General features: G+C 44.3%; 54 protein-coding genes and 1 other RNA gene (1 of these 55 running past the window's edge). 41 read left to right on the forward strand and 14 right to left on the reverse strand.

Features of this window, described 5'->3' with window-relative positions:
- Nucleotides 1–212 (forward strand): transketolase-like TK C-terminal-containing protein (locus ELZ11_RS00005; protein WP_341867215.1); only part of this gene is annotated, 212 nt, incomplete at its 5' end.
- Between the two features lie 76 nt (nucleotides 213–288).
- Here ELZ11_RS00005 and ELZ11_RS00010 read toward each other — a convergent pair.
- The gene (locus ELZ11_RS00010) at nucleotides 289–525 is read right to left on the reverse strand and encodes a hypothetical protein (RefSeq protein WP_137355335.1); all 237 of its coding nucleotides are present in this window, start codon (nucleotides 523–525) and stop codon (nucleotides 289–291) included.
- Between the two features lie 204 nt (nucleotides 526–729).
- Between ELZ11_RS00010 and epd the strand changes: the two genes are divergently transcribed.
- From epd to mscS, 4 genes are all read left to right on the forward strand, one after another.
- The gene (gene epd / locus ELZ11_RS00015; protein WP_137356232.1) at nucleotides 730–1,764 is read left to right on the forward strand and encodes an erythrose-4-phosphate dehydrogenase; all 1,035 of its coding nucleotides are present in this window, start codon (nucleotides 730–732) and stop codon (nucleotides 1,762–1,764) included.
- A gap of 154 nt (nucleotides 1,765–1,918) precedes the next feature.
- Complete coding sequence (locus tag ELZ11_RS00020) at nucleotides 1,919–3,082, forward strand: phosphoglycerate kinase (RefSeq protein ID WP_137355336.1); 1,164 nt, start codon at nucleotides 1,919–1,921, stop codon at nucleotides 3,080–3,082.
- A 156-nt stretch (nucleotides 3,083–3,238) separates the two neighbouring features.
- Entirely contained in the window at nucleotides 3,239–4,315 is a 1,077-nt protein-coding gene (fbaA, locus tag ELZ11_RS00025) for a class II fructose-bisphosphate aldolase (RefSeq protein ID WP_032549831.1), read from the forward strand.
- A gap of 332 nt (nucleotides 4,316–4,647) precedes the next feature.
- Nucleotides 4,648–5,514 (forward strand): small-conductance mechanosensitive channel MscS, encoded by an 867-nt coding sequence (gene mscS, locus ELZ11_RS00030; RefSeq protein ID WP_137355337.1) that lies wholly within the window; start codon nucleotides 4,648–4,650, stop codon nucleotides 5,512–5,514.
- Nucleotides 5,515–5,580: 66 nt separating this feature from the next.
- Here the strand turns inward: mscS and ELZ11_RS00035 are convergent, their stop codons facing one another.
- Together ELZ11_RS00035 and ELZ11_RS00040 are read right to left on the reverse strand one after the other, a co-directional pair.
- On the reverse strand, nucleotides 5,581–6,072 hold the full coding sequence (locus ELZ11_RS00035) for a YbaK/EbsC family protein (RefSeq protein WP_137355338.1): 492 nt from the start codon (nucleotides 6,070–6,072) through the stop codon (nucleotides 5,581–5,583).
- 4 nt (nucleotides 6,073–6,076) lie between these two features.
- The gene (locus tag ELZ11_RS00040; protein ID WP_137355339.1) at nucleotides 6,077–6,706 is read right to left on the reverse strand and encodes a LysE/ArgO family amino acid transporter; all 630 of its coding nucleotides are present in this window, start codon (nucleotides 6,704–6,706) and stop codon (nucleotides 6,077–6,079) included.
- A gap of 144 nt (nucleotides 6,707–6,850) precedes the next feature.
- Between ELZ11_RS00040 and ELZ11_RS00045 the strand changes: the two genes are divergently transcribed.
- Together ELZ11_RS00045 and ELZ11_RS00050 are read left to right on the forward strand one after the other, a co-directional pair.
- Nucleotides 6,851–7,747 carry a LysR family transcriptional regulator ArgP gene (locus ELZ11_RS00045; RefSeq protein ID WP_137355340.1) on the forward strand — a complete coding sequence of 299 codons (897 nt, stop codon included), beginning with the start codon at nucleotides 6,851–6,853 and terminating at the stop codon, nucleotides 7,745–7,747.
- 108 nt (nucleotides 7,748–7,855) lie between these two features.
- Entirely contained in the window at nucleotides 7,856–8,551 is a 696-nt protein-coding gene (locus tag ELZ11_RS00050) for an oxidative stress defense protein (protein ID WP_137355341.1), read from the forward strand.
- A gap of 77 nt (nucleotides 8,552–8,628) precedes the next feature.
- Here ELZ11_RS00050 and serA read toward each other — a convergent pair whose 3' ends face one another.
- The 5 genes from serA to ELZ11_RS00075 form a co-directional block, all read right to left on the reverse strand.
- The gene (gene serA / locus ELZ11_RS00055) at nucleotides 8,629–9,858 is read right to left on the reverse strand and encodes a phosphoglycerate dehydrogenase (RefSeq protein ID WP_137355342.1); all 1,230 of its coding nucleotides are present in this window, start codon (nucleotides 9,856–9,858) and stop codon (nucleotides 8,629–8,631) included.
- Nucleotides 9,859–10,107: 249 nt separating this feature from the next.
- Nucleotides 10,108–10,764 carry a ribose-5-phosphate isomerase RpiA gene (gene rpiA / locus ELZ11_RS00060; protein WP_137355343.1) on the reverse strand — a complete coding sequence of 219 codons (657 nt, stop codon included), beginning with the start codon at nucleotides 10,762–10,764 and terminating at the stop codon, nucleotides 10,108–10,110.
- 95 nt (nucleotides 10,765–10,859) lie between these two features.
- Nucleotides 10,860–11,459 (reverse strand): 5-formyltetrahydrofolate cyclo-ligase, encoded by a 600-nt coding sequence (locus ELZ11_RS00065; protein ID WP_137355344.1) that lies wholly within the window; start codon nucleotides 11,457–11,459, stop codon nucleotides 10,860–10,862.
- 5 nt (nucleotides 11,460–11,464) lie between these two features.
- Nucleotides 11,465–11,649, reverse strand: a non-coding RNA gene (gene ssrS, locus ELZ11_RS00070) — 6S RNA.
- 10 nt (nucleotides 11,650–11,659) lie between these two features.
- Nucleotides 11,660–11,968 carry a cell division protein ZapA gene (locus ELZ11_RS00075; protein WP_137355345.1) on the reverse strand — a complete coding sequence of 103 codons (309 nt, stop codon included), beginning with the start codon at nucleotides 11,966–11,968 and terminating at the stop codon, nucleotides 11,660–11,662.
- A gap of 302 nt (nucleotides 11,969–12,270) precedes the next feature.
- Here ELZ11_RS00075 and ELZ11_RS00080 point away from each other — a divergent pair, with 302 nt between their 5' ends.
- From ELZ11_RS00080 to ELZ11_RS00090, 3 genes are read left to right on the forward strand one after another with little or no spacing between them, the layout of a single operon-like run.
- Nucleotides 12,271–12,846, forward strand: a complete 576-nt coding sequence (locus ELZ11_RS00080; protein ID WP_137355346.1) for a YecA/YgfB family protein — start codon at nucleotides 12,271–12,273, stop codon at nucleotides 12,844–12,846.
- A 12-nt stretch (nucleotides 12,847–12,858) separates the two neighbouring features.
- On the forward strand, nucleotides 12,859–14,037 hold the full coding sequence (gene ubiH / locus ELZ11_RS00085; protein WP_137355347.1) for a 2-octaprenyl-6-methoxyphenyl hydroxylase: 1,179 nt from the start codon (nucleotides 12,859–12,861) through the stop codon (nucleotides 14,035–14,037).
- A gap of 9 nt (nucleotides 14,038–14,046) precedes the next feature.
- A complete protein-coding gene (locus ELZ11_RS00090; protein ID WP_137355348.1) occupies nucleotides 14,047–15,276 on the forward strand; it encodes an FAD-dependent 2-octaprenylphenol hydroxylase in 1,230 nt (409 codons plus the stop codon).
- A 67-nt stretch (nucleotides 15,277–15,343) separates the two neighbouring features.
- On the opposite strand, the gene ELZ11_RS00095 is transcribed toward ELZ11_RS00090, so the two are convergent.
- The 3 genes from ELZ11_RS00095 to ygfZ form a co-directional block, all read right to left on the reverse strand.
- The gene (locus tag ELZ11_RS00095; protein ID WP_137355349.1) at nucleotides 15,344–15,550 is read right to left on the reverse strand and encodes a DUF1107 domain-containing protein; all 207 of its coding nucleotides are present in this window, start codon (nucleotides 15,548–15,550) and stop codon (nucleotides 15,344–15,346) included.
- A 560-nt stretch (nucleotides 15,551–16,110) separates the two neighbouring features.
- Nucleotides 16,111–16,575: an aminoacyl-tRNA deacylase gene (locus ELZ11_RS00100; RefSeq protein WP_208746681.1), complete on the reverse strand. Its 465-nt coding sequence runs from the start codon at nucleotides 16,573–16,575 to the stop codon at nucleotides 16,111–16,113.
- A gap of 1 nt (nucleotide 16,576) precedes the next feature.
- On the reverse strand, nucleotides 16,577–17,551 hold the full coding sequence (gene ygfZ, locus ELZ11_RS00105; protein WP_137355351.1) for a tRNA-modifying protein YgfZ: 975 nt from the start codon (nucleotides 17,549–17,551) through the stop codon (nucleotides 16,577–16,579).
- A gap of 167 nt (nucleotides 17,552–17,718) precedes the next feature.
- On the opposite strand from ygfZ, the gene ELZ11_RS00110 reads away from it, so the two are divergent.
- A complete protein-coding gene (locus ELZ11_RS00110; protein ID WP_032549815.1) occupies nucleotides 17,719–17,979 on the forward strand; it encodes an FAD assembly factor SdhE in 261 nt (86 codons plus the stop codon).
- 402 nt (nucleotides 17,980–18,381) lie between these two features.
- Here ELZ11_RS00110 and nadB read toward each other — a convergent pair whose 3' ends face one another.
- On the reverse strand, nucleotides 18,382–19,992 hold the full coding sequence (gene nadB, locus ELZ11_RS00115) for an L-aspartate oxidase (RefSeq protein WP_137356233.1): 1,611 nt from the start codon (nucleotides 19,990–19,992) through the stop codon (nucleotides 18,382–18,384).
- Between the two features lie 393 nt (nucleotides 19,993–20,385).
- Between nadB and rpoE the strand changes: the two genes are divergently transcribed.
- From rpoE to ELZ11_RS00185, 14 genes are all read left to right on the forward strand, one after another.
- Nucleotides 20,386–20,964 (forward strand): RNA polymerase sigma factor RpoE, encoded by a 579-nt coding sequence (rpoE, locus tag ELZ11_RS00120; RefSeq protein ID WP_137355352.1) that lies wholly within the window; start codon nucleotides 20,386–20,388, stop codon nucleotides 20,962–20,964.
- A gap of 26 nt (nucleotides 20,965–20,990) precedes the next feature.
- Nucleotides 20,991–21,632 carry an RseA family anti-sigma factor gene (locus tag ELZ11_RS00125; protein ID WP_137355353.1) on the forward strand — a complete coding sequence of 214 codons (642 nt, stop codon included), beginning with the start codon at nucleotides 20,991–20,993 and terminating at the stop codon, nucleotides 21,630–21,632.
- Nucleotides 21,629–22,594, forward strand: coding sequence for a sigma-E factor regulatory protein RseB (rseB, locus tag ELZ11_RS00130; protein ID WP_137355354.1), 966 nt, complete (start codon nucleotides 21,629–21,631; stop codon nucleotides 22,592–22,594). The genes ELZ11_RS00125 and rseB overlap by 4 nt, the downstream gene beginning before the upstream one ends.
- Nucleotides 22,591–23,061 carry a SoxR reducing system RseC family protein gene (locus tag ELZ11_RS00135; RefSeq protein WP_137355355.1) on the forward strand — a complete coding sequence of 157 codons (471 nt, stop codon included), beginning with the start codon at nucleotides 22,591–22,593 and terminating at the stop codon, nucleotides 23,059–23,061. Before rseB ends, ELZ11_RS00135 begins: the two co-directional genes overlap by 4 nt.
- A 115-nt stretch (nucleotides 23,062–23,176) precedes the next feature.
- Entirely contained in the window at nucleotides 23,177–24,970 is a 1,794-nt protein-coding gene (lepA, locus tag ELZ11_RS00140; protein ID WP_137356234.1) for a translation elongation factor 4, read from the forward strand.
- Between the two features lie 97 nt (nucleotides 24,971–25,067).
- On the forward strand, nucleotides 25,068–25,964 hold the full coding sequence (gene lepB / locus ELZ11_RS00145) for a signal peptidase I (RefSeq protein WP_137355356.1): 897 nt from the start codon (nucleotides 25,068–25,070) through the stop codon (nucleotides 25,962–25,964).
- A 26-nt stretch (nucleotides 25,965–25,990) separates the two neighbouring features.
- Nucleotides 25,991–26,668, forward strand: a complete 678-nt coding sequence (gene rnc / locus ELZ11_RS00150; RefSeq protein WP_137355357.1) for a ribonuclease III — start codon at nucleotides 25,991–25,993, stop codon at nucleotides 26,666–26,668.
- Nucleotides 26,661–27,632, forward strand: coding sequence for a GTPase Era (gene era, locus ELZ11_RS00155; RefSeq protein WP_137355358.1), 972 nt, complete (start codon nucleotides 26,661–26,663; stop codon nucleotides 27,630–27,632). The genes rnc and era overlap by 8 nt, the downstream gene beginning before the upstream one ends.
- Before the next feature lie 103 nt (nucleotides 27,633–27,735).
- Complete coding sequence (gene recO / locus ELZ11_RS00160) at nucleotides 27,736–28,464, forward strand: DNA repair protein RecO (RefSeq protein ID WP_137356235.1); 729 nt, start codon at nucleotides 27,736–27,738, stop codon at nucleotides 28,462–28,464.
- Nucleotides 28,461–29,198, forward strand: a complete 738-nt coding sequence (gene pdxJ, locus ELZ11_RS00165; RefSeq protein ID WP_137355359.1) for a pyridoxine 5'-phosphate synthase — start codon at nucleotides 28,461–28,463, stop codon at nucleotides 29,196–29,198. Before recO ends, pdxJ begins: the two co-directional genes overlap by 4 nt.
- A gap of 30 nt (nucleotides 29,199–29,228) precedes the next feature.
- A complete protein-coding gene (acpS, locus tag ELZ11_RS00170; protein WP_137355360.1) occupies nucleotides 29,229–29,609 on the forward strand; it encodes a holo-ACP synthase in 381 nt (126 codons plus the stop codon).
- A 123-nt stretch (nucleotides 29,610–29,732) separates the two neighbouring features.
- Nucleotides 29,733–30,989 carry a hypothetical protein gene (locus tag ELZ11_RS00175; RefSeq protein ID WP_137355361.1) on the forward strand — a complete coding sequence of 419 codons (1,257 nt, stop codon included), beginning with the start codon at nucleotides 29,733–29,735 and terminating at the stop codon, nucleotides 30,987–30,989.
- Between the two features lie 11 nt (nucleotides 30,990–31,000).
- Nucleotides 31,001–31,411, forward strand: a complete 411-nt coding sequence (locus tag ELZ11_RS00180; RefSeq protein WP_244291585.1) for a hypothetical protein — start codon at nucleotides 31,001–31,003, stop codon at nucleotides 31,409–31,411.
- On the forward strand, nucleotides 31,404–32,639 hold the full coding sequence (locus ELZ11_RS00185) for a GGDEF domain-containing protein (RefSeq protein WP_137355362.1): 1,236 nt from the start codon (nucleotides 31,404–31,406) through the stop codon (nucleotides 32,637–32,639). The genes ELZ11_RS00180 and ELZ11_RS00185 overlap by 8 nt, the downstream gene beginning before the upstream one ends.
- Before the next feature lie 47 nt (nucleotides 32,640–32,686).
- Here the strand turns inward: ELZ11_RS00185 and barA are convergent, their stop codons facing one another.
- On the reverse strand, nucleotides 32,687–35,479 hold the full coding sequence (barA, locus tag ELZ11_RS00190; protein ID WP_137355363.1) for a two-component sensor histidine kinase BarA: 2,793 nt from the start codon (nucleotides 35,477–35,479) through the stop codon (nucleotides 32,687–32,689).
- A gap of 165 nt (nucleotides 35,480–35,644) precedes the next feature.
- On the opposite strand from barA, the gene rlmD reads away from it, so the two are divergent.
- The 13 genes from rlmD (at nucleotide 35,645) to rpoS (ending at nucleotide 50,329) form a co-directional block, all read left to right on the forward strand.
- Nucleotides 35,645–36,970 carry a 23S rRNA (uracil(1939)-C(5))-methyltransferase RlmD gene (gene rlmD, locus ELZ11_RS00200; RefSeq protein WP_137355364.1) on the forward strand — a complete coding sequence of 442 codons (1,326 nt, stop codon included), beginning with the start codon at nucleotides 35,645–35,647 and terminating at the stop codon, nucleotides 36,968–36,970.
- Nucleotides 36,971–37,077: 107 nt separating this feature from the next.
- Entirely contained in the window at nucleotides 37,078–39,300 is a 2,223-nt protein-coding gene (gene relA, locus ELZ11_RS00205) for a GTP diphosphokinase (protein WP_137355365.1), read from the forward strand.
- A 239-nt stretch (nucleotides 39,301–39,539) separates the two neighbouring features.
- Nucleotides 39,540–40,349, forward strand: a complete 810-nt coding sequence (mazG, locus tag ELZ11_RS00210; protein WP_137355366.1) for a nucleoside triphosphate pyrophosphohydrolase — start codon at nucleotides 39,540–39,542, stop codon at nucleotides 40,347–40,349.
- Between the two features lie 138 nt (nucleotides 40,350–40,487).
- On the forward strand, nucleotides 40,488–42,128 hold the full coding sequence (locus ELZ11_RS00215; protein WP_137355367.1) for a CTP synthase: 1,641 nt from the start codon (nucleotides 40,488–40,490) through the stop codon (nucleotides 42,126–42,128).
- An 80-nt stretch (nucleotides 42,129–42,208) separates the two neighbouring features.
- Nucleotides 42,209–43,510 carry a phosphopyruvate hydratase gene (gene eno / locus ELZ11_RS00220; RefSeq protein ID WP_137355368.1) on the forward strand — a complete coding sequence of 434 codons (1,302 nt, stop codon included), beginning with the start codon at nucleotides 42,209–42,211 and terminating at the stop codon, nucleotides 43,508–43,510.
- A gap of 860 nt (nucleotides 43,511–44,370) precedes the next feature.
- Nucleotides 44,371–44,652, forward strand: coding sequence for a cell division protein FtsB (ftsB, locus tag ELZ11_RS00225; RefSeq protein ID WP_137355369.1), 282 nt, complete (start codon nucleotides 44,371–44,373; stop codon nucleotides 44,650–44,652).
- On the forward strand, nucleotides 44,653–45,360 hold the full coding sequence (gene ispD, locus ELZ11_RS00230; RefSeq protein ID WP_137355370.1) for a 2-C-methyl-D-erythritol 4-phosphate cytidylyltransferase: 708 nt from the start codon (nucleotides 44,653–44,655) through the stop codon (nucleotides 45,358–45,360).
- Nucleotides 45,357–45,836 carry a 2-C-methyl-D-erythritol 2,4-cyclodiphosphate synthase gene (gene ispF / locus ELZ11_RS00235; RefSeq protein WP_137355371.1) on the forward strand — a complete coding sequence of 160 codons (480 nt, stop codon included), beginning with the start codon at nucleotides 45,357–45,359 and terminating at the stop codon, nucleotides 45,834–45,836. Before ispD ends, ispF begins: the two co-directional genes overlap by 4 nt.
- Nucleotides 45,837–45,858: 22 nt before the next feature.
- Nucleotides 45,859–46,905, forward strand: a complete 1,047-nt coding sequence (gene truD, locus ELZ11_RS00240; RefSeq protein ID WP_137355372.1) for a tRNA pseudouridine(13) synthase TruD — start codon at nucleotides 45,859–45,861, stop codon at nucleotides 46,903–46,905.
- 45 nt (nucleotides 46,906–46,950) lie between these two features.
- Nucleotides 46,951–47,694, forward strand: coding sequence for a 5'/3'-nucleotidase SurE (gene surE, locus ELZ11_RS00245; RefSeq protein WP_137355373.1), 744 nt, complete (start codon nucleotides 46,951–46,953; stop codon nucleotides 47,692–47,694).
- Nucleotides 47,694–48,320, forward strand: coding sequence for a protein-L-isoaspartate(D-aspartate) O-methyltransferase (locus ELZ11_RS00250; RefSeq protein WP_137355374.1), 627 nt, complete (start codon nucleotides 47,694–47,696; stop codon nucleotides 48,318–48,320). Before surE ends, ELZ11_RS00250 begins: the two co-directional genes overlap by 1 nt.
- A gap of 19 nt (nucleotides 48,321–48,339) precedes the next feature.
- On the forward strand, nucleotides 48,340–49,248 hold the full coding sequence (gene nlpD, locus ELZ11_RS00255) for a murein hydrolase activator NlpD (protein ID WP_137355375.1): 909 nt from the start codon (nucleotides 48,340–48,342) through the stop codon (nucleotides 49,246–49,248).
- Nucleotides 49,249–49,348: 100 nt separating this feature from the next.
- Nucleotides 49,349–50,329, forward strand: coding sequence for an RNA polymerase sigma factor RpoS (gene rpoS / locus ELZ11_RS00260; RefSeq protein WP_137355376.1), 981 nt, complete (start codon nucleotides 49,349–49,351; stop codon nucleotides 50,327–50,329).
- A gap of 67 nt (nucleotides 50,330–50,396) precedes the next feature.
- Here rpoS and mutS read toward each other — a convergent pair whose 3' ends face one another.
- Entirely contained in the window at nucleotides 50,397–52,958 is a 2,562-nt protein-coding gene (gene mutS / locus ELZ11_RS00265; protein ID WP_137355377.1) for a DNA mismatch repair protein MutS, read from the reverse strand.
- Between the two features lie 117 nt (nucleotides 52,959–53,075).
- Here mutS and pncC point away from each other — a divergent pair, with 117 nt between their 5' ends.
- From pncC to alaS, 3 genes are all read left to right on the forward strand, one after another.
- Nucleotides 53,076–53,558 (forward strand): nicotinamide-nucleotide amidase, encoded by a 483-nt coding sequence (pncC, locus tag ELZ11_RS00270; RefSeq protein WP_137355378.1) that lies wholly within the window; start codon nucleotides 53,076–53,078, stop codon nucleotides 53,556–53,558.
- A 187-nt stretch (nucleotides 53,559–53,745) separates the two neighbouring features.
- Complete coding sequence (recA, locus tag ELZ11_RS00275) at nucleotides 53,746–54,786, forward strand: recombinase RecA (protein ID WP_137355379.1); 1,041 nt, start codon at nucleotides 53,746–53,748, stop codon at nucleotides 54,784–54,786.
- Nucleotides 54,787–55,096: 310 nt separating this feature from the next.
- Nucleotides 55,097–57,671 carry the 5' portion of an alanine--tRNA ligase gene (gene alaS / locus ELZ11_RS00280; RefSeq protein ID WP_137355380.1) on the forward strand. 8 nt of this gene lie beyond the right edge of the window, so 2,575 of the gene's 2,583 nt are visible here — the first part of the coding sequence; its start codon is at nucleotides 55,097–55,099; its stop codon lies beyond the right edge, outside the window.

Here is a 57,671-nt window from a genome sequence, read left to right on the forward strand (position 1 = left end):
AGTACCGTGAATCTGTACTTCCATCTGACGTAACCGCTCGTATCGCTGTAGAAGCTGGCATCGCTGACTTCTGGTACAAGTACGTTGGCTTCGGTGGCAAGATCATCGGTATGACAACATTCGGCGAGTCTGCACCTGCAGGTGAGCTATTCAAGATGTTTGGTTTCACTACTGAAAACGTAGTAAACACTGCAAAAGAACTGCTAGCTTAATCAATCGTCTAGTTCTTAAAGTAGAAAACCGAGCCTAAGGCTCGGTTTTTTTATAGGTAACAACAAAAACAGCAAGTTACTCAAACTCGTTGCCCCAATTGTCCAATTCTTTGGTGCCACATACCTTACATTTCACGTAACGATCCATGTTGTAGTAGTGACCACCGTTGATAATGGAGTTAGCAAACAGTTTAACTCGTCCTAACAGCGTTTTGTCTGTGTCATAGCTGCTTGTTTGGCGAACAAGAATTTCACTATGTGGTGTTTCTTTATTACATGTCTTACAAAAATGAGTCGCTGGAAATCCAGACATAACCTTTTCCTTTGGTTGAAAAACGATGGACAGAAACAGCCGCCGGATTTAGTTTTACTCATCCAACTAGATGTACACGAAAAGTCATCCATTCACCATATTTATAAATTATTTTTAGAGAGTCATATCACTCAATTAATGCGCTTTTGATTGGATTCGGGTAGTATCTGTTGCACGAAATTTTGGTTTAGAGCGATGGAATTAATGCTAAAAGTCGCAATTAATGGATTTGGAAGAATAGGGCGTAATGTTTTACGTGCTGTTTATGAAAGCGGTAAAAGCCAGCAAATTAAAGTTGTTGCGGTAAATGAACTAGCTCAACCTGATGCTATGGCGCATTTACTACAATATGACACCAGCCATGGTCGATTTGGTAAGAAGATTTCCAATGACCAAGAGCACATCTATGTGCACCATGACAGTGGTGAATTTGATTCTATTCGAATCCTCCATCTCGCAGAAATAAACCTATTGCCTTGGCGCGATCTAGACGTCGATATCGTACTGGATTGTACCGGTGTATACGGCTGCCGAGATGACGGTCTTGCTCATATAGAGGCAGGCGCTAAAAAGGTACTGTTTTCTCACCCTGGTGCCAATGACCTTGATAACACCATTATCTATGGCGTGAATGAAGATACGCTTACCGCTGACCAACGTATTGTCTCTAATGGTTCGTGTACAACGAACTGTATCGTGCCAATTATTAAAGTGCTGGATGACGCCTTTGGTATTGATTCTGGAACCATCACCACGATTCACTCATCGATGAATGACCAACAGGTCATCGACGCCTACCATTCTGATCTGCGTCGTACCCGTGCAGCAAGCCAATCCATTATTCCGGTTGATACCAAGCTTCATAAAGGTATCGAAAGGATCTTTCCGAAATTTTCCAACAAATTTGAAGCGATCTCTGTGCGAGTTCCGACAGTTAACGTTACTGCAATGGATTTAAGTGTCACAATTAATACAAATGTGAAAGTTAATGACGTAAATCAAACCATTGTTAACGCATCACAGTGTACATTACGTAACATAGTTGACTATACTGAAGCGCCGCTCGTTTCCATCGACTTTAATCATGATCCCCATAGCGCGATTGTCGATGGCTCACAGACCCGAGTAAGTAACGGGCATCTAGTAAAAATGCTAGTGTGGTGCGATAACGAATGGGGCTTTGCAAACCGAATGCTGGATACGGTTCTTGCGATGCAAGCGTCTGAATGCGAGAAGTAAAGCACAGAGCAAAATGACAGGGATTATTTATTTTTACCCTTGAAATAAATGCGTATAATCCCCATACAATAACCAGTTTGAAGAATTATTAGGCTTAGCAGGGTTGCTGAGTTTCCAAAAACTTTATTTAAAATTAAATTTGAGAGGACAAACCATGTCTGTAATCAAGATGACTGACCTGGAACTTGCAGGTAAACGCGTTTTCATCCGTGCTGACCTAAACGTACCAGTAAAAGACGGTAAAGTAACTTCAGATGCTCGTATCCTAGCATCTCTACCAACTATCAAGCGTTGCCTAGAAGCTGGCGCTAAAGTTATGGTTACTTCTCACCTAGGTCGTCCAACGGAAGGCGAATACAACGAAGAGTTCTCTCTAGCTCCTGTAGTGAACTACCTAAACGACGCACTAGACTGTGACGTTAAACTAGCAAAAGATTACCTAGATGGCCTAGAGCTAAACGCTGGTGAACTTGTAGTTCTAGAAAACGTTCGTTTTAACAAAGGCGAAAAGAAGAACGAAGAAGCACTTTCTAAGCAATACGCTGCACTATGTGACATCTTCGTAATGGACGCATTTGGTACGGCTCACCGTGCTCAAGCATCTACACACGGCGTAGGTACTTACGCTCCTGTTGCATGTGCTGGCCCTCTTCTTGCTGCCGAGCTTGAAGCGCTAGGTAAAGCGATGGACAACCCAGCTCGCCCACTAGTTGCTATCGTTGGTGGTTCTAAAGTTTCTACTAAACTAACAGTTCTTGAGTCGCTATCTAAAGTTGCTGACCAACTTGTTGTTGGTGGTGGTATCGCAAACACATTCATCGCAGCAGAAGGCCACAACGTAGGTAAGTCTCTATACGAAGCAGACCTAGTTGAAACTGCTCAAAAACTAATGAAAGAGTGTGCTATTCCAGTAGCGACTGACGTTGCATGTGCAAAAGCATTTGACGAGAACGCAGAAGCTGAAATCAAGCACGTTTCTGAAGTTGCAGACGACGACATGATCTTTGACCTAGGTCCAGAATCAACAGCGGCGCTAGCTGAAATCATCGGCAACGCGAAAACCATCCTTTGGAACGGCCCTGTAGGCGTATTCGAGTTCAAGAACTTCGAAGCGGGTACAGCAGGTATCTCTAAAGCAATCGCTGAGTCTGCAGGTTTCTCTGTAGCAGGTGGTGGTGACACGCTAGCGGCTATCGATAAGTTCGGTATCAAAGCTGACGTTTCTTACATCTCTACTGGCGGCGGCGCTTTCCTTGAGTTCGTTGAAGGCAAGGTACTTCCTGCAGTAGCAATGCTTGAAGAGCGTGCTAAAGCATAATTGATTTATAGAAGGCGGGACGTGACTCCCGCCTTTTAACGTTTGCGGCATATCACACTTTTTTGCTAGAATGGCACAAGTTGTGAGCAAACGATTGCAAACTTTTAAACTTAAGTTTTTTAATCTTAAAACGATAGAATAAATAGGACTATTTCCATGTCTAAGATCTTCGATTTTGTAAAACCTGGTGTGATTTCTGGCGATGACGTACAGAAAGTATTTGAAGTAGCAAAAGAAAATAAATTTGCTCTTCCAGCAGTAAACGTTGTTGGTACTGACTCTGTAAACGCAGTACTAGAAGCAGCTGCTAAAGTTAAGTCTCCAGTTGTTGTTCAGTTCTCTAACGGCGGTGCTGCATTCTTCGCAGGTAAAGGCGTTAAACTTGAAGGTCAAGGCGCACAAATCCTTGGTGCTGTAGCGGGTGCAAAATACGTACACGCTGTAGCTGAAGCTTACGGTGTTCCAGTTATCCTACATACTGACCACGCTGCTAAGAAACTTCTTCCATGGATCGACGGTCTACTAGACGCTGGTGAAGAGTTCTTCGCTCAAACTGGTAAGCCTCTATTCTCTTCTCACATGCTAGACCTTTCTGAAGAGTCTCTAGAAGAGAACATCGAAACATGTGCTAAGTACCTAGAGCGCATGGCTAAAATGAACATGACAATCGAAATCGAACTTGGTTGTACTGGTGGTGAAGAAGATGGCGTTGATAACTCTGATATGGACGCATCTGAGCTTTACACTTCTCCAGAAGACGTTGCTTACGCATACGAGAAACTAAGCGCTGTTAGCCCGCGTTTCACTATCGCTGCATCTTTCGGTAACGTACACGGTGTATACAAGCCAGGTAACGTTGTTCTAACTCCAACTATCCTACGTGATTCTCAAGCATACTGTGCAGAGAAGTTCGGTATTGCACCTAACGCTCTAAACTTCGTATTCCACGGTGGTTCTGGTTCTACTGAAGCAGAAATCCAAGAGTCTATCGGCTACGGTGTTATCAAAATGAACATCGATACTGATACTCAGTGGGCTACATGGGATGGTATCCGTGCATACGAAGCGGAAAACCGTGACTACCTACAAGGTCAAATCGGTAACCCAACTGGCGAAGATGCGCCAAACAAGAAGTACTACGATCCACGTGTATGGCTACGTGCTGGTCAAGCTTCTATGGTTACTCGTCTTGAGAAAGCATTCGCTGACCTTAACGCAGTTGACGTACTTTAATTCTATAGAATTTAAGTCACGAAAATTCGTTTAGATTTGAAAACCCGCTCATCGAGCGGGTTTTTTTTCGTCTGATAAAAAGTTGTTTAAGAATGGTAAAAACTCTGGCTTCTATTGATTAAATTACGTAATCTTTTGAAGACCGATATTGATAACAGTTAGTAACTTCTTGTTCTGTAACTCTTTACAGAAATATGACTTTGCAAGCCGTCAAAGATAGGATATCGTGCCAAAAAACTGACATACGTTCAGTTAATTTATAAGGGATTTGACAACAATTTGTTGTTAAAGGCAGTTAGGTTCATAGCTCATTATATTAGAGGATACACATTATGGCTGGTGGTTCGACGGATCTTGAAACTCCAATTGTAGATAGCCTTTCTCACGCAGAACAGTGGTTAGCCAATAACTCGGATCTTCTGGTCCAGTATGGCGTAAATATTATTTCAGCAATCATCATTCTGTTCATTGGTAACATAGTGGTGAAAGCCGTAGCAAATAGCGTGTCCAAAGTTCTTGAAAAGAAGAAGATGGATAAAGCGGTCATTGAATTTATTCATGGCTTAGTTCGCTACTTATTATTCGTTATTGTTTTAATTGCAGCGTTAGGCCGTATTGGCGTTCAAACTGCGTCAGTTGTTGCAGTAATTGGTGCAGCAGGTTTAGCGGTAGGTCTAGCACTTCAAGGTTCACTATCGAACTTTGCTGCTGGCGTATTAATCGTTGCGTTCCGCCCGTTTAAATCTGGCGATTACGTAGAAATCGGTGGGGTAGCGGGTTCGGTTGAATCGATTCAAATCTTCCAGACTATTCTAACAACACCAGACAACAAAATGGTTGTGGTTCCAAACGGAAGTGTCATCGGTAGTCCGATCACAAACTACTCTCGCCACGCCACTCGTCGTATCGACCATGTTATTGGTGTGTCTTATGGTGCTGACCTTAAGAAGACCAAAGAAGTTATTGCTAAAGTACTTGAGTCTGACGAGCGTATTCTGAAAGAGCCTGGCATTCAAATTGGTGTTGTAGCGTTGGCTGATTCATCTGTGAACTTTGTGGTTCGTCCATGGGTTAAGACTGCTGATTACTGGGATGTTTACTTTGACTCCCTACAAGGTATTAAAGAAGCGCTTGATGCTGAAGGTATCGAAATTCCATTCCCACAAATGGATGTACATTTAAATAAAGTAGACGTGTAATTAACGTAGTTTAGATATAAAAAGGGATAGCAAGCAGCTATCCCTTTTTTGATCCACTAGATTGATTTAACTTGCGGATAGAAGATGCACTTTGTTGTTTACTCTTTCCAACACCTCAGGGAGCTGATGGCCAGCAAAGCCTATGGTTAGTTCAGGGTGCCCAGGAGTATAAAGAAGTTCTTGGTGTTGGAAGAGCTCGCTATCCACAACCAGTTCCACGTGCTCTGGTAATGCAAAAGGGCAAACCGCCCCTGGCACGCAACCCAGCTGTTCTATCATTTCTTGGTCGCTGCAAATCGATACACGACGGCCAAGAAGCTTTTTCATTGCCTTGCTGTCTAATCGCTTATCTTTCTTTGTTAGATAGAGCGTGTAAACACCACTCTTAGATTTAAGAAATAAGCTTTTAGAGTGGGTTCCTGTCCAACCTAGCTCACTAGCTACGCGTTCATCGGTCGCAAAATCTAAAATAGGTTCATGTCGCCACTCTTGATAGCTGATATTGGCCGATTTTAATAACTCGATGTTACGTTGATAAATAGCGTCAAGTGTCGTCATGTTTTTACCAGTATTTTCCTATTAGTCCGTTGGCGAGCACTACGGCAATGCTGAACATCATAGTAGCAACCGCAATATCAATGCCTTTTTTAACTGTCGGCTTTGACAGAGTGGGCCCTAATTTAGCAGCCCCAAGCGATAAAGAGTAGAACCACACAAACGATGCCAATATGGTTCCGATCGCAAACGAGAGGCGATTATTACCTTCAAACTGCCCGCCAATCGAACCTAGAATCACGACGGTATCGAGATACAAATGAGGGTTGAGAACTGTTACCGCTAACGCGCCGAGCACCACGGTTCTTTTGCCTCTTGCGACTACCTCACCGGAAGACTCTTTATGCGCAGATGAGCTAAATGCGCTGCGAAGAGACAGAACTCCGTAGACAGTTAGGAACGCAATTCCCCCTAAAGTCACTGATGTCAGTAACACTTCATTTTGCGATAAAATAGCGCCGCCGCCAAAAATACCCAGAGAAATAAACAATGCATCCAATAAGCTACAAATGGTTGCCGTAGTTAAATGATGGTTACGCTTGATCCCTTGATTGAGCACATAGGCGTTTTGAGCACCAATCGGGATTATCATGCTTGCTCCCAATCCAAAACCTTGTAATAAAACCCAAAAACTCACGCTAACCTCGATATCAAATGAATACTAAATAATGGAATGAGAGGAAGGTATCGCAAGCCTTGAAATAAGTATAATTAATGATTTTAATGAAACATTAGACTTGCTAATGTGCTTTGGTCAATGGTCGTAATGTAGGGGGAAAGAGTGCGTGGTTTAGATTACAAATGGATTGAAGCATTAGATGCGGTCGTTAATCAGCGTAGTTTTGAACGTGCTGCTGAGCACCTCTATATTTCGCAATCGGCAGTCTCTCAACGCATTAAGCAGCTAGAAAAGTGGCTCGCTCAGCCTGCATTGGTTCGCGAAACACCTCCTCGGCCCACCGCGGTCGGTAAGAAGTTATTAGGCTTGTATCGCCGAGTACGCTTACTTGAAAATGAGTTAGTTCCAGAGTTCACGAATGAAGACAATTTACGGCCATTATCGGTGTCAATTGCAACCAATGCCGACAGTTTAGCAACATGGTTGTTACCTGCCATTTCACAAGTAATGAGCTCACGTAAAGTTGAATTGAACCTCGCTATTTACGGTGAAGCTCGCACGATTGAAAAAATTAAAAGTGGTGAAGTATCAGGGGCAATCAGCCTGGAGTCGCAGCCCATTCCTGGTTGCAGTGCCGATTATTTGGGGAGAATGGACTATGTTTGCGTCGCGAGTCCTGACTTCTATGCACGCTATTTTAATGAAGGAGTCAATTACCACTCTTTAACTAAAGCTCCGGCCGTGTCTTATGATCAATACGACGATCTGCATAAGAAATTTCTGCATGATCATTTTAATGTACCTAGGGATAGCGTGATCAACCATACCGTTGGGAGCTCTGAAGCGTTCGTGAAACTAGCGTTGTCTGGGGTCGCGTATTGTTTGATCCCTCGTTTGCAGATCGTAGAAGAATTAGCATCGGGAAGTTTGATCGATATTACTCCTGGTTTTCTACTTTCTTACCGTATTTATTGGCATCACTGGCAATTAGAAAGCGGTATCTTGAAGGAATTGTCGCAAGCGATCTTTCAATATGCACGTGAGGTTCTGCCGCAATAATACATTTTTTAACACAGTCAGACTTTTGTTAGATCTTCGGTTATGGGATTGGTTGAGGATAAATATCGCCTATGATGTAGTCACATTAGCTCAAACAAGGTTATTTACATGAAATTTGTACCTAGTGTGCTCATCGCACTTGTTAGTACCTTTAGTTTTAATGCATTCGCGGATGCGCCAAATTTTCCTCATATTTCAACCACTGGTTATGGTGAAGTTGTCGCGACTCCAGATATGGCGACATTTTCGGTGAAGGTCGTTGAATCAACGATGACAGCCGAGCAAGCGAAAGCCACCGTGGATAATGTTGTCAGCTCGTTTCTGACTAAGTTGAATTCCGCTGGCGTTGATTCTTCCAACATCAACAGCTCTAATTTGTATTTGGCACCCCAATATCACTACCCAAAGGCAGGCAAGCCTGAGCTAGTGGGTTATCGAGCATCACGCAATGTAACGGTGCAGGTTGATGACTTGAGCAAGCTTAATCAATATCTAGATGTGGCGCTGAGTGAAGGCATCAATCAAATTGAAAACATTCAGCTACAAGTGAAAGATCAAGCGAAGTATCAACAGCAAGCTCGTAGCGAAGCAATTAAAGATGCTAACCAAAAAGCAAAATCACTGGCGGAAGGCTTCGATCGTGAATTAGGCCAAGTGTGGCGAATTGATTATAACGTTCAATCTGTTCAGCCTGTTCTAATGCGTTCTATGGCGATGGATGCGAGAACAGAAGCAAGTACTTACCAAGATTCGACGATTCGAATTCGTGATCGTGTTGATGTGATCTATCAATTGGATAAGTAATCTAGAACGGCGATCAATATTTTTAGATAGAAAAAAGGCTCTCATTCGAGAGCCTTTTTTAATATAAACGTTTGTGCTTAGTGAAGTAGACGAGCACGAATTGTGCCTTCGATCTCTTTCAGCTTAAGTAATGCTTCTTCAGAACGATCCGCTTCAACATCAATAACGACATAACCCATTTCTGCTGCAGTTTGTAGGTACTGACCAGCGATGTTAATGCCTTCCTCAGCGAAGATAGTGTTAATCTGAGTCAAAATACCTGGGCGGTTTTCGTGAATGTGCAGTAGACGCGAAGTTCCTGTGTGTATAGGCAGTGATACCTCTGGGAAGTTAACACTTGATAGTGTTGAACCGTTGTCTGAGTACTTAGCGAGTTTACCCGCTACTTCTACACCGATGTTCTCTTGCGCTTCTTGAGTAGAACCACCGACGTGTGGTGTTAGGATCACGTTATCGAACTGCATCAATGGTGACTCAAAAGGGTCTGCATTGGTTTTTGGCTCTGTTGGGAATACATCAATCGCTGCGCCACCTAAGTGACCAGAATCGAGTGCACCACATAGAGCTGGAATATCTACCACAGTTCCGCGTGCTGCGTTGATAAAGATAGCGCCTGGCTTCATGCGATCGAACTCTTCTTTACCCATCATGTTCTTAGTTTCGTTGGTTTCAGGAACATGCAGAGAAATAACATCACACTTATTCAGAAGTTCAGTCATGGTATGAACTTGTGTCGCGTTGCCTAGCGACAGCTTGTTCTCTATGTCGTAGAAGTACACGCGCATACCTAAGTTTTCTGCAATGATACCCAGCTGAGTACCGATGTGACCGTAACCGATAATGCCTAAACGCTTACCACGCGCTTCGTAAGAGTTGTCTGCGCTCTTTTTCCAAATACCACGGTGCGCTAGAGCGTTTTTCTCAGGAATGCCGCGAAGTAGTAATAGAACTTGACCAAGCACTAGCTCAGCAACACTACGCGTATTTGAGAATGGTGCGTTAAACACTGGAATACCGCGCTTAGCTGCAGCATCAAGATCCACTTGGTTAGTACCAATACAGAAACAACCGATAGCAACGAGCTTTTCCGCTGCATTGATAACTTCTTGGGAAATGTTGGTACGAGAACGGATACCGATGAAGTGAACATCTTTCACTGCTTCTAGCAGTTCTTCTTCAGGTAATGAGCCTTTGTGGTACTCAATGTTGGTGTAGCCAGCTGCTTGCAATACTTCTACTGAAGAAGGGTGTAGTCCTTCAAGAAGTAATATTTTAATTTTTTCTTTTTCCAGTGAAACTTTGGCCATTATTCTCGTCCTTCAAAATGGAAAGGTGGGCAAATGCGGCGCACGTGCTACAAAATGACTAAAAAGGGGATAAATAGACCATTCTGTATAGAGACAAACGTTTTCCCTGTGCGTCTTCTGAACAATAAAGTAACAAAAAAAAAATGTTTTGGGTAAGAAAATTACGGAATAAGCCATAATTTTATACACCTTAAACAAAAAAAACGGCGCCCTTAGGCACCGCTTGTAATCAAATGACGAAAATAATCATTATTCTTCGATTTTTGCACCTTCAGGTGTGCCAGTAATAACAACATCAGCACCGCGGTGAGCAAACAAACCAACCGTTACAACACCAGCAATGCCGTTGATGATGTCTTCAAGCTGTTTAGGGTTTTCGATAGCCATGCCGTAAACATCTAAAATAACGTTGCCGTTATCGGTAATGCAACCTTCACGGTAAACTGGGTCGCCACCTAGTTTCACTAGCTCACGGCCTACGTATGAACGAGCCATTGGGATAACTTCAACCGGCAGTGGGAATTTACCCAGTACGTCGACTGCTTTAGTACCATCAACAATACATACAAACTTTTCAGAAATTGCCGCAACAATTTTTTCGCGAGTCAATGCTGCGCCACCGCCTTTGATCATGTCGCGAGAAGCATTAATTTCATCTGCGCCATCAACGTATACGTCGAGTTTTGCCACGTCATTACATTCAAAAACTTTAATCTCTAGCGCTTCTAGTTTTTCAGTAGAGGCTACAGAACTTGAAACCGCACCTTTGATTTTGTCTTTCATAGTGCCTAGCGCGTCGATGAAGTGATTCACGGTAGAGCCAGTACCAACACCAACAATGCTGCCTTCTTCAACATATTGAAGTGCTGCCCAACCAGCTGCTTTTTTCATTTCATCTTGAGTCATGCCAATCTCCTGAATAAGATAGTGCGTTTTGAATAAATCGTACGTATGGAAGTGTTAACGTCAGAGGTTAACGTTTGCGGGCGGATTATAGCGCTTTACTTAACGATTTCCCATTGCCAAGTCTTACTTGGTGTCACGATTTTTGGGAGAGGCACATCCCAGCTTTCGGTCGGCAGTTTGTCTACTTGTTGGCAGTCGTGTGCGATACCCATTGGGGTTGCGCCTTTACCGGTTTCAAACCACTTGGCTAGAGTCCTGTCATAGTAGCCGCCACCCATACCTAAACGGTGTCCTTGAGAATCAAATCCCACGAGCGGGGTACAAATGACATCAAGCTCTCGTACGGGTTTCACTAAGGTTTGGTTGAGTCTAGGCTCAACGATGCCATATTTGTTATGTGTCAGCTCGGTACCAGAGTGGTAATGAAGAAACAGCAGGTGCCCTGAAGAGAAAGGGTGTAATACAGGCAGGTACGTTTGTTTACCTTGAGCCCATAACCATTTAATCAGTGGAGTAGTATCGAGTTCACCGTCTGCAGAAATGTATAACGCAATATGTTGGGCAGTGAGTATTTCTGGCTGCACCGAAAATTGCGTGACGAGATCTATGCTGGCCTGGAGTTGTTGTTCACTGGAGAGTGCGTTGCGTGTTTGACGGATTTGCTTGCGAAAGTCGCTGCGTGAGAGCGTATTCATAGAAGGGATACCCCAAAGTGCCGTTGAGAATAGATGGCCCTTGAACCAGCGAGTTCAAGGCGGATCAGCAATGATTACCGTAGGCTTCTCGGTACAAGCCGAGCATGCTCAATAGCACTCAAGTACTAACCCTTAGGGATTGCTTATCGGCTCGGGGACGTGAATCCTCTGACAAACACTCCAGGGTAAAATTGTGTACGCTATTGCTGTCCTTGCTTGACCTTACTAAGCACATCTTCAAGAGATAGTGTGAGCTGTTCCATTCGCTCGGTCAGGGCGTCTTGTTGGTGATTGGCTTCCAATTGCTTGGTTTGCAATTCATAACATACGTTCAAAGCAGCAATCGTTAATAGCTTAACTTCATTAGTTACCTTAGTACGTTCAGCCATCTCTTTCAATCGATTATCTAGATCGGCTGCCGCTGCAATTAACGACTCTTCTTGGCCCGGGGGACAATTAACTCGAGTCTGTTTTCCTAAAATTTCAACGTCTACCGCTTGATTACTCATGATGAATGAACTCTTTAACGCGCTACCTAAGGTTGTTGCTCTTTGCTTTTTTCAAAGGAAAAACAGGGCAATCACCGAGGAGGAAACTACCTTCCTCTGGGAAAGGAACTATAGGTAAAGCGCTATTAAGATTCAAGCTTTTCAGAGTGACTGTTTGTAAATGAGAGCTTGAGCACACAGTAATTCAGCAATTTGAACAAATGCTGCCCACAATCCCAAGAATTGTACCGTTGAGTAGGTTACGTGAATATAGGTGAAATGATACGATTATAATTATTGAAAAAACTTTAGTGAGTTATCTGATGAGCGAAACAACGTTACCCGATTACCTGACCACAGCCACCGAGCTGCAAGCTGCAAGTTTGGCTGTTAACCCTGCTGAAATGCACGGCTTGTTAACTGGCATGTTGAGTGGTGGTTTAAGCTTAACGGATAAGAGCTGGCAGCCACTTATTTTTGATTACACCAATGAAGGTATGGGTTGGCCTGACCGCGCTTTAGCACTTGCTGAATCGGCTTTAAAAGTGACCACTACGGAGATCACAGGATCTGGTATGGAGCTCTCTTTACTGCTTCCTGATGAAGATGCAAGTGCTAGCGTTTTTGACCTAGCCGATGGCGTTTCTGATTGGATTAATCACTTTATTTCAGGTCTAGGTTTAGTTGGCGCACAGCTAAATAAAGCGTCGGATGAAACAAAAGAAGCTTTGGCTGATCTAGAAGAAATGGCAAAGCTAGGTATTGATGAAGATGATGACCTAGATGAACAAGCTCAATTGCTTGAGCATGTCATTGAGCACGTGAAAGCTTGTGCATTGACTATTCATGCCGAATTTGGCGCGCGTCCAAGCGAAGAATCTGCACCAACGATTCACTAAGTTGAGGTAACCATGGCTCAGTTTGATGTTGTCATTGCAGGTGGTGCAATGGCTGGTGCAACGTTAGCGCTGGCTCTAAATAAGCTTAGCAAAGGGTCGCTATCCATAGCGGTCGTTGAACCTTATCAAGTCGATCACCAAGCTCATCCGGGCTTTGACTCTCGCTCTATCGCTTTGTCTTATGGAACGGTTCAAATTTTGGAGTCGTTTCAGCTGTGGGATCTTATCAAGCCTGTCGCAACTCCGATTAAACATATTCATGTTTCGGATCGTAGCCATGCTGGAATGACAGGTATCACTGACGAAGACTTCAATGTAGAAGCGCTTGGTTATGTGGTAGAGCTAGCGGATGTTGGGCGTATATACCAGCAACAACTCGAAGAAGCTGATTGCATTACCTTGTTGTGCCCTGAATCCGTCAGTGAAATCGAACGTACAACTGAGCAAGTTACAATTCGCTTAGCGAGTCAGCAGCAAATACAAGCTAAATTATTGGTGGCAGCAGATGGTGCTATCTCCACGTGCTGCGAACAGCTTGGCGCACGTTTAGATGAGCATGACTTCGAGCAAGTCGCTGTGATCGCTAATATTGTCGCCAATGAGCCTCATAACGGCCGAGCTTTCGAACGCTTTACTCAACATGGCCCTGTGGCCTTGTTACCAATGAGTGACAACCGTTTATCGTTAGTGTGGTGTGTTTCTCCGGAGAATGCGGAGCAAATCATGAGCCTTAATGACGCCGCTTTCTTAACCCAACTTCAAGAAGAGTTGGGTTGGCGATTGGGTCATTTAGAAAAAGTCGGTCAACGTGCGAGTTATCCATTGGTGTTACGTCATCGACAACAAAACATTTCTCATCGTTTTGCCATTGTTGGTAATGCAGCCCAAACACTCCACCCAATTGCTGGGCAAGGGTTTAACCTCGGTATTCGAGATGTTGCGTCTTTAGCTGAAGAATTATGCCAGCAGTTAGACGATGTTGGGCAGTATCAAGGTTTGTCTCAATTTAGACAGCGCCGCGAACAAGATCGAGCATCAACCATCGCTTTGACCTCAAGTTTGGTTCACTTATTTTCTAATGATTGGCTGCCAACACGTATTGGTCGTAACTTAGGTTTGGCAGTTGTTGATAATTTCCCACCACTGAAAGGTCCACTTTTGCGTCGAACGCTAGGCCTTGTGGAAAGATAGGTAAAAAGAATGATGCAAAGTGTAGATATTGCGATTGTTGGTGGTGGAATGGTTGGCTTAGCGCTGGCCGCTGCTTTTAAAGATAGTGATTTAAGAATCGCAGTGATTGAAGGAAAGGTTCCTGATTCAGAGCTGAGCTCCTTGCCAGACGTACGAGTGTCGGCGCTGAGTCGCTCAAGTGAAACGATTCTACGTAACTTAGGTGTGTGGCAAGGTATTGAGCAGCGTCGTACGGCCCCTTACCAAGCAATGGAAGTGTGGGAGCAAGATAGCTTTGCACGTATTGAATTTGATTCAAGCCGTTTAGCGCAGGCTAACCTTGGGCATATTGTAGAGAATCGTGTGATTCAATTGGCGCTGCTGGAGCAAGTTCAAAAGCAGGACAATGTCGCAGTTCACATGCCGTGTACTTGTCAGTCAATGGCCATTGGCGAAAGTGAAGCTTGGTTAACTTTGGATAACGGGCAGTCGCTAACCGCTAAACTTGTGGTTGGCGCAGACGGCGCGAACTCTTGGTTGCGTAAACAGCAAGACATCCCTCTTACACATTGGGATTACGGGCATAGTGCGATTGTCGCGAACATTAAAACTGCAATGCCTCACGACTCCGTAGCTCGTCAGATATTCACGCCACAAGGGCCATTGGCATTTTTGCCAATGCAAGATCCGCATATGAGCTCGATTGTTTGGTCGACTGAACCAAATCGAGCGGATAAGTTAGTGGCGATGTCATCAAATGAGTTTAACAAAGCTTTGACGGCCGAATTTGATGCTAAGTTAGGCTTATGTGAAGTGGTTGGCGACAGATTCGCTTTCCCATTACGCATGCGTTACGCCCGAGACTTCGCTGTTGAACGTGTAGCGCTCGTTGGTGATGCTGCCCATACGATTCACCCGTTAGCGGGGCAAGGGGTCAACCTAGGCCTGCTAGATGCGGCTAGCTTAGCCCAAGAGATCCATAGTTTGTGGTCGAAAGGTGAAGATATTGGCTTGAAGCGTAATCTGCGCAGTTATGAACGCTGGCGCAAGGCTGAAGCGGCTAAAATGATTGCCTCTATGCAAGGCTTTAAAGATCTATTCGAAGGTGATAACCCGGCTAAAAAGCTGATTCGTGGTATTGGCATGAAGCTCGCGGGACAACTTCCTGGTGCCAAAGACGAAATAATGAAGCGTGCTCTAGGTTTAAGTGGCAACTTACCCGAGTTGGCTAAACAGCCAGCACTGAGAGCAAAGGTGTAAAGTTATCTCTGACAAAAACAACAAAGGGTTGGCAGTAGCCAACCCTTTTTAATTTTTTCGCTTTTGGTTAAGCGTATGCACAGCGCAATTTCATGATCTCTTGATTGATCTCTTTCACTGTTTGAAAGTGGCGTTTTTCTGCTCGGTCTGGCAATACTAACTTGCCGTTATCAAATTCAAATTTCCCAACACCGTAAATGTAGATTCGTCCTTTGAAAAGTCGACTTACGTGTTTAGCAATCATACCTGGTGTATAGCGCTTAAACAGTCTCATTTTATTGTCCTTATATTTACCTAGCACAGCGATTATAGAAAAACTCCAAGAGAGATATTGTGATAAGTGTGGAGTTAAATGCAGTGAATATGAATGCGATTAGATATTTGTGCTGCTGTGTGCAGTTCTTGTAGCAAATACCAATTTAAGCGTGAGCTCCTCCTCAATTTAGCATCACCTAATGAACTCCCGATATTTATCTGGTCAGTATTAAGCAATATCAATGTTACGTTTTTAAGAATAGTAGGATTTTTTTGTTTTGCGTAACAAGAAAGGTAAATACTGAGGCAAAAAAAAGCCCGTCATGAACGGGCGAATAGTCACAGATGCATTACACAAAAGTGGATAACTGATGTTACTCAGTGGATTCACTTAGGCTAGCTAGCTCTTAGCTTGTCTAAAAGCTAACCAACAAATTCAGACTATCCTAATTTAATTATTATGACTAGTTATGTTTATAAAGTGACTAATAAATCACTTATTGACTTTCAATAGCTATGACTTTACTCACATTTCTATGTAATATTTTGTTAATAACGTAGAGGGCAAGTTAGCGAAGATCACTCTTTACAGATATCGGCGAAGCTCGCTTTCGATAACTTCACAAGATCATGAAGTGAAAGCGCAACCCCCGCGAGACGATCCCCAGAGCTAATTGTCACGATCTCTTGTTGTTGAATGGAGTGATCAAATAAGATCGGGATTGGAGATTTCAGCTGCAGTGGGCCCACGGTACCAATAGCAAAGCCTGTGATCTTTTCGACATCTTGTATGTCGACACAAGTCATGCGTCTACATTGTAGTAATGCTCGTACTTTTTTGGGGTCGACACTACGATTGCCCGGTGAGCAGGCTAGGGTGTAGTTATTATCCATGTCTCGCAGCAGAATACATTTCACCATTTGCGATGGGTGGATACCTCGCTCTTGAGCGGTTTCTTCAATGGTCGTTGTAGGCTTTGATTGAAACAGCAAGTCATAATTGACTTGCTGCTGATCCAGAAACTGAGTGACGTCAGTCTGTATGTTAGGCTTCTTCATCTAAGTTGTATGGCAGTGGTTGAATGGCCCATAGGGTATTTGGCTGTTCAGATAAACGAAGCTGTACGTCATCATCTAAATTGTTGGGTAGTACAATTAACCCAATCGCTTGGTTGTCAGAATATTGATAGACATCGAGCAATTGCCCCGCGCTACGCCAGTTATCGCCAACTGCGCGTTCAAGTTCAATGCTATTACTTAGCTCAAGAGCTTGCTCAGTATTACCAGACACAATAAACATTTCTCGCTTGTTCATGCCGCGGTATTTTGCGCGAGCGACCGTTTCTTGTCCCGTGTAACAACCTTTCGTGAAGCTAATGCCACCGAGAGCTTGTAGGTTTAATGCTTGAGGAATATGTTCATTTTGATTGGCTTGAGTGACTTTTGGCTGAGCGGAAATCACATCGAAGAATCGCCACAATGCTGAATCTACTTTTTCAGCTGATGTTTCGCTAATCAGTTGCTGAGCTGCGTTTTCTGAAACAAGTAGTACCCAACGGTTCTCCTCAATACGCACAGCCGTGCCACCATCAACAATGCGCACGTTGCCTTCATCACTTGAAAGAGTTGCGATGTAATCGTCTGCTTGTGCGCCCATTACGCCAAGTGCCACGTCAGTCGTTTGCTCTATATCAACTTTAGAAAACACGGCGTATTTTTTTATCTCAGTGAGTTCGACATCAATCGCTGAACTTGGCTGTAGGAGTGCATAACCGCCATTGTGATGGAAAAGGCGGAAGATACTCCATACTTTTCCTTTTGCGTCACAATGCGCTCCTAACGTTGACTCTTGTGGTGCCAACGTAACCACGTCGCAGGTAACTTGACCTTGTAGGTAAGACTTCTTGTCGTCACCAACCATTGTGATTGCACTCCACTCCGTTAAATGAGTGAGCATCAATTCTGGTAGTGAGTCTGTTTTAGTATGAGTAAGAGGCTGAAAGTCGTTTTGCCAATCCATTTTCTATTTCCTAAGAAAGTCATTTGTCTCTATGTTAATCGCGTTATGTTTTTTTGTCAGCCTAGGTTTTTTTGCGAGCTTAGATAGGGACTGTGACTCACTTAGTAGTTGCAATGCTTCAGGATTGTTACACTCCACCCAAATAAAACATCAGGTGAGGATAACCAATGTACACTGCAGAGCAGAAAGCACGAATTAAATGGGGCTGCCGTCGTGGAATGCTAGAACTCGACGTTGTCATTATGCCGTTTTTTGAGGAATGCTTCGATTCGCTTCAAGAGCAGGAGCAACGCGATTTTGTTTCATTGCTAGAGTGTGATGACCCAGATTTATTTACTTGGGTGATGGGGCACGGACGTAGTGAAAACTTAGGTCACGCATCTATGGTTGATAAAATTGTTGCACACAACCTCAGCAAGGTTCGTTAAGCTCAAGCTAACGGGCTCTATTACTGAACATATTCTTAAAGGCACAATCACAGCGTGCCTTTTGCTATTCATTATTTTCTCTTCAATCCCTCTTGTACTCTCTTTAAGTTTAATAGCTCTCGTTATTCAGCAGCACCGTAACGATCAGTTTCTTTACCCGACTTTAACTGGGACGGCAGAATATCAACTACCGCAGACTATTGTCGTTGGTCATCACTCTTATATCATTCGCTCAAGTGTGTTGGTTGGCGCTAAGTATTTATTAGTGTTGAAGTTAACCTGTGGGCGGTCATTTATATTGTGGCGTGATAGCTGTGAAGAGGGGACGTATCGATTGTTATTGGCGAGATTGCGGGAATTAAATAAGGGAGCCGAATAGCTCCCTCATGTGTTCATTGCGAATTAATCTTGCGGAGACAGAATAGTCGGGCCGCTGTCTTCTGCTAACTCAGGGTAATCGAGAGTGTAATGTAACCCGCGACTTTCTTTACGCTGCATTGCACATCGAACCATTAGTTCCGCTACTTGGAGTAGGTTTCTTAGCTCTAGCAAGTTATTGGAAACCTTGAAATTACTGTAGTATTCATGGGTTTCTTGCTGCAGCATTTGGATACGGCGTAATGCCCGCTCTAAGCGTTTGTCGGTACGCACGATACCCATGTAATCCCACATGAATAAGCGCAGTTCGTGCCAGTTATGCTGAATGATAACTTCTTCGTCGCTGTTACTGACTTGGCTTTCATCCCATGCTGGTGGCGAATTAGGGATTTGCGTATCTTGGATATTTTCCAAAATATGTTTGGCAGCTGACCAAGCATAAACCACACATTCTAGTAACGAGTTCGATGCCATGCGGTTGGCACCGTGCAGACCTGTGTAGCTCACTTCACCAATAGCGTATAGGTTAGTTAAATCCGTTTGACCTTGTTTATCGACCATGACGCCACCGCAAGTGTAGTGAGCGGCTGGCACAATTGGGATAGGTTCTTTGGTCATATCGATACCTAAGTCCATAAGGCGAGTATGGATCATAGGGAAATGCGCGGTGATGAATTCTTCCGGCTTGTGGCTGATATCCACATACATGCAATCAGCACCCAGTCGCTTCATTTCAAAGTCGATGGCACGCGCGACGACATCACGTGGTGCGAGCTCACCGCGTTCATCGAAGTCTTTCATGAAACGAGAACCATCAGGGCGACGTAAGTACGCGCCTTCACCACGTAAAGCTTCCGTTAGCAGGAAGTTACGTGCTTCTGGATGAAATAGGCAAGTTGGATGAAATTGGTTAAATTCCATATTGGCCACTCGACAACCAGCACGCCACGCAATGGCAATACCATCACCTGAAGATACATCAGGGTTTGAAGTGTATTGGTATACTTTCGAAGCACCACCTGTCGCTAACACGACAAACTTAGCGCGTACTGTCTCGACTTGTTCTTGGTTACGGTTCCAGATGTAGGCACCGATAACTTTGTCTTTTTGACCACCAATTTTATCTTCAGTGATCAAATCGAGCGCATTATGACGTTCAAAGATTTCAATGTTAGGGTGGTTGTGAACATTGTCCTGCAATGAGGTTTGCATTGCCATGCCTGTCGCATCGGCTGCATGCAAAATACGGCGGTGACTATGACCCCCTTCACGAGTTAAGTGGTATTTAGGAGTGCCGCTGTCGTCTTTGCTTTCTTCTTGATCAAAAGGAACACCACCATCAATCAGCCACTGTACGCATTCTTTTGCGTTTTCGGCGATGAACTGCACGGTGTCTTCTTCACAGATCCCTGCGCCTGCGATTTGCGTATCTTCAACATGAGACTCGACACTGTCAGCCTCGTCAAATACGGCTGCGATACCACCTTGTGCATAATAGGTGGAACCTTCACTACGTGGGCCTTTACTTAGCACAATTACTTTCGCATGCTCGGCAACGCGCAGAGCTAACGACAAGCCTGCTGCACCACTTCCTACCACTAGCACATCACATTGATGCTCTCGGTTTGCGTTCATAAAACTTTTAAAATCCCGGTCTAAAGTAGAGTTGTTCACTCTGTTCTGATCCTGACATTATGTATTGCACATGTACCAAGTTGCTATAATTCAACTCAATAAACCTCTAACTTATGCGCAAGAAACACGTTAAATACAGTGATCAATCAATATTAGTTTGGTCATTGCCATTGCTTTTTCTATATGAGCCCCCCAGTTTTTAGGAGAGACTGATTTTTATTACATCACATTGTGAAACAATAATGGCAAATAAATTTAGAAAGTTTTGAACTTTCTAAATTCTGCTGAGTCACAATAGTGCTCATGTAGACGGTGGTGTCAATACTACATAACGCATAATTAGTGCCCATATCTGCGAAGGTAAGGGTGATAACAATAGGAGTACACGCTCGAATGAACGAGCAGCTAACCGATCAAGTATTGATTGAGCGAGTTCAGAGTGGAGATAAGCAAGCATTCAACTTATTAGTGGTGAAATACCAGAATAAAGTCTGCAATCTTATTTCTCGATATGTGAATAATTCTGGTGATGTACCTGATGTAGCGCAAGAGGCTTTTATTAAGGCTTATCGTGCAATTCCGAACTTTCGTGGAGAAAGTGCGTTTTACACGTGGTTATATCGCATTGCTGTGAATACCGCTAAAAATCACCTTGTTGCTCAGGGCCGCAGGCCGCCAGCAAGTGATGTCGATGCTGAAGACGCTGAATACTACGAAACTGGAAATGCTTTAAAAGAAATATCGAACCCAGAGAACTTAGCGCTGTCAAAAGAATTGAAGCAAGTGGTTTTTGGGGCGATAGAAGCGTTACCTGAAGATTTAAAGACTGCAATGACTTTGCGAGAGCTAGATGGCTTAAGCTATGAAGAGATTGCAGATGTGATGGATTGCCCTGTAGGAACAGTACGTTCGCGTATTTTCCGTGCACGTGAAGCGGTGGAAAAGAAAATTAAACCTCTTTTGCAACGCTAATACTTGTCATAAATATGGTGAAAAAAATGGCTGATAAACAAAAGCTTTCGGCACTCATGGATGGTGAAATGGTCGATAAAGCTCTAATTACAGAGTTAGAAAACGATCAAGAAAGCATGGATACCTGGCAGAGTTACCATTTAATTGGTGATGTTATGCGAGGCGAAGCGCCAAAATCGTCTGAATGGGATATTGCAGGCAGTGTTGCTGCTGCGTTAGAAAATGAGCCTGCACATAGTTCATTGACTAATGTCCATACTCTAAATACTGAGCCGGTTGTTACTAATGAACAGCCCCAGATGGAAGAACAACCAAAACCGAGAGAAGCGAAACGTCAACTTCCAGCGTGGCTATCTCAGTTTGGTCAAGTTGCTATGGCGGCGTGTGTCTCTTTGGCTGTTATTTTAGGGGTTCAGCAATACGGCGGTGTGGATTCCACAAACCCGCAAGCGGATGCTCTCCCTGTTTTACAAACAATTCCTTTTTCTGGCTCCGCTGAACCTGTAAGCTTGACCCGTGAATCGGTACAACAGCCAGTTTCAGAATCCAATATTCAAGAACAACGTAAGCGTGTTCACGCTTTGCTGCAAGATTACGAATTACAGCTAAGATTAAACAGTGACACATCGCAGTTTGATGATGAACACCTAGAATCGGTAGTTGAATGAAAAAAATCCTGATCAGTGCTCTGACACTGTTCAGTTTGATGACTCCTCAAGCCTTTGCAGAAGAAACAACCGCAAAGGCTTTGTTGCATCAAATGAACGAAGCCAGCCAGCATTTAAATTACGAACTTTCTTATATTCTGATTAAGAAAAACAGCATTGAACCGCTGCTTTATCGTCATGCCATCAATGAAGAACAACAGCTTGCTCACTTAGTTTACCTAAGTGGTCCTGTTCGTGAAGTGATCCGTCGCGGTAACGAAATAAGCTACATCGAGCCTGGCACGGAACCATTCACCATCGAATCCGGCAACATGGTTGCGCCTGTGATCCCAATGCTTAATAGTGATGTCGATTCACTGGATCAATTTTATGATTACGTCAAAGTTGGCCGAGCGCGTGAAGCGGGAGTCGCAACACAAGTTTTAAGGGTTGTGCCTAAAGACGGCCTTCGTTATTCCTACGTTTTGTGGATTGACGAGAAAAGTAAATTACCGTTGCGAGCAGATTTGCTGGATCGCGATGGCGAAATTCTAGAGCAATATCGCACCATTTCTTATGCAGTTAACGACAGGTTGGCGGAAGCCATGAGTGGTTTGCAATCGGCTAAGCTTCCTAAAGTATTGTCTTTGCCGGAAGGTAGTAATGTGAGCAACAGTGACTGGCAAGTCGCGTGGGTCCCAGATGGCTTTAAAGCGAAAGAGTTAAGCCGTTATCAAATGGCCGTCAGCGATCGCATGGTTGAGAGCCAATTATTTAGTGACGGCTTGTTCAGCTTTTCGGTTTATATCGCAGATAAAGATGAACATTCACTGAAAGGCCAACTTGTTCGACAAGGGCGCCGTACCTTACACAGCTTTATTTCTGGCGACAATGAAATATCCGTCGTTGGTGATATCCCGCCAGCAACGGCTCAGCGTATCGCCCAGTCTGTGAAGTTTACAAGCAAGGTCAATACCCAATGATGACGGCACTTGCTACCGTGAGTTCGGTTGAGACTCACGGTTCGCAATATTTAGTTCACCTTAGTTGCGAGCAACAAACGTCTTGCAGTAGTTGCTCGTCGCAAAAAAGCTGTGGAACCGGCATTGTGACTAAGGCTGTTGGTAACAAAGCGTTAAGCTGGCACCTTAAAACTAAGAACTTAGTTAAATCTGGTCAGATTGTCGAAATCGGTTTTCCTGAAAAAAGTCTGCTCCAATCAGCCGCGATTGTTTACCTCATTCCACTGTTTATGATGATGTTCGGAGCTGGTTTTGGGCAGCTTGTATTAGCCCCTTGGTTTGGGCTAGGTGAAGGTGTTGCGATATTATCGGCAGCGCTGTGCACCGTCGCAGGTATTTGGTTGGCGAAGCGTTTAGCCAAACCGATGGAAGAACAATCACAGCAACAAGTCGTACTTGTTCGAGTGCTCGGAGAGCCGCTCACCTAATTTATGATGCGTCTTGCAGCGAAATTGGGTAGAATCTGCCAACTTGATTGAAATGCCGTCAATGGATGGCTTTCTTATTATCCCCTATTTCAAAGAGTTTAGTCACACCAAGCCTATGAAGCACATTCGTAATTTTTCGATTATCGCCCACATCGACCACGGTAAGTCGACCCTTTCTGACCGCTTAATCCAAGTATGTGGTGGTTTAAGTGAACGTGAAATGGACGCACAAGTCCTCGATTCTATGGATATAGAACGCGAGCGCGGCATCACAATCAAAGCGCAAAGTGTGACTTTGGACTACAAAGCTAAAGATGGTGAAACTTACCAACTTAACTTCATCGATACTCCAGGACACGTAGACTTCTCGTATGAAGTATCTCGTTCTCTTGCTGCGTGTGAAGGTGCTTTGTTGGTAGTCGATGCTGGTCAAGGCGTTGAAGCTCAAACTCTAGCAAACTGTTACACCGCCATTGAAATGGATCTGGAAGTAGTGCCAATCTTGAACAAGATTGACTTACCAGCTGCAGAACCAGAGCGTGTATCTGAAGAAATTGAAGAGATCGTTGGCATTGATGCAATGGAAGCGACTCGTTGTTCAGCGAAGACAGGTCTGGGTGTCGAAGATGTTCTAGAAAACATCGTAACGGCTATCCCTGCCCCAGAAGGTGATCCTGAAGCACCTCTACAAGCGCTAATCATTGACTCTTGGTTTGATAACTACTTAGGTGTTGTTTCTCTTGTTCGTATCAAAAACGGTAAGTTGAAGAAGAACGACAAAATCAAAGTAATGTCGACAGACCAAGTTTGGGGTGTAGACCGTCTTGGTATATTCACACCGAAACAAATCGATACCACTGAGCTAAATACTGGCGAAGTAGGTTGGGTTGTATGTGGTATTAAAGATATTCTTGGTGCACCTGTAGGTGATACGCTGACGCTTGCAAAAGGCGGAAGTGAAGAGCGTCTGCCTGGTTTCCAAAAAGTGAAGCCTCAAGTATACGCAGGTCTTTTCCCTGTATCGTCTGATGATTATGAAAACTTCCGTGATGCTTTAGGTAAGTTAAGCCTAAACGATGCGTCCCTGTTCTTTGAACCAGAGAACTCAGCAGCACTTGGTTTTGGTTTCCGTTGTGGCTTCTTAGGTATGCTACACATGGAAATCATCCAGGAGCGTTTAGAGCGTGAATACGATCTAGACCTAATCACAACAGCACCAACCGTAGTATACGAAGTAGAAAAAACGGACGGTACCGTACTTTACGTTGATAGCCCTGCTAAGCTACCTGCGGTTAACGACTTACAAGAGATCCGTGAGCCTATTGCACGTTGTAATATTTTAGTGCCAGCGGAATATCTAGGTAACGTTATCACTCTTTGTGTCGAAAAACGTGGCGTGCAAGTAGACATGGTTTACCACGGTAACCAAGTTGCTGTGACATACGACCTACCAATGGCTGAAGTGGTTCTTGATTTCTTCGACCGCCTGAAGTCGACGTCTCGTGGTTACGCTTCTCTAGATTACAACTTCCACCGCTATGAGCCATCAAACATGGTTCGCGTAGACGTTCTACTAAATGGTGATACGGTTGATGCACTAGCGATCATCACGCACAAAGATAACTCTCAGTCTCGCGGCCGTCTATTGGTTGAGAAGATGAAAGAGTTTATCCCTCGTCAGATGTTCGATATTGCGATTCAAGCAGCGATTGGCAACCATATCATCGCTCGTTCTACCGTTAAGCAACTACGTAAAAACGTAATCGCGAAATGTTACGGTGGTGATGTGAGTCGTAAGAAGAAACTTCTGAAGAAACAGAAAGAAGGTAAGAAGCGTATGAAGCAGATCGGTAACGTAGAGCTGCCTCAAGAAGCGTTCCTTGCGATTCTTCATGTTGGTAAAGATTAAGTCTATTTTTGAGTAGATGAATAATTGAGAGTGAAAGAGTAGTTACTATTCTTTCACTTTCGTTATTTTTATAGAAATGAAAATTTAAGGGAAATAAATGGCTAATACGTTCTCGCTTATCCTAGTGATTGTAACTGTAGTAACTGGCATTGTTTGGGCTCTTGAAAAGCTAGTGTGGGCGAAGAAACGTCAACAAAAACTAGCGGATGTCGAGGCTCAAACGAATGGTATTGATGCTCAGTTAAGCGCTAAAGTGGTTGCTCAACCTTGGTGGGTTGAGAATAGTGTCTCCATTTTTCCTGTTATTGCTTTTGTTTTAGTTCTACGTTCATTCATTTATGAACCTTTCCAAATTCCGTCTGGCTCTATGATGCCAACGTTATTGGTGGGCGATTTCATTCTTGTAGAGAAGTACGCTTACGGTCTAAAAGACCCAGTGTGGCGCACTCAACTTGTGGAAACCGGTAAACCTGAGCGTGGTGACTCCGTTGTATTTAAGTACCCACCTCAGCCAAACATTGATTACATCAAGCGTGTAGTAGGTTTACCAGGCGATACTATTCGTTACAGCAGCCGTAAGGAAATCTGTATTCAGAAACAAGGTGAACGTAGCTGTAATCCAGTAAAACTAAGTAATGTAGAAGAAAGTCAATTTATTCAAGATGGTGTGCCTCTGATTCAGCTTAATGAGAAGCTGGGCGAGGTAGAGCATCAAATTTTAGTTAACCCATTGCGTCGTGACCGTACCGAATCGTACCAACCTCGTAACGGTGTTAATGAGTGGGTCGTTCCAGAAGGCCAGTATTTTGTGATGGGTGATAACCGTGACAACAGTGCTGATAGCCGTTACTGGGGATTTGTCCCTGAAGCTAACCTAGTTGGTAAAGCTGTAGCAATTTGGATCAGTTTCGAGTTTGAACGCGATGCAAATAGTGTATTACCATCTTGGATTCCTACTGGTGTGCGTTTTAACCGCATCGGTGGAATTAATTAATCGATCACATAACACATCGAGAGAGCATGAATTCTCCAATTGATAAACTAGAGAGAAAGATCGGGTATCAGTTTAATGATTCCGATCTGATCCACTTGGCGCTGACTCACCGCAGCGCCGCAGGTAAACATAACGAACGTCTTGAGTTTCTGGGCGATTCAATTTTAAGTTTTGTTATCGCTGATGATCTTTACCACCGTTTCCCTAAGGTGAATGAAGGTGACATGAGCCGCATGCGTGCGACATTAGTACGTGGTCATACATTGGCAGAACTAGGTCGTGAATTCGAACTAGGAGATTACTTAAAATTAGGTCCAGGTGAGTTGAAGAGTGGCGGTTTCCGTCGTGATTCTATTCTAGCGGATGCTGTTGAAGCGATCATCGGTGCTATCTATCTAGATAGTGATACGGAGACGGTTCGCGGTATTATTTTAAGCTGGTATCAATCTCGCCTAGAGTCTATTCAGCCTGGTGTATCTCAAAAAGACCCGAAAACTCGCTTACAAGAGTTCTTGCAAGGTCGAAGAAATCCGCTACCTGTCTACACAGTGACTAATATTAAAGGTGAAGCACACAACCAAGAGTTTACGGTTGAGTGTGAAGTGGCAGGTGTGGATAAACCTGTTATCGGTAAAGGCACTAGCCGCCGCAAGGCAGAACAAGCGGCTGCTGAAACAGCATTAGAGCAACTAAGCAATGTCTGATAACAACCAAGAATTCGATATCGATGCATTCTTTGCATCTGATAACAAAGAACCTAGCCTACCGGAAAACCAACACTGTGGTTTTATCGCAATCGTCGGTCGTCCGAACGTAGGTAAATCGACACTTTTGAACCATATTCTGGGTCAAAAGATCTCTATTACTTCGCGTAAGCCGCAGACTACTCGCCACCGTATTATGGGTGTTGAAACAGAAGGCGATTACCAGGCGATTTATGTTGATACTCCAGGACTTCACATCGAAGAGAAGCGTGCGATTAACCGTTTAATGAACCGTGCGGCGAACAGCTCATTGAGTGATGTTAATCTAGTGTTTTTCCTTGTCGACGGTACCCACTGGACTGAAGACGATGAAATGGTTCTGAACAAACTGAAGAAGACCGATTTCCCAGTAGTATTGTGCGTGAACAAAGTGGATAACGTACAAGACCGTACTGACGTGATGCAGCATATGATGCAAGTATCTAAGAAGATGGACTTCATCGATGTTGTGCCAATTTCAGCAAAGCACGGTAAGAATACCGATGTATTGCGTAAGCACGTTCGTGAGCACTTACCAAAAGCGACGCATCACTTCCCAGAAGAATACGTAACAGATCGCTCTCAGCGTTTTATGGCGTCTGAAATTATTCGTGAAAAGCTAATGCGATTCACTGGTGATGAGCTGCCGTATTCTGTGACAGTTGAAATTGAACGCTTCGATTACAACCCAGATAATGATGGTTTCCACATCAATGCACTGATTCTTGTTGAACGTACTGGTCAGAAGAAAATGGTGATTGGTAAAGCAGGCGAGAAAATCAAAACGATTGGTCGCGAAGCACGTATCGATATGGAAGAGTTATTCGGCCGTAAAGTTTACTTAGAAACTTGGGTTAAAGTGAAGTCAGGTTGGGCTGATGATGAGCGTGCGCTACGTTCACTTGGCTACATTGACGATCTATAATTAGGTTAACGCTCGCTTTCTCAAAGTAGAAAGAAAGCACCTAATTAGTAAGGAAGAGAGAGTGTTTGCTCTCTCTTTTTGTATCTGGAAGAAGGGTAAGGTATTGAGCGAAGGCTTACAGCGATGTTTTGTGCTGCACCGCCGACCATACAGTGAATCGAGCCTAATCTTGGACGTGTTTTCCGAGGAGTACGGCCGGCTCACCTTGATGTCGAAAGGGGCTCGCAGCAAGCGATCCAATTTAAAAGGTGCACTGCAGCCTTTTACTCCACTGTTGCTGAAATGGTCGGGTAATAGCTCAATGAAAACGTTACGCCAAGCTGAGCCAATCAGCCTAGGGCTTCCTCTTACGGGTATCAATTTATATTCGGCGATGTACGTCAATGAATTGATAGGGCGGGTATTGATGGCGGAAGTGCCTATGCCCGCACTTTTTCACGACTATCTTCATGCTTTAACAGAACTCGCTCATAATGAGAATCCAGAGCCTGCGCTGCGCCGTTTTGAATTGGCTCTATTGTCTGCAATGGGATACGGAGTCGACTTTTTGCATTGTGCAGGAACCGGAGAACCTATCGACCCAACAATGACTTATCGCTACCGAGAGCAAAAAGGCTTTATCGCGTCGGTGCGTAGAGATAACTTAACGTTTGTTGGCGATGAACTCATTGCAATCAGTGAGCGAAGGTTTATCACTAAAGAGCAGTTAAAAGCAGCAAAACGCTTTACACGTATAGCATTAAAGCCGTATCTTGGCGGCAAACCATTAAAAAGTAGAGAACTGTTCCTACCTAGAACAGGTCTTCCCAGAGCACGGAGTGTTGGAAAATGAGCTCAATCCTTTTAGGCGTCAATATCGATCACATCGCAACGTTACGAAACGCGCGTGGAACTAAATACCCAGATCCTGTTCATGCAGCTGAAATCGCTGAGCGTGCAGGCGCGGATGGCATTACGATTCACCTGCGTGAAGATCGTCGTCATATTTTAGATCGCGATGTACGTATTTTGGCTGAAACGATACAAACTCGTATGAATTTAGAGATGGCAGTGACCGATGAAATGGTTGAGATCGCTCTAAATACGAAGCCTGAGTTCGTATGTTTAGTGCCTGAAAAGCGTGAAGAGCTGACTACCGAAGGTGGTTTGGATGTGGTTGGTCAACTTGAAAAAGTAAAAGCTGCAACTCAAACACTGTCAGAAGCGGGTATCAAAGTTTCGCTTTTCATTGATGCCGATCGTGAGCAAATTGATGCGGCCAAAGCTTGTGGTGCGCCATTCATTGAACTTCATACTGGTCATTACGCTGAAGCGAAGACAGAAGAAGATCAACAAGATGAGCTGAAGAAAATTGCAGCGGGTGCAAGCTACGCTGACGATCTAGGTATTACAGTAAACGCTGGGCACGGCCTGACTTACCACAATGTGGCACCAATTGCGGCACTACCTGAGATTTATGAACTGAATATCGGCCACTCTATTATGGGACGTGCAGTTTTTGATGGCTTGAACAAAGCGGTAGCTGATATGAAAGCTATCATGGAACACGCGCGCAGCAACGCGTAATCAAGCATATTTGAGTTGGTAAGGTAATAAATGGCTGTTGTAGGACTTGGAACTGACATCGCTGAAATCGAGCGAGTAGAAAAGGCGTTAAATCGAAGTGGGGAGGCGTTTGCTAAGCGTATCCTTGCGGAATCTGAATTTCTTGTCTTTCAACAGCTAAAGCAAAAAGGTCGCTACTTAGCTAAGCGTTTCGCCGCTAAGGAAGCGGCTTCTAAAGCGCTCGGCACAGGTATTGCCATGGGGGTAACTTTCCATGACTTTGTGATTGCTAACGACGAAAATGGTAAACCGATCTTAACGTTACATAACAAAGCTTCTCAAATTGCAGAGCAAATGAAAGTGTGCTCTGTACATTTAACCATTTCAGATGAACGTCACTATGCAGTGGCGACAGTGCTACTTGAGTCCTAATATTAGAACTACAGTTTGAGTTAACTGAGCACAGCCACAACTCGTTTCTATATTTTGGTTTCTCGCGTGGAGAAACCGTGTCCACTCCGTTAGCTCGCGAATCGTCCTTTTGGGAAGCGACTAATGACGATGAATCTTTCTCGGGCACTCTCTTTATTACTCTACGGCCTCTTCAGCGGCAACGTAATGTCTGAATCTCTCACTGTGTCAGGTTTTGGCACCGTAGCGTACAGCTATGAAAATGAAGATGACCTCAGCTTCCTACGTGATTTATCACATCAATCTGAACCCGATAATAATGGGCAGTGGCTTAGTGATAGCCGGTTAGGTTTACAGCTCGATTATGTGTTTAATCAACAATGGCGTGCAACCGTTCAGGCTGTCGCTAAACACAGTGCGAGTGATGAGCTTTCCGACATGCTCACCTTAGGCTTTATCGCCTACCGCCCATCAGATGTCCTTGAGTTAAGAGCAGGGCGGTTCGGGCTAGACGCTTTCTGGGCAACTACCACACGTGATATCGATTATGGCCATATTTGGATTCGTCCACCGACAGAAGTATATGGTTGGATTTCCCTTCAAGCGCTAGACGGCATAGATTTGACATACACATTGGCGCCTGGTGAGTCTGATTGGCACCTAGGAGCGCAATATGGTGTCGTCAGAACCACTTATGATCCAACCTCTGGTGATGCTGTTGAATCTACGGGCACGGAAACCATGGGCATTTCCATTAAGTATGTGTCAGGGGATTGGCGAGCGAGAGCGGCAATACTGAGGGTTGGCAACTTCGACATTGAAAGAAATACGCAAACGGAGTCGGTACGTAGCGCATTGTCGAGTGTGGCTTCACTCGGTGGTGCTATCGGTGTTGAAGCGGACCAATATAATCAGTTGCTCGTTGTCGAAAATGAAGAATTCTATTATTCACAAGTAGGGGGAGAGTATTTTGATGGGCGCTGGAAGATTTTGTCTGAAGTTGTGTCGATAGCCTCAAAGTCCAATAACCCTGCTTTGCCATCTGGTATCGGCGGGTACGTCAACCTCGCTTATTATTGGAAGCAATGGACACCTTACACTATAGCTTCCACTTTCCGCCCCGATGTCGATGCTTTGACTGCAAGTAATGATTGGTCGGGGTTAGGGCTCGATACTTTACAAAGCAGTGTTATATCAGGTTTAAACAGCACTCGGGTCGATCAAAGCACGATTGCGCTTGGTATTCGCTGGGACCTGGCAAAGAACCTGGCGGTAAAAGCGCAGGCTGACTTCATCTCTATTGCTGAAAATGGTTATGGGTTGTGGGTCAGTGGAAATGCAAAACAGAGTTCGTCAAGTTCTGTTCAGCTCTACACCTTATCGATGAATTTTATATTTTGACGGGAGGTAAGATGAGAGCATTGACGTTGATATTTTGTTTGCTTATTAGCCCGATGTCTTGGTCGAATATCTATGTGGTGGTGAGCCCAAATAGTCAGATTGAAACGATCACAAAAAAGGAACTCGCAGCGTTATATCTAGGGCGAAAGCGAGCGGTGGAATCAGGCGTTTCTCTTTATGCTATCGACCGTGATGGTGAGTTACGATCCGAGTTCTTCCAATATATTTCCAATATGTCGATTAATCAAATTGATGCTTATTGGGCAAGGTTGCGCTTTTCAGGTCGAGTTGCTCCACTCAAGTTATTGGATGAAGCTGGGGAGTTGAAACAATACTTAATCGAAAACCCTAAGTTCATTGGTTATCTGAGTGAAGAGCCTAAGCAAGATGAACTTAAAGTCGTGATGGTTATTTATGACTAAACTTCGCCGCTCACTTTCTAACAAATTACTGGTGGTGGTTGCATTAACTGCATTGGCATATATGTCGGTGGCGATATTGGTCATTTCGACCAATGGTTTAGACAAACTTCGACATCAACACATAGAACTGCAGAAGAAGTTAGTGTTAACGGTCTCGAGCTCTGCAGCGATCGCTATGTACGCCAATAATGAGCAGATCGCGTTAGAGGTGTTGGACTCTTTGTTACTTCATAAAGAGATCAAAGGGGCGCGTTTAGTTGGGGTTGATGGAATCGAATTTGAGGAAAACAAGTTTACCTCAAATGAGCAAAGGTACTGGCAACTGGCTCGCTCTTTCGAGTTAATATCTCCGGTAGACGATAGCGTAATTGGACACATTTTATTGCACGACGATCTTGAGGTTATTAAACAACGGACGATTGATGCGATCTTGTATCAAATCAGCTTTTTGTTCATTCAGCTTGCTGTGGTGTTCATTGTGCTCATGGTTGTGGTGAAAAAAATTGTTGGAACCCCATTAACTGAGTTGGCAAACACACTGTCTAACGTTACCCCGGGCCATGCTGAAAAGCTGACTACGAGCGCTAAAAATGAAGGCAATGAAATAGGCTTGGTTGTTCGGAGTATTAACCAATTTGTTGAATCCACTAACGAAGCGATCCAAAGAGAAACCCAGTTACGAATGAAGCTAGAGGATCTCGAACAACACTACCGCAATATGGCATTGATAGATGGCTTAACTGGGCTTAAAAACCGTTTAGGGTGTGAACGTTTTATTCGCCAATTAGATGCACCGTATTTGGCTGTTTTAGTGATTGATCTTGATGGGTTTAAAGCGATCAATGATGAGCATGGGCATTCGTCTGGTGATGTAACATTAACTGTGATTGCAAAGCGCTTTCTTCAAGTCGTAGGGAAGAAAGCCGAAGTCGGGCGAATGGGCGGCGATGAGTTTGCGGTTTTCATGCCGCTAGAAGAAAATGATGTCGATATGCTTCATACCGTGGCGTCGGAGTTAATTCGAGTGGCCGCGAAAGATATTGAATTGGAAAATCATCGGCAGGTAGCGGTGGGAGCGAGTGTGGGAATTAGTGTGGGGGCTTTGAGTGGTATTGCCATTGAGACGATTATTCACCAAGCTGATCTCGCCATGTATCACGTTAAGGAGCATGGAAAAAACAATTTCTATTTTTATGATGATTTAGCCATGATGTCGGCGCAGTTGTAACGGCGTTACTACCACAAGCATCCCTATGATAATAACGCCGCTTCAAGTTAACTCAGGTAGTGGACTGCAGTCGCTTTAACCTTATCAAGCTCATCTTGGAGCTCAAACAGCTCTGGCTCGACGTCTTCAATCGATGTGCCCGATCTGAGCTCTTTTTCGAGCGTAGCGCAGATTGATTTCAACCTCGGAACGCCACTGTACGAACTACTGCCGTGCATTTTATGGATCACGTGGATGAGTTCTTCCACCGAGTAATCGTTGTCGTCGATGGCCTGTTCTGTAACGGCGTAGACTTCAGGTATGAAATCCACCAGCATCTGTAACATGTCGCGCGCAAGGTCTTCTTTATTCGCTGCTTGTTTTAATGCTGCCTGCCAATCAATGATGATGTTTTTGTGTTCGCTGACCAGCGGTTCATCAAGATCAGGTGCAACATCGACGGCTGGGTGTTCTGGCGCAATCTTGTCGACTTGCTCTTCAGAAGCATTTGGGTTCCAGTGTACCAAAACCTGCTGTAACACATGCTCTTCAATTGGTTTGGTCAGGTAATCATCCATTCCTGCGGCGAGTAAACGGTCTCGCTCACCGGACATTGCATGTGCGGTTACAGCGATGACAGGAGTTGTTGCATTATTTTCAAGCGCCTTGATGTGCTGACAAGCGGTGACCCCGTCCATTTGCGGCATTTGAATGTCCATAAATACCAGATCAAACTTAGACTCTTTAGCTCTATCGATGGCTTGCTGACCGTTAGTACAACCTATCACGGTTTCTACTCGTTCCTTGAGTAGCGCGGTGATCAGTTTTAGGTTCGCTGGGTTGTCGTCTACCGCCATTACTTTCAGTGGTAGTTTTTCTTCACTATGAGTCACCAATGCTGGCGGCAATAATGTAGGCGTCTGTTTAGACGTTAGTGTCTGCAGCAGTTTCTTACGTGACAATGGCTTCGTCAGGCATTGCACATCAAGTGAGTTCATTAGCTGTTCACCTAGCGCTAATTCAGTGCTAGGGGTACCAATAATCACATTCTGTGAGGCTTGCAGTGCTCGATTTGCCCATGCTGTGACAGTTTCCAATTGGTAAGTCTGATTTGCGGCAAGGTTGAGCAATACATAGTCGTACTGTTCACTTTCTTCCGGCATCACAGAGCGATAGGTCACAACTAACCCTTCTTGAGTTAGGAGTTGCTGCGTGATCGAAGCTGCTTGCATGTTAGGTTCAATCAATAGTAACTGCTTACTTTGGAGCGTTTGTGTTTCGATTAGGTCACTCATCGGCATTTCAGTCGACGCTAAGCGTAGCGTAAACCAGAAAGTTGAACCTTGGTGCAGACGGCTGGTTAAGCTTATTTCGCCACCCATTTGACCAACCAGTTTTTGAGTGATGACTAAGCCCAACCCTGTACCACCGTAACGACGAGAAATACTTGCATCGGCTTGGCTGAAGGCTTGGAAAAGTTGTGCTTGTTGGCGCTCTGAAATACCAATACCGGTATCGCGCACCATGAATTGCAGTTCGATCGCGTCTTCAGACTGAGAACGCAGTTCGACACTAATATCGATGTTGCCACGCTCGGTAAACTTGATTGAGTTACCGACCAAGTTGGTAAGAATCTGTTGAATACGTAGCGGATCACCGACTAAGCCAGGTGGGATCTTAGGATCGACTTTCAGGGTTAGTTCTAAGCCTTTTTCATGGGCGCTGGTGGCTTGAAGGTTAACCACTTCTTCAAGGCTTTCTTGGAATTCAAATGGAATGTTCTCAAGTGCGAGTTTGCCCGCCTCCAGCTTCGAAAAATCCAAGATATCGTTGATGATATTGAGTAGGTTGTTTGCTGATTTCTCAATAGTTTGTAAGTAATCGGTTTGGCTGTTCGAAAGCTGCGTTTTTAGCATTTGACGAGTAAAACCAATAACACCATTTAGCGGAGTTCTTAGCTCGTGAGACATATTGGCTAAGAATTCAGATTTCACTCGTGCCGCTTCTTGCGCTCGTTTTTTCGCGATATCGAGTTCAACGTTTTGAATCTCTAATTGTTCTAGAGTTTCTCGTAAATCAGAGGTTGCTTGGTCGATACTGTGCTGCATTTCTACGTGGTATTCCGATAGCGATACGGCCATCGCATTGATACCATTTTTTAGTGAATCGAGTTCACCGTGCATTTTGCCTTCAATACGCACATCCAGATGACCACGACGAATCCGGTCTACCATATTCTTCATATGGGTGATTGGTTGGGTGACATCATGCATTAAGCGAAAGGCAAAAACGCCAGACAAACCTAAGCCCAACACTAAAACCAAAAACGCCGAGAATACTTCTTGGTACTGCTGCAAACGCAGCGATGATAGATCTAGTTCAATGGCAATGTAACCAATGGCTTGATTGGATTGAGATTGGCCATTGGCAGAATTAATATACTGACCTTCGGCGATAATTGGGGTTCGTAGAATTAGGGTGTTGTCGATTAAGTATGAAGAGCTTAAATGTGGGATCGGTTGGTCTTTAGGGTAAGTTAAGCTTTCAAAATCAGGGTGAAAGTTTGAGGTTACAAACAGCTCATGTCTTTCATCGAATACCGCGATGCTTCGTACTAGTTTGGAGTTTTTTCGGTGAGCATAGCTGATGAGCTGTCGAACGGACTCTCGGCTCTCAAGTTGCATGCCGGATTCACTGGCAATCGCCAGCGGTTCGATAATGCTCGTACCGGTATTAATCACCTGACCTTCTAAGTCTTGATAGCGATTAAAAGAGAAAAATGCACTCAACAACAGCCCAATAATCAGGGTTGGCGCTAGAGTTAAGGTAATTACGCGGGCTCGTAAGCCATATCTGGTCATGTTCTTTAATTACATCGAGGTCTGGATATGGGAAAATAACGGCACTAAGGCGGTTAAGTAAGCAGTAAGCTTAATCAAAGCCGCTTCGTTCGACAATGATTCCAAGACAGAATAGTGAGTCTTGGATTGAAAATAATAATTTGATCAGCATTTTAGGCACAAGCAATGGCACGTTTTTTTCAACCAAAAAAGAAAACTCAATTCGAGACCAAGCATCAATCGGTATTGGTTGAACGTATGGATCACAATGGCGCTGGTATCGCTCATCAGGGGAAGATGCCTGTTTTTATTGATGGCGCATTACCGGGTGAGCAAGTTGTGGTTCAGTTGACTGAAAGCAAAAGCAAATATGCACGCGCTAAGTTGATTAAAATTTTAAAGCCAAGCGATAAACGTATCGAACCATTTTGCCCCCATTTTAATCAATGTGGTGGTTGTCACCTTCAACATCTGGATTATGCCTCTCAGTTGGAGCACAAAGGGCAATCTTTGAGTCATCTGATGAATCTGTACACCACAGATGAGACAGAGAAAGCAGAAGCTGTGACCGGAGAAGAAAAAGGTTATCGCCGACGCGCGCGTATCAGTTTGTTTGTCGATAAGAAGACAAACAAACTTCAATTTGGCTTTCGGAAAAAGCAGAGTAAGCAGATTGAAAACATCACTGACTGTGCAGTCCTTGAACCAAGCCTTAATGCTTTGCTGCCTAAGCTAAAAACTTTACTGAACACTTTCAGCAATCTTACGTCTTTAGGACATGTGGAATTGGTGCTGAGCGACACTGGCCCTGTGATTGTTCTGCGTCACATGAAGACATTAGCGGATAAAGATCAGCAAGCGCTAGTTGAGTTAGCTTTAGCTCATCATGCTACGCTATTTTCCATGCCTGAGAATGCTAAGCTGGTGCTACTTGCTGGCGATGAGCCAAGTTATAGCGAAACAGGCGTGAAACTGCCATTTTCCCCAAGTCACTTCATTCAAGTGAATCAGCAAGTGAACCAAAAGATGGTGGCGCAAGCGATAGAGTGGTTAAACCCAACAGAAGGAGAGCGAGTGCTCGACTTATTTTGTGGTTTAGGGAATTTCAGTTTACCGCTGGCGAAAAAGGCACAACATGTGGTTGGCGTTGAAGGTGTTGACGAAATGGTTCAACAAGCGGCAGCCAACGCTAAAGTGAATGGCTTAAGTAACGTTGAATTTTATCAAGCGAATTTAGAAGAAACGCTTTCCTCACAGCCTTGGGCAAGGGAAAAGTTTGACAAAGTGTTACTGGATCCCGCAAGAGCGGGGGCAAGTGGTATCGTAGATCAAATTTCTGCGTTAGGGGCACACAGCGTGGTTTATGTTTCATGTAATCCTGCTACCCTTGCTAGGGACAGTGAAAGCCTCAAGAAACAAGGTTATCAACTAACCAAACTGGGCATGTTGGATATGTTCCCGCATACCAGTCATCTTGAGTCTATGGCACTATTCGTCAAGGCTAAAAAATAGATTTAGAAATACGACCTAAGCAGCGTATCTTCATCAGTATGAGAAGAACTAACTTGGAATCGGTTAGTCATACTGAATTGGGTAAACATAAGAACTAGGAAGAAAAGATGGTTGCGGTACGAAGCGCACATTTAAACCCAAGCGAACAGTTTGAGCTAGAGAGTTGGATTACCTCACTTAATCAAGATGCCAAAACATCGAATAAACTGATCAAAGTTTATCGCCATTGCGAAGAGCTATTGGTGAATCATGAGCATGCTTCACTATTGTTATGGCGTGGCCGTGAAATGATCGAAATTTTGGTGACGCTTTCCATGGACAAAGCAACGCTGGTTGCAGCGCAGCTGTTTCCGGTCGTCTCTAGTGGTGCATTTGAACGCGAACTGTTTGAAGAAAGCTACGGTAAAGAAATCATTAAGCTGATTGATGGCGTTGAAGAAATGGCCGCTCTTGGCCAGCTTAATGTCACCCTAGAAGGCAGTGCTGCTTCTGGGCAAGTGGATAACGTGCGTCGCATGTTACTAGCGATGGTCGACGATTTCCGCTGCGTGGTTATCAAACTAGCAGAGCGAATTTGTAACCTTATTGAAGTGAAAAAAGCACCCGATGAAGTGCGTAGAGCGGCAGCGAAAGAGTGTGCCAATATCTATGCACCACTGGCTAACCGTTTAGGTATTGGTCAACTTAAATGGGAAATCGAAGATTACGCATTCCGCTACCAGCAGCCCGATACATACAAGCAGATTGCCAAGCAGCTATCTGAGCGCCGTATTGTCCGTGAGCAATACATTACTGATTTTGTCGATGACTTAACTTCAGAGATGGGCAGCTCAAGCATCAATGCTGAAGTCAGTGGACGTCCTAAGCATATCTACAGTATCTGGCGAAAAATGCAGAAGAAGAGCTTAGCGTTTGATGAGCTTTTTGACGTGCGTGCGGTGCGTATCATCGCAGACCAATTACAAGATTGTTATGCAGCATTAGGTGTGGTTCACACCAAATACAAGCACCTCCCAAGTGAGTTCGACGATTATGTCGCGAATCCAAAACCGAATGGTTACCAATCGATTCACACTGTTGTACTTGGTCCAGAAGGCAAAACCATTGAAATCCAGATCCGAACCAAGCAAATGCATGAAGATTCGGAACTGGGTGTTGCTGCGCACTGGAAATACAAAGAAGGTGCCTCGGCAGCTCGTAGCGGTTACGACGAGAAGATCACATGGCTACGTAAGCTGATAGATTGGCAAGAAGAGATGTCAGATTCTGGCGAAATGCTGGATGAAGTTCGAAGCCAAGTGTTTGATGATCGCGTTTATGCCTTTACGCCGCGTGGTGATGTGGTCGATTTACCAATGGGGGCAACGCCATTGGATTTTGCATACCACATTCATTCTATGGTTGGTCACCGTTGTATCGGTGCCAAAGTGGCAGGTCGAATCGTTCCGTTTACCCATAAACTGACGATGGGCGACCAAGTTGAAATCATCACTCAGAAAGAACCAAACCCTTCACGTGACTGGTTAAACCCAACACTTGGTTTTGTTCATTCTGGCCGAGCTCGCGCCAAGATTAATGCGTGGTTCCGTAAGCAAAGCCGTGAGAAAAACTTAGAAGCGGGTCGTGAGATCTTAGAAGCGGAGCTAGCCAAGATTGGCGCAACGCTGAAAGATGCCGACCAGTACGCAGTGAAACGCTTTAATGTAAATACCCCAGACGAATTGTATGCGGGTGTGGGCAGCGGTGATCTACGTATCAACCAAGTCGTCAATCACATCAATGCATTGGTGAATAAGCCGACGGCGGAAGAAGAAGACCAAAAAGCCTTAGAAAAGCTTCAAGAGACGGAAAACAAACCCGCCCAGCAGAGCCGCCCTCAAAAAGATGCGGTGGTTGTTGAAGGGGTCGATAATTTAATGACTCACCTTGCGCGTTGTTGCCAACCGATCCCTGGGGATGTGATCAAAGGTTATATTACCCAAGGACGTGGCATCTCGGTTCACCGAGGTGACTGTGAGCAGCTAAGTGAGCTAAGTCATCATGCGCCAGAACGTATTATTGATACCGTTTGGGGCAGTGGTTTTGTCGGCTCTTATATTCTGACACTTCGTGTTGAAGCATTAGAGCGTAGCGGGCTTTTGAAAGACATTACGTCTCTGTTCTCGAATGAGAAAATTAAAGTGACAACGATGAAAAGCCGCACGGATTACAAGCGACAAATGTCAGTGATGGATTTCGATCTTGAGTTAACTAACATTGAAGTATTGAGCCGTGTATCGAGCCGAGTTGAGCAGATCAAAGATGTTATGTCGGTTAAACGCTTAGGCTAAAATTCTCGTCATACTTGAAGCTGGTGGCGTTGTGTGCTGTCTGCGCGCACTCCGGAGTGCTGGCACAGGCTCATCATATAGGCAAGCTATGTTCAGGAGTCTCGTTTGCTTGTCGCCTAGCCACAGTTTCAATGGTTTAGACAATATCAACAAAGGTGAGTGGTTTTGGCTGCTCACCTTTTTTAGTTTCAGTAAAAGTTTTAAATTAAAAATCAAAGACAGTGAATAGGAAGAAAACGATGAATCACCCGATTGAACAACTTGAACAGATTATGGCTAAGCTGCGCGATCCAGAAGGTGGCTGTCCTTGGGATTTAAAACAAAATTTTGAAACTATTGTTCCGTATACGATCGAAGAAACCTACGAGGTGGTGGATGCGATTCACAACAAAGATTGGCCAAATTTACAAGAAGAGTTAGGTGATCTGCTGTTTCAGGTGATTTTTTACAGCCAGTTAGCGAAAGAGCAGGGGCTGTTTGAATTCTCGGATGTGGTTGATGGCATTAATGAGAAGCTGACACGTCGTCACCCGCACGTATTTTCTGATACAGAATTTGCCAGTGATGAAGAAATTAATGCGAACTGGGAAGCTGAAAAAGCCAAGGAAAAAGCTCAAGCAGGAAAAACAGATGAAAGTATCCTAGACTCAATACCGAAATCGCTACCAGCCTTGTCTCGAGCAAACAAAATTCAAAAGAAGTGCGCTCAATATGGTTTTGATTGGGGCTCGATTGGGCCTGTAGCCGACAAAGTTTTAGAAGAGGTAGATGAAGTACTCGAAGAAGCTTTGCAAGTTACCCCCAATGAAGAGCTTGTAGAGGAAGAACTGGGTGATTTGCTGTTTGCGACTGTGAATTTAGTGAGACATTTAGGTAAAAATCCGGAAACGGCACTGAATAAAGCGAACTTAAAATTTCAGCGACGATTTAACGGTGTTGAGAAAAAAGTTCAAAAACGTGGCAAGCAGTTAACAGATTTTTCGCTTCAAGAGCTTGATTCCATGTGGGATGAAGTGAAGTCCGATGAGAAAAGTAGAGCAACCCTTTAGGTCTGAATTGATTTGAAGCAAAAAATAAAAATTTCGACTGTGATAAGTTTCACGTTGTGGCGATAAAGGGCTTCTGGTATATTTTCATCCCGTCCAGAAGTAGTCCATTTCCCTCATTCAACCAATTTCAGGTTAAACATGACGACAAATTACATTTTTGTTACTGGCGGGGTTGTATCCTCTCTAGGTAAAGGTATTGCAGCGGCATCGCTTGCAGCTATTTTAGAAGCTCGTGGTCTTAAAGTGACTATGATGAAGCTTGACCCTTACATCAACGTTGATCCAGGCACTATGAGCCCGACTCAACACGGTGAAGTGTTCGTTACGGAAGATGGCGCTGAAACTGACCTTGACCTTGGTCACTACGAGCGATTCATTCGCACCAAGATGACTAAGCGTAACAACTTCACAGCAGGTCGTGTTTACTCAGACGTTCTAGCGAAAGAGCGTCGTGGTGATTACCTAGGTGCAACAATCCAGGTTATCCCTCACATCACTAACTCAATCAAAGAGCGAGTAATTTCAGGTGCTGAAGGCCATGACATTGCTATCGTTGAAGTTGGTGGTACGGTTGGTGATATCGAATCTCTACCATTCATGGAAGCGATCCGTCAGCTAGCGGTTGAACTTGGTCGTGAGCGTGCAATGTTCATGCACTTGACTCTAGTTCCTTACCTAGCAGCGGCTGGCGAAGTGAAAACCAAACCAACGCAGCACTCTGTAAAAGAGCTTCTGTCGATTGGTATTCAGCCAGACATTCTAGTTTGTCGTTCAGACCGTAACATTCCTGCGAATGAGCGTAAAAAAATCGCATTGTTCTGTAATGTTCAGGAAAACGCTGTTATTTCTATGCGTGATGTTGACTCTATCTACAAGATCCCTCAGCTTATTAAAGCTCAAGGTACTGATGAACTTGTATGTAAGCGTTTCGGCATTTCAGCTCCTGAAGCAGATCTGTCTGAATGGGAACAAGTAATTTATGAAGAAGCGAACCCAACGGGTGAAGTAACGATTGGTATGGTTGGTAAGTACATTGAACTACCAGACGCATACAAATCTGTTAACGAAGCGTTGAAGCACGCTGGCTTGAAAAACCGTTTAAGCGTAAACATTAAATACGTAGACTCACAAGATGTTGAGTCAAAAGGCGTAGAAGTATTAGAAGGCCTAGATGCAATCTTGGTACCTGGTGGCTTTGGCGATCGTGGTGTAGAAGGTAAGATCCTTGCTGCACAATACGCTCGTGAAAACAAAGTACCTTACCTAGGTATCTGTCTGGGTATGCAAGTGGCTCTGATTGAGTACGCTCGTAACGTAGCGAAAATGGAAGGTGCACACTCTTCTGAATTCTGCTCAGAAACTAAATACCCAGTTGTTGGTCTGATTACTGAGTGGATCGATGGCGAAGGTAAAGTTGAAGAACGTACTGAAAAGTCTGATCTTGGCGGTACTATGCGTCTAGGCTCTCAGCTTTGCCACCTTGCAAAAGGCACTAAAGCTCACGAATTATACGGCAGCGCGACGATCCATGAACGTCACCGTCACCGTTACGAAGTGAACAACAATCTTCGTCCGCAAATTGAAAAAGCAGGTCTAAAAGTATCAGGCCTTTCTGCAGACAAGAAGCTGGTTGAAGTTATTGAGATTCCAAACCACCCATGGTTTGTCGCTGCTCAATTCCACCCAGAGTTCACTTCTACACCTCGCGATGGTCACCCATTGTTTGCAGGTTTCGTTAAAGCAGCTGGCGAATTCCAGCGCGGCGAATTAGAGAAGTAAAAGGAATACAGGTAGTAGCGTAAGTTGTGCTGCTACCTTTAAATTTGACATTTATATATTCAACGAGAAGGAAACATTCAATGTCTAAGATCGTTAAAGTTCTAGGTCGTGAAATCATCGATTCACGTGGTAACCCAACAGTAGAAGCTGAAGTACACCTAGAAGGCGGTTTCGTAGGTATGGCTGCTGCTCCATCTGGCGCATCTACTGGTTCTCGCGAAGCTCTTGAGCTACGTGACGGCGACAAAGCACGTTTCCTAGGTAAAGGTGTTCTTAAAGCTGTTGAAGCTGTAAACGGCGCAATCGCTGAAGCTCTAGTTGGTAAAGACGCTAAAGCTCAAGCTGACGTTGACCAAGTTATGATCGACCTAGACGGTACTGACAACAAGTCTCAGTTCGGTGCTAACGCTATCCTAGCTGTTTCTCTAGCGAACGCTAAAGCTGCTGCTGCAGCTAAAGGCATGCCTCTATACGAGCACATCGCTGAGCTAAACGGTACTGCTGGTCAGTTCTCTATGCCTCTACCAATGATGAACATCATCAACGGTGGTGAGCACGCTGATAACAACGTTGACATCCAAGAGTTCATGATCCAACCAGTTGGTGCTAAGACTCTTAAAGAAGCTCTACGTGTAGGTGCTGAAGTATTCCACAACCTAGCTAAAGTTCTTAAGTCTAAAGGCTACAGCACTGCAGTTGGTGACGAAGGTGGTTTCGCTCCTAACCTTAAGTCTAACGCTGAAGCTCTAGAAGTTATCGCAGAAGCTGTTGCAGCTGCTGGTTATGAACTAGGTAAAGACGTTACTCTAGCTATGGACTGTGCTGCATCTGAGTTCTTCGACAAAGAAGCTGGCATCTACAACATGAAAGGCGAAGGTAAGACTTTCTCTTCTGAAGAGTTCAACCATTACCTAGCTGAGCTAGCGAACAACTTCCCAATCGTTTCTATCGAAGATGGTCTTGACGAGTCAGATTGGGATGGCTTCAAGCACCAAACTGAACTACTAGGTGACAAGCTTCAACTAGTAGGTGACGATCTATTCGTTACTAACACTAAGATCCTTGCTGAAGGTATCGAGAAAGGCGTAGCTAACTCTATCCTTATCAAGTTCAACCAAATCGGTTCTCTAACTGAGACTCTAGCTGCAATCAAGATGGCTAAAGATGCAGGTTACACAGCTGTAATCTCTCACCGTTCTGGCGAAACTGAAGATGCAACTATCGCTGATCTAGCGGTAGGTACTGCTGCAGGCCAAATCAAGACTGGTTCTATGAGCCGTTCTGACCGTGTAGCTAAGTACAACCAACTTATCCGTATCGAAGAAGCTCTAGGTTCTAAAGCTCCTTACAACGGTCTTAAAGAAGTTAAAGGTCAAGCTTAATTCTTAACTGAATAAGTTTAACTAACGCTTTAAATGCCTCGCTTTGCGGGGCATTTTTTTGTCTGTCGAAAATTGAGTGGCAGAAGCTTTGGGTTTTAAAGCTCCCCCTCTTTTTACAACGAAAGCGGTCTTAAAAAAGTTAAAGGTCTTAACTCTCAACTGAATAAGTTTAGCTAACGCTTTAAATGCCTCGCTTTTGCGGGGCATTTTTTGTCCGTCGAAAATTGAGTGAAAGAAGCTCTAGGTCCTAAAGCTCCTCCTTTTTACAACGAAAGCGGTCTTAAAGAAGCTAAAGGTCAAGCTTAATTCTTAACTGAATAAGTTTAACTAACGCTTTAAATGCCTCGCCTTCGCGGGGCATTTTTTGTCTGTCGAAAACTGAGAGAAAGAAGCTCTAGGTTCTAAAGCTCCTTTTTTACAACGAAAGCAGTCTTAAAGAAGTTAAAGGTCTTAATTTTTAACTGAATAAGTTTAGCTAACGCTTTAAATGCCTCGCCTTTGCGGGGCATTTTTTTGTCTGTCGAAAACTGAGTAAAAGAAACTCTAGATTCTAAAGCTCCTCCTTTTTACAGCGAAAGCTGCCTTAAAGAAGTTAAAGGTCAATAATTCTTAGCGAATTGTTAATCTAAGCTTCGAACACCTCGTTTATGCTGGTAAATAAATGCGGCTAGAAGCTCTAATGCTTTTCTAATTTTATTCGGCTAAGTCTTCCTCTAAATAGATTAACTCTTCAGATAGTAAGGGACAGCTCCTCTAAGCTTAGAATGACTGCAACTCCCACACTTCTCGCACCAATTAGCGCATTATGGTATATATGGAGCTAATTTCAGTTTCTTATTTTTATACGTACGACAGGTGTTATGCGAATTTTTGCTTTAGCTCTGATTATGCTATTTGGTTGGCTGCAATATACGCTGTGGTTGGGGAAAAATGGTATCTCCGACTATTACGCTGTGCAGAATGAAATAGAAGTTCAGCAGCAAGTGAATGAAAAACTTCACACTCGAAATGCTGAAATGTTCGCAGAGATTGACGACTTGAGACAGGGGCTTGATGCCATTGAAGAGAGAGCTCGTCATGAACTGGGTATGGTTAAAGATGGAGAAACGTTCTATCGCATTATCGGCGAGGAATCCAATTAAATGCAGCAACAACTTCAGAAAGTAGTGGCTATCGTACCGGCAGCCGGTGTCGGCAGTCGCATGAAAGCAGATCGCCCTAAACAATATCTCTCCATTCAATCAAAGACAATTTTAGAGCATACAGTGGAAAAGCTGCTTGCTCACCCTAGTATTGAAAAAGTGATTGTGGCGGTGAGTGATGGTGATCCTTATTTCCCTGAATTGGGTATCGCTCGTGATTTAGATGTTGTTCGCGTCTCGGGTGGTAATGAACGCGCTGACTCTGTTTTATCTGCATTAAAATATGTGAGTGAACATAATATGAGTGAGTGGGTCATGGTTCATGATGCCGCGCGTCCATGCTTGCAGGCATCCGATATTGATAAGTTAATTGAAGCGGCATTACCGCATTCAGTTGGTGCGATTTTAGCTTCCCCTGTTCGCGATACAATGAAGCGTGGAGATCAACGCGGTATTAAAAACACCGTTGAACGCGAGAATTTATGGCATGCGTTGACACCACAAATGTTTCGTAGCGAAGCGTTATGCAGTGCCCTAATTCAAGCCTTAGAAAATAAGGTCGCTATTACCGACGAAGCGTCTGCAATGGAATGGCGAGGTGAATCGCCGCTATTAGTCGCAGGGCGTTCAGATAACTTTAAAATCACTCAGCCAGAAGATCTCGCCTTGGCTGAGTTTTACTTAAGTCAAAATAAGGAAGAACAATGATTCGTATTGGCCATGGTTTTGATGTACACAAATTTGGTGGAGAAGGCCCAGTAATCATTGGTGGCGTTGCTATCCCCTATGAGCAAGGGCTGATAGCTCACTCTGATGGGGACGTTGCGTTGCATGCATTATGCGATGCGCTATTGGGTGCAATTGCAGCTGGTGATATTGGCCGTCATTTCCCTGATACGGACGATGAATGGAAAGGTGCAGATAGCCGAGAACTTTTGAAAGATGTGTATCGTCGAGTAAAAGCACAAGGTTATGTGATTGGCAACGCTGATGTAACCATTATGGCGCAAGCACCGAAAATGGCCCCACATATCGAAGGTATGTGTCGTGCCATTGCTGAAGATCTAGAGACTTCGGTTGAGAATGTGAACGTGAAAGCAACGACAACTGAGCGTTTAGGTTTTACGGGACGTAAAGAGGGCATCGCGTGTGAAGCGGTGGTCCTCATCACTAAAAGTGCATAAGCACCTAAAAGAAAAGAACATAATGTCAGATATTTTATCACCTTTGGCGTACCTAAATGGTCAGCCTACAGCAACAGCTAAACTGAAAGCGAAAGCGGAACACTTTGTTGTGGTCGAAGATTTAGGCTTCGAATTTACGGGCTCTGGTGAGCATCTAATGGTACGCATTCGTAAAACGGGTGAAAACACGAGCTTTGTGGCCAACGAATTAGCGAAAGCTTGCGGTGTTAAATCAAAGGATGTGAGCTGGGCAGGGCTGAAAGATCGTCATGCTGTGACAGAACAATGGCTAAGTGTTCATTTACCTAAAGGCGATACACCGGACTTTAGTGCGTTCTTGGCGCAATATCCTAGCATAGAGATATTGGCGACGGATCGACACAACAAAAAGTTGCGTCCAGGTGATTTAGTTGGCAACCAATTTGAAATTACTTTGTCAGAAGTGTCGGATACGGCGGATGTAGTTAATCGATTAGAGCGTATTGCGGAAGTTGGGGTGCCAAACTACTTCGGTGCTCAACGTTTTGGTAATGAAGGCAACAACCTAACTGAAGCTCGTCGCTGGGGACGTGATAACGTTCGTACTCGTAACCAAAATAAACGCAGTTTGTATTTGTCGGCGGCTCGCTCTTGGATATTTAACCTAATTTTGTCTGAGCGTATTGAGCAAGCATTATTCAGTCAGGTCGTAGAGGGTGACATCGCTTTTGTCGGTGACACACAAGTTCAAGTAAATGAAGGTAACCTGTCAGATATCAATCAGAAGATTGTCGATGGTGAAGCTCATGTTTCTGTTGCTATGGCTGGTGATAATGCGCTACCGACTACGGGCGATGCTCTGGCTATTGAGCAAAAACATCTAGACGCTGAACCTGACCTTATGGCACTAATTCGCGGAAACCGCATGCGCCATGAGCGCCGTATTGCTTCTTTGAAACCGCAACAATTGACGTGGAAGGTGGAAGAAGACAATGTCACGCTAAACTTCTCGCTTGATGCAGGTTGTTTTGCCACTGCTATCGTCCGAGAATTAGTGGAAGAAGTGCACGTAGAGCGCCAATATAATTAATAATAAAGCACAGCTAAAGAAAGACATACAGTGAAAGGAAACAAAATGAAGATACTCCTCAGCAATGATGACGGTGTTCATGCCGAAGGGATTCATGCGTTAGCAGATGCGTTGCGCGATCTTGCTGAGGTGATAATAGTTGCGCCTGATCGAAACCGATCAGGAGCGTCTAACTCGTTGACGCTTGAGCAACCGCTAAGAGTGCAAAAAATAGCCGCAAACACTTATTCCGTGCAGGGTACACCGACTGATTGTGTCCACTTTGCGCTTAATGAATTGCTAAAAGATGACATGCCTGATTTGGTACTCAGTGGTATTAATCATGGGGCTAATTTGGGGGACGATGTTCTTTATTCAGGAACAGTTGCGGCGGCAATGGAGGGGCATTTCCTAGGTGTACAGTCGATAGCATTCTCGCTAGCTGGCAAAGCTCACTTTGATACTGCAGTCATGATTGCTCGCCAGATTGTAGAGCAGCACCTGTTAAATCCGATCCCGACGAATCGATTGATAAATGTAAATGTGCCGGATATTGAATATGAAGCACTTGCCGGAACTCAGGTTACTCGATTGGGGGCTAGGCATCATGCTGAAGCGATGATTAAGCAAAAAGACCCGAGAGGCCACGAGATATATTGGTTAGGCCCTCCTGGAAAAGAGCAGGATGCTGGGAAAGGAACGGATTTTTACGCTGTTGAAAACCACTTTGTATCTATTACACCACTGCAAGTGGATCTAACGGCACATGAGTCTTTAGGGGCGATGAATGATTGGCTGGGGAGCAAGTGATGAGTAATCCGCAAGCTGAGCGCCTTATTGGTTTTTTGATTGAAAGCGGTATTCGTGACCAAAAAGTGCTGGATGCCATTTTTCGTTTACCGAGGGAAAGCTTTCTTTCCCAAGCTATGCTCCATCAAGCGTATGATAATAATGCGCTACCTATCGGGCAGGGGCAGACTATTTCTCAACCTTATATTGTGGCGAAGATGACCGAGTTATTAGAACTTGAGCAGCACAGCCGAGTGTTAGAGATTGGTACGGGATCTGGATATCAAACGGCGGTACTGGCGCAGTTGGTCGATCACGTTTACTCAGTTGAAAGAATTAAATCCTTACAATGGGATGCCAAGCGACGTTTAAAGCAGCTCGATTTCTACAACATTTCGACCAAGCATGCAGATGGCTGGCTCGGGTGGGAATCAAAAGGGCCGTTTGATGCAATCATCGTAACGGCTGCTGCAGACTCCATACCTCAGGCACTGTTGGCGCAGTTAAGCGATGGCGGAAGAATGTTGATCCCTGTGGGTGATGAAGAGCAACAATTACTTAAGATAGTTCGTCAGGGAGATGAATATCTATCGACCTTAGTTGAGATGGTTCGTTTTGTTCCGTTAGTGTCTGGCGAATTGGCTTAAAGGTAGTAGATAGTAAAGAATGGGCTCAGGGTTATTGAAAGTACTTACCTTCGGTTTATGCTGCTTGCTTGTGGGCTGTGCGGCACATACCCCTGCGCCTGTTTCAGGTTTGAATAAGGATTACTCTTCTGTCGCAAGAGGCAGTTACCGTGGCAGTTATTATCAGGTGAAAAAGGGCGATACCCTCTATTTTATTGCCTATATCACAGATAAAAATGTAAACGATTTAATTAGTTTCAATAACCTAAGTAAGCCTTACACCATCCATCCGGGACAAAAGCTAAATTTGTGGGCTCCAGCCTATGTCGCCCCAAGTTATGGGAAAGCTACTGTTACTGCTACAGCCCCAGTTGCGGTAGCTTCGACAGCAACAGCGGCTTCTACTACACCTTCTTCGTCTTCGAAATCGAATAAAAACTCTAACCAGGTGAAGTCTAGCGCTGCTTCAAAAACGGTTAAAAAAGATCCAGTTAAGAAGGTTGAACAATCTAAACGAAAGGAGTATGTTGATCCTAAAGGTAAACAAAATGTTAATACCGCCAAAGCTTCAACTAACAATAAAGTATCGAAATGGTTGTGGCCAACGAAAGGAAGGGTAATAAAGAATTTCTCTGTGGGAGAACAAGGAAATAAAGGGATTGATATTGCAGGACAGCGAGGTCAATCCATAGTATCAACCGCAGGGGGAACAGTCGTTTATTCGGGAAATGCATTACGAGGTTATGGCAACTTAATCATAGTAAAGCATAACGATAATTATCTAAGTGCATACGCGCATAACGACAGGTTGTTAGTCTCTGAAGGACAAAGTGTAAAACCAGGTCAAAAGATAGCGACAATGGGTAGTTCTGGCACCAATAGCGTGCGCTTACACTTTGAAATTCGGTATCAAGGTAAATCCGTTAATCCAAAACGGTACTTACCTTAAAAAAACAGTACATCGCAATGATGTATCGTGTTCTGTGTCATAGGAATTTAGCGGCATATATAGTGGTAATGTCTTGCTAAGCTCGCCAGGGGGAGGCGTTATGAGTATCAGCAATACAGTAGTTAAAGAAGAATTTGCTCTTGATCAAGCGACAACGGAAGTAGACGATCTTGAACAAAAAACTCAACCATCAAGTAAAAAAACTGAAGTCAAAGAAGAAGTCGAGGTTAGCGCTAAAAGTTTAGATGCAACTCAACTTTATCTTGGCGAGATCGGTTTCTCACCTTTACTGACAGCTGAAGAAGAAGTTCTTTATGCTCGTCGAGCTCTACGCGGCGATGAAGCAGCCCGCAAACGTATGATTGAAAGTAATTTACGTTTGGTTGTGAAAATCTCACGTCGATACAGTAACCGTGGACTGGCACTACTTGATCTTATCGAAGAAGGTAACTTAGGTCTTATCCGCGCGGTGGAAAAATTCGATCCTGAAAGAGGTTTCCGTTTTTCTACTTACGCAACGTGGTGGATTCGTCAAACGATTGAACGTGCTTTGATGAACCAAACTCGGACTATCCGTTTACCAATCCATGTTGTGAAAGAACTCAACATCTACTTACGTACAGCTCGTGAGCTCTCGCAAAAACTGGATCATGAACCAACCGCAGAAGAAATCGCATCTAAACTAGATAAACCCGTTGATGATGTAAGCAAAATGCTTCGTTTGAATGAGCGTGTTAGTTCTGTTGATACACCGATTGGTGGTGATGGCGAGAAAGCGCTGCTCGATATTATTCCGGACATCAACAATTCAGATCCTGAAGTATCGACTCAAGATAATGATATTAAAGACTCTTTAATTCATTGGTTAGATGAGCTTAACCCTAAACAAAAAGAAGTATTAGCACGCCGCTTTGGCTTGCTGGGTTATGAGCCATCAACCCTTGAAGAAGTAGGGCGTGAAATCAGTTTAACTCGTGAGCGTGTTCGTCAGATTCAAGTTGAAGGCTTACGACGTCTACGTGAGATCTTGATTAAACAAGGTTTAAGTATGGAAAACTTGTTTAACGTTGAGACTGACTAATCTTCATTATATGAAAATAAAAGCGCGGACCTAAGGTTCGCGCTTTTTCGTTTTTGAAGGTTAAAACTTATATGAGTTTCTTTAAGCGATATAATTCTTCTAATGCTTGGCGTGGCGTAAGATCATCAGGATCAATGTTTGCTAACGCTTGCTCTACTTCACTAGGCTCAGGTATGAGACTCAGTTGATTGGCGATATCAACATTGCTTGGTTTACGAGAGTTAGTATCGTTACCTAAGGCTTCGAGTTGAGTAAGCTTGGCACGTGCGTTCTTGATAACGGTCTTAGGAACGCCAGCAAGTCCAGCAACAGCTAGTCCGTAAGATTTGCTTGCCGCCCCTTCTTGAACAGCATGCATGAAAGCAATGCTATCGCCATGTTCGACCGCATCTAAATGGACATTAGCTAAATTTGTCAGCTGATTTGGTAGCTCAGTCAACTCGAAATAGTGGGTGGCAAACAAAGTCATTGCGCTGATTTGATTTGCCAGCCACTCTGCACTTGCCCAGGCCAAAGATAGGCCGTCATAGGTACTAGTGCCTCGGCCGATTTCATCCATTAACACTAAGCTTTTTTGAGTTGCGTTATGCAGGATGTTCGCGGTTTCCGTCATTTCTACCATGAAGGTTGAGCGGCCTGACGCTAGATCATCGGATGCACCAATACGAGTAAAGATACGGTCGATAGAACCAATGGTTGCGCTCTCTGCTGGAACGTAGCATCCGATATGCGCCATTAAGGCGATAAGTGCTGTTTGACGCATATAAGTCGATTTACCACCCATGTTTGGACCAGTAATGATCAACATTTTGCGTTCAGGGTGCAGCTCAATTGGGTTCGCAATGAATGGGTCATCCATCACTTGCTCTACGACAGGGTGACGGCCTGCTTGAATATGAATCCCCGGTTTTTCTTGGAGTGTTGGTCGGCAGTAGTCTAAGGTTTCTGCACGCTCTGCCATATTTTGAATCACGTCTAATTGTGAAACCGCAGAGGCAATGTTCTGTAAGCGTTCTAAATGGGGCAGTAATAGATCAAACAACTCTTCCCATAGTTGTTTTTCAATTGCTAGCGCTTTTGATTTAGAGTTAAGAACTTTGTCTTCGTGTTCTTTAAGCTCGGGAATGATGTATCGTTCCGCATTTTTTAGCGTTTGACGGCGAACATAGTGTGGTGGAACCAAATGGCTTTGACCACGGCTTACTTGAATAAAGAAGCCATGAACGTTGTTGTACCCGACTTTAAGCGTATCGATACCATGGGTTTCACGTTCTTCTTGCTCTAGCTTATCTAAAAATTCTGTCGCCCCTGCGGCTAAATCGCGCCATTCATCTAGCTCTGCGTTGTAGTCTTCAGCAATCACACCGCCATCACGAATGACAACTGGTGGGTTCTCTTTAATTGCACGTTCTAGCAGCTCCGATACAGCGTCTAGTGGCGCTGAGTATTGTGAAAGCTGGGCTAGGTATGGATGTTGAACGGATTGTAATACTTCAGCTAGCTCAGGTAATTGCTGCATTGCCTGACGTAATCTGGCCATATCTCTTGGTCTTGCTGAGCGCAGTGCGAGACGAGCTAAAATTCGTTCGATATCGCCGATTTGTTTCAGTGTAGGTTGCAAGTCCGCATATAGGCTGGAGTCTTTCATTTCTGCGATCGCATCAAGACGCTGATTCAAAGTATCAATGCAGCGCATAGGTTGGTGCAGCCAACGCTTGAGCATACGGCTACCCATAGCTGTCGCTGTGTGATCCAGTACTTCAGCTAGCGTGTTATCAATACCGCCTGAAAGATTTTGTGTGATCTCAAGATTGCGGCGAGTTGCAGCATCTAAAATGACAGAGTGGTCTTGGCGGTCAAAAGTAAGTGAGCGAATGTGAGGTAGTGCGGTTCTTTGAGTGTCTTTTACATACTGAATCAAGCAGCCTGCTGCGCATAAACCTAAATGAGCTTTCTCAACGCCGAATCCAACCAAATCGCGAGTACCAAATTGCTGGTTGAGCTGCTGTTTTGCAGTGTCTAGCTCAAATTCCCATACTGGTCGGCGGCGATTACCATTACGGTTAGCCATGAGGTCGACGGGTTCAAAGTCTTCAGGGAAGAGGAGCTCACGAGGTGAGGTTCTTTGTAATTCTGCCGCCATCGCTTCTTCAGTTTCAGGTTCGCACAATTGAAAGCGGCCTGATGTGATGTCTAAGGTGGCGTAACCAAACTTACCATTGTGGTGATAAATCGCGGCAATTAGGTTATCAATTCGTTCTGAAAGTAGTGCTTCATCGGTAACCGTACCTGGCGTCACGATACGAACGACTTTTCGCTCAACAGGTCCTTTTGATGTTGCAGGGTTGCCGATCTGTTCACATATCGCAACGGATTCACCCAACTGTACAAGTTTAGCGAGGTAACCTTCTACTGCATGAAATGGAACGCCAGCCATAGGGATGGGTTCGCCAGCTGATGATCCACGCTTGGTCAGCGATATATCCAATAGTTGCGATGCTTTCTTTGCATCATCATAGAAAAGCTCGTAGAAATCTCCCATGCGGTAGAAAAGCAGAATTTCAGGGTTTTCTGCTTTTAACTTATGGTATTGCTGCATCATCGGAGTATGTTTTTGATCGGCTTTCACAGTTCTGTTCTTTCGTTTATTTCTATTGCGGCTTAGGATACGTGAAAGCCATTGATGCGAAAAGATGCTCACGTGAAAAGATACATATTGAGCGTAATTGATAGGAGATTGTAAGCGATGGAGTCTTGCCAAGAGCTAAGCCTGAAACTCGGTCTGTTACTAGAAAAAAAACATCAGATAATGACAACTGCAGAGTCATGTACTGGTGGCGGGATTGCTGCTGCTATTACAGACATAGCTGGTAGTTCAGCGTGGTTTGATCGAGCATTTATTACGTATAGTAATGAAGCGAAACAAGAGATGATTGATGTGCAGTTAGAGACTCTCGAAGAACATGGTGCGGTAAGTGAAGCCGTTGTTGAAGAGATGATCTGTGGCGCGATTGCGAATTCTAATGCCAGTATCGGAGTCTCGGTGAGTGGGATTGCAGGCCCCGGCGGTGGTACTGAAGCTAAACCTGTTGGTACAGTGTGTTTCGCATGGGCGGATAAACGCGGTTGGAAAAAAGTGGAAACGTGCCATTTTAACGGGGACAGATCACAAGTACGCCATCAAGCAACCTTACATGCGCTACAAGTTATTTATGATTATCTATCTTAGAAAATACGCTAGAGCATTGCTCTAACAGGAGTTTGTTGGAATAGATAACAAATTGCGCAAATATTTTTCATACAGGTATAGACACTGTATGAATCAACAGTATAATAACCACCAATTAGTCACCCTTCTGGGTTTGAAATAGATTCTAGATGGCTTGTCGATACAAGCGTGTCACGTGGAGATAGTAATGGACGAGAATAAACAAAAAGCGTTAGCCGCAGCCCTTGGTCAGATTGAAAAGCAATTTGGTAAAGGCTCAATCATGCGTCTAGGTGATAACCGCACAATGGACGTAGAAACTATTTCTACAGGTTCACTATCTCTTGATATCGCTTTGGGTGCTGGTGGTTTACCAATGGGTCGTATCGTAGAAATCTACGGTCCAGAATCTTCAGGTAAAACAACGCTGACACTTGAGCTTATTGCCGCTGCGCAGAAAGTAGGTAAAACCTGTGCTTTCGTTGATGCTGAGCACGCACTAGACCCAATCTACGCTCAAAAACTTGGCGTTGATATCGATGCACTTCTTGTTTCTCAACCAGATACTGGTGAACAAGCTCTAGAAATCTGTGATGCTTTAGCGCGTTCTGGTGCAATCGACGTATTGGTTGTCGATTCAGTAGCAGCACTAACACCAAAAGCAGAAATCGAAGGCGAAATGGGCGACAGCCACATGGGTCTTCAAGCTCGTATGCTTTCTCAAGCAATGCGTAAGCTAACAGGTAACCTAAAGCAGTCTAACTGTATGTGTATCTTCATTAACCAAATTCGCATGAAGATTGGTGTAATGTTTGGTAACCCAGAAACTACAACTGGTGGTAACGCACTTAAGTTCTACGCATCTGTTCGTCTTGATATTCGCCGTACCGGTTCTATCAAAGAAGGTGACGAGATTGTTGGTAACGAAACGCGCATTAAGGTTGTTAAGAACAAGATTGCGGCACCGTTTAAACAAGCTGAAACTCAAATCCTATACGGCCAAGGCTTTAACCGTGAAGGTGAGCTGATTGACCTAGGTGTTAAGAACAAGCTAGTTGATAAAGCCGGTGCTTGGTACAGCTACAAAGGTGATAAGATTGGTCAAGGTAAGTCAAACTCTTGTAAGTACTTACGCGAAAACCCAGAAGTTGCACTTGAGCTAGATACTAAATTGCGTGAGTTACTGTTAACTCCGGTTGTTCTTGAAGAAAATGAAGCTGAAGAAGCAGCTGAAAACCAAGAACTATAAGCTAACTTGACAGTTTTAAGAGCCCTGCATTTGCAGGGCTTTTTACTTTTTGTACTTTCATAAAGCATACTTACCGATAAAGTTGGTTCTAGGAATATTTAAGGAATACGCTCGAGCTGTTTGCTGTAGCGCAGTTAATCGTATTACGAATCAATCTACCCACTTACTCTGGCCGGTAAATCTAAATAAGCCTCATTTCATCTCAAATTTCATTCCAAGCGTGTCTTTTCTACAAGAAAACTAGTCGAAGCCTTAACCATGATCTACAATACGGCAAAATTCTAACTCGACTATTTTCAGGAAGAGCTGCATGTACATGAGCACTGATGAGGTTCGCAACGCGTTCCTTAAGTTCTTTGAGAGCAAAGGACACCAAATCGTAGACAGTTCATCGTTAGTTCCACATAACGATCCAACCCTGCTATTCACTAACGCAGGTATGAACCAATTCAAAGATTGTTTCTTAGGCGCCGAGAAGCGTGCCTACACTCGAGCGACTACGGCTCAACGTTGTGTACGTGCTGGCGGTAAACACAATGACCTTGAAAACGTAGGTTTCACGGCTCGTCACCACACATTCTTTGAAATGCTTGGTAACTTCAGTTTTGGTGATTACTTCAAAGAAGACGCGATTGCGTTTGCTTGGGAATTCCTAACAGAAAGTCTACAACTGCCAAAAGATCGTCTATTGGTAACGGTATACGAGACAGATGACGAAGCATTCGATATCTGGAACAAGAAAGTAGGTGTACCTGCTGACCGTATCGTTCGCATCGGCGACAAAGAAGGCGGTAAACAGTTCGAGTCTGACAACTTCTGGACAATGGGTGACACAGGTCCTTGTGGTCCATGTACAGAGATTTTCTACGATCACGGTGAACACATTTGGGGCGGCCGTCCAGGCACTCCTGAAGAAGATGGTGACCGTTTCATCGAGATCTGGAACAACGTATTCATGCAGTTCAACCGTCACGCAGACGGCACAATGGAACCGCTACCTAAGCCTGCTGTTGATACAGGCATGGGTATTGAGCGTATCTCTGCAATCATGCAAGGTGTACACTCAAACTACGAAATCGATGTATTCCAAAAGCTAATCAAAGCAACGGCTGAAACGATCGGTTACGAAGACCTATCAAACCAGTCGCTACGTGTTATCGCTGACCACATCCGTTCTTGTTCATTCCTGATCGCTGATGGCGTTATGCCTTCAAACGAAGGTCGTGGTTACGTTCTACGTCGTATTATCCGTCGCGCAGTTCGTCACGGTAACAAGCTAGGTGCACAAGGCGTATTCTTCCACAAACTTGTGGGTGTACTGGCTGAAGTGATGGGTTCTGCAGCAGACGAGCTGAAGAAGCAACAAGAGCTTGTTGAAAAAGTACTTCGTATCGAAGAAGAGAACTTTGGTCGCACACTAGAGCGCGGCATGGTTATCCTGAACGACGCACTAGATGCACTGGAAGGCAAAGAGCTAGACGGCGAAACAGTATTCAAACTTTACGATACTTACGGCTTCCCAGCTGATTTAACTAACGACGTAGCTCGTGAGCGTGACTTCACTATTGATGAAGAAGGCTTTGAGAAGGCGATGGAAGTTCAGCGTCAGCGTGCACGTGAAGCGGGCCAATTCGGTACTGACTACAACGCGACGATCAAAGTGGAAACTAACACTGAGTTCTGTGGTTACACAGGTACAGAAGGTGCTGGTGAAATCTCTGCACTTTTCGTTGAAGGCGAAGAAGTTGCTTCTCTATCTGCGGGCGATAAAGCAATCATCATCCTTGAAGAGACGCCATTCTACGCTGAATCAGGTGGTCAATGTGGTGATACAGGTACGCTAAAAACAGCTTCTGGCCTTTTCATAGTAGAAGATACTCAAAAGCTAGGTAATGCATTCGCACACCACGGTGAGCTAGTTGAAGGTGTGTTCGCGAAGGGCGATAAAGTAGAAGCTACAGTAGACGCTGAGCGTCGTGCTGCTATCTCACTTAACCACTCTGCAACTCACTTACTTCACGCTGCACTGCGCGAAGTTCTTGGTGAGCACGTGGCTCAAAAAGGTTCTTTGGTTAAGCCTGACAACCTACGTTTTGACTTCTCTAACCTTGAAGCGGTAACGCCTGAACAACTTAAAGAAGTAGAACGTTTGGTTAACGCGCAGGTTCGTAAGAACCATGCAATTGAAACTAACATCATGGACATCGAATCAGCGAAAGCGAAAGGTGCAATGGCACTGTTCGGTGAGAAGTACGATGATGAAGTTCGCGTACTGTCTATGGGTGAGTTCTCTACTGAGCTTTGTGGTGGTATCCACGCTTCAAACACGGGTGACATTGGCCTATTCAAGATCACTTCTGAAGGTGGTATCGCAGCGGGTATCCGTCGTATAGAAGCGGTAACGGGTGAAGCAGCACTTGATGCTATCGAAGAGCAACAAGCGAAATACGAAGAGAAGATTGCTGAATCTGCTTCTAAGGCGAAAGCTCTAGAGAAAGAGATTCAAAAGCTAAAAGAGAAGATGGCTGCATCTGAAAGTGCAAACATCATGGGTAAAGCACAAGAAATCAACGGCGTGAAAGTTCTGATCGCTGGTATGGAAGGTGCGGATCCTAAGAACCTACGTACTATGGTTGATAACGCTAAGAACCAAATGGGTAGCGGCGTTGTGATGCTGGCTAACATCAACGGTGACAAAATTGGTCTTATCGCTGGTGTAACTAAAGACCTTATCGGCAAAGTGAAAGCGGGTGACCTAGTTAAGATGGTTGCTGAGCAAGTTGGCGGTAAAGGTGGTGGTCGTCCTGACATGGCGCAAGCAGGTGGTACAGATGTATCAGCTCTGCCTGAAGCGATGAAGTCAGTTCAACCATGGCTAGAAGAGC

This window comes from Vibrio profundi (assembly GCF_005281835.1).
GTDB classification, from domain to species: Bacteria; Pseudomonadota; Gammaproteobacteria; order Enterobacterales; family Vibrionaceae; genus Vibrio; species Vibrio profundi.

Excerpts from the sequence above, each read along its gene's own strand:
- rpiA (WP_137355343.1), bottom strand. The coding sequence starts at position 10,764 with ATGACTCAAGATGAAATGAAAAAAGCAGCTGGTTGGGCAGCACTTCAA.
- ispF (WP_137355371.1), top strand. The coding sequence starts at position 45,357 with ATGATTCGTATTGGCCATGGTTTTGATGTACACAAATTTGGTGGAGAA.
- era (WP_137355358.1), top strand. The coding sequence starts at position 26,661 with ATGTCTGATAACAACCAAGAATTCGATATCGATGCATTCTTTGCATCT.
- epd (WP_137356232.1), top strand. The coding sequence starts at position 730 with ATGCTAAAAGTCGCAATTAATGGATTTGGAAGAATAGGGCGTAATGTT.
- ELZ11_RS00180 (WP_244291585.1), top strand. The coding sequence starts at position 31,001 with ATGAGAGCATTGACGTTGATATTTTGTTTGCTTATTAGCCCGATGTCT.
- rlmD (WP_137355364.1), top strand. The coding sequence starts at position 35,645 with ATGGCACGTTTTTTTCAACCAAAAAAGAAAACTCAATTCGAGACCAAG.
- ELZ11_RS00050 (WP_137355341.1), top strand. The coding sequence starts at position 7,856 with ATGAAATTTGTACCTAGTGTGCTCATCGCACTTGTTAGTACCTTTAGT.
- pdxJ (WP_137355359.1), top strand. The coding sequence starts at position 28,461 with ATGAGCTCAATCCTTTTAGGCGTCAATATCGATCACATCGCAACGTTA.
- ELZ11_RS00110 (WP_032549815.1), top strand. The coding sequence starts at position 17,719 with ATGTACACTGCAGAGCAGAAAGCACGAATTAAATGGGGCTGCCGTCGT.
- ELZ11_RS00095 (WP_137355349.1), bottom strand. The coding sequence starts at position 15,550 with ATGAGACTGTTTAAGCGCTATACACCAGGTATGATTGCTAAACACGTA.
- relA (WP_137355365.1), top strand. The coding sequence starts at position 37,078 with ATGGTTGCGGTACGAAGCGCACATTTAAACCCAAGCGAACAGTTTGAG.
- rpoS (WP_137355376.1), top strand. The coding sequence starts at position 49,349 with ATGAGTATCAGCAATACAGTAGTTAAAGAAGAATTTGCTCTTGATCAA.
- ELZ11_RS00185 (WP_137355362.1), top strand. The coding sequence starts at position 31,404 with ATGACTAAACTTCGCCGCTCACTTTCTAACAAATTACTGGTGGTGGTT.
- ELZ11_RS00010 (WP_137355335.1), bottom strand. The coding sequence starts at position 525 with ATGTCTGGATTTCCAGCGACTCATTTTTGTAAGACATGTAATAAAGAA.
- barA (WP_137355363.1), bottom strand. The coding sequence starts at position 35,479 with ATGACCAGATATGGCTTACGAGCCCGCGTAATTACCTTAACTCTAGCG.
- ELZ11_RS00125 (WP_137355353.1), top strand. The coding sequence starts at position 20,991 with ATGGCTGATAAACAAAAGCTTTCGGCACTCATGGATGGTGAAATGGTC.
- surE (WP_137355373.1), top strand. The coding sequence starts at position 46,951 with ATGAAGATACTCCTCAGCAATGATGACGGTGTTCATGCCGAAGGGATT.
- ELZ11_RS00075 (WP_137355345.1), bottom strand. The coding sequence starts at position 11,968 with ATGAGTAATCAAGCGGTAGACGTTGAAATTTTAGGAAAACAGACTCGA.
- lepB (WP_137355356.1), top strand. The coding sequence starts at position 25,068 with ATGGCTAATACGTTCTCGCTTATCCTAGTGATTGTAACTGTAGTAACT.
- ftsB (WP_137355369.1), top strand. The coding sequence starts at position 44,371 with ATGCGAATTTTTGCTTTAGCTCTGATTATGCTATTTGGTTGGCTGCAA.
- ELZ11_RS00135 (WP_137355355.1), top strand. The coding sequence starts at position 22,591 with ATGATGACGGCACTTGCTACCGTGAGTTCGGTTGAGACTCACGGTTCG.
- acpS (WP_137355360.1), top strand. The coding sequence starts at position 29,229 with ATGGCTGTTGTAGGACTTGGAACTGACATCGCTGAAATCGAGCGAGTA.
- recA (WP_137355379.1), top strand. The coding sequence starts at position 53,746 with ATGGACGAGAATAAACAAAAAGCGTTAGCCGCAGCCCTTGGTCAGATT.
- fbaA (WP_032549831.1), top strand. The coding sequence starts at position 3,239 with ATGTCTAAGATCTTCGATTTTGTAAAACCTGGTGTGATTTCTGGCGAT.
- ispD (WP_137355370.1), top strand. The coding sequence starts at position 44,653 with ATGCAGCAACAACTTCAGAAAGTAGTGGCTATCGTACCGGCAGCCGGT.
- serA (WP_137355342.1), bottom strand. The coding sequence starts at position 9,858 with ATGGCCAAAGTTTCACTGGAAAAAGAAAAAATTAAAATATTACTTCTT.
- ELZ11_RS00065 (WP_137355344.1), bottom strand. The coding sequence starts at position 11,459 with ATGAATACGCTCTCACGCAGCGACTTTCGCAAGCAAATCCGTCAAACA.
- ELZ11_RS00250 (WP_137355374.1), top strand. The coding sequence starts at position 47,694 with ATGAGTAATCCGCAAGCTGAGCGCCTTATTGGTTTTTTGATTGAAAGC.
- ubiH (WP_137355347.1), top strand. The coding sequence starts at position 12,859 with ATGGCTCAGTTTGATGTTGTCATTGCAGGTGGTGCAATGGCTGGTGCA.
- truD (WP_137355372.1), top strand. The coding sequence starts at position 45,859 with ATGTCAGATATTTTATCACCTTTGGCGTACCTAAATGGTCAGCCTACA.
- mazG (WP_137355366.1), top strand. The coding sequence starts at position 39,540 with ATGAATCACCCGATTGAACAACTTGAACAGATTATGGCTAAGCTGCGC.
- mscS (WP_137355337.1), top strand. The coding sequence starts at position 4,648 with ATGGCTGGTGGTTCGACGGATCTTGAAACTCCAATTGTAGATAGCCTT.
- ELZ11_RS00175 (WP_137355361.1), top strand. The coding sequence starts at position 29,733 with ATGACGATGAATCTTTCTCGGGCACTCTCTTTATTACTCTACGGCCTC.
- pncC (WP_137355378.1), top strand. The coding sequence starts at position 53,076 with ATGGAGTCTTGCCAAGAGCTAAGCCTGAAACTCGGTCTGTTACTAGAA.
- nlpD (WP_137355375.1), top strand. The coding sequence starts at position 48,340 with ATGGGCTCAGGGTTATTGAAAGTACTTACCTTCGGTTTATGCTGCTTG.
- ygfZ (WP_137355351.1), bottom strand. The coding sequence starts at position 17,551 with ATGGATTGGCAAAACGACTTTCAGCCTCTTACTCATACTAAAACAGAC.
- rpoE (WP_137355352.1), top strand. The coding sequence starts at position 20,386 with ATGAACGAGCAGCTAACCGATCAAGTATTGATTGAGCGAGTTCAGAGT.
- nadB (WP_137356233.1), bottom strand. The coding sequence starts at position 19,992 with ATGAACGCAAACCGAGAGCATCAATGTGATGTGCTAGTGGTAGGAAGT.
- ELZ11_RS00090 (WP_137355348.1), top strand. The coding sequence starts at position 14,047 with ATGATGCAAAGTGTAGATATTGCGATTGTTGGTGGTGGAATGGTTGGC.
- ELZ11_RS00035 (WP_137355338.1), bottom strand. The coding sequence starts at position 6,072 with ATGACGACACTTGACGCTATTTATCAACGTAACATCGAGTTATTAAAA.
- ELZ11_RS00020 (WP_137355336.1), top strand. The coding sequence starts at position 1,919 with ATGTCTGTAATCAAGATGACTGACCTGGAACTTGCAGGTAAACGCGTT.
- rseB (WP_137355354.1), top strand. The coding sequence starts at position 21,629 with ATGAAAAAAATCCTGATCAGTGCTCTGACACTGTTCAGTTTGATGACT.
- ELZ11_RS00215 (WP_137355367.1), top strand. The coding sequence starts at position 40,488 with ATGACGACAAATTACATTTTTGTTACTGGCGGGGTTGTATCCTCTCTA.
- rnc (WP_137355357.1), top strand. The coding sequence starts at position 25,991 with ATGAATTCTCCAATTGATAAACTAGAGAGAAAGATCGGGTATCAGTTT.
- lepA (WP_137356234.1), top strand. The coding sequence starts at position 23,177 with ATGAAGCACATTCGTAATTTTTCGATTATCGCCCACATCGACCACGGT.
- eno (WP_137355368.1), top strand. The coding sequence starts at position 42,209 with ATGTCTAAGATCGTTAAAGTTCTAGGTCGTGAAATCATCGATTCACGT.
- ELZ11_RS00080 (WP_137355346.1), top strand. The coding sequence starts at position 12,271 with ATGAGCGAAACAACGTTACCCGATTACCTGACCACAGCCACCGAGCTG.